Annotated in this window: 37 protein-coding genes, 1 other RNA gene and 1 pseudogene (1 of these 39 cut by a window edge); 21 read left to right on the plus strand and 18 right to left on the minus strand. The window is 72.6% G+C overall.

Features of this window, described 5'->3' with window-relative positions:
- Positions 1-95: 95 nt before the first annotated feature.
- A pseudogene (locus tag ACFV20_RS28905) lies at positions 96-761 on the plus strand (alpha-xylosidase); the annotation flags it as partial.
- A gap of 329 nt (positions 762-1,090) precedes the next feature.
- Here the strand turns inward: ACFV20_RS28905 and ssrA are convergent.
- From ssrA to ftsE, 5 genes are all read right to left on the minus strand, one after another.
- Positions 1,091-1,479, minus strand: a transfer-messenger RNA (tmRNA) gene (gene ssrA / locus ACFV20_RS28910).
- A gap of 98 nt (positions 1,480-1,577) precedes the next feature.
- Complete coding sequence (gene smpB / locus ACFV20_RS28915; protein ID WP_053669821.1) at positions 1,578-2,060, minus strand: SsrA-binding protein SmpB; 483 nt, start codon at positions 2,058-2,060, stop codon at positions 1,578-1,580.
- 46 nt (positions 2,061-2,106) lie between these two features.
- Positions 2,107-3,276 carry a S41 family peptidase gene (locus ACFV20_RS28920; protein WP_385661618.1) on the minus strand — a complete coding sequence of 390 codons (1,170 nt, stop codon included), beginning with the start codon at positions 3,274-3,276 and terminating at the stop codon, positions 2,107-2,109.
- A gap of 68 nt (positions 3,277-3,344) precedes the next feature.
- The gene (ftsX, locus tag ACFV20_RS28925) at positions 3,345-4,262 is read right to left on the minus strand and encodes a permease-like cell division protein FtsX (RefSeq protein WP_385661620.1); all 918 of its coding nucleotides are present in this window, start codon (positions 4,260-4,262) and stop codon (positions 3,345-3,347) included.
- Positions 4,263-4,302: 40 nt separating this feature from the next.
- Positions 4,303-4,992: a cell division ATP-binding protein FtsE gene (ftsE, locus tag ACFV20_RS28930; protein WP_003990615.1), complete on the minus strand. Its 690-nt coding sequence runs from the start codon at positions 4,990-4,992 to the stop codon at positions 4,303-4,305.
- A gap of 280 nt (positions 4,993-5,272) precedes the next feature.
- On the opposite strand from ftsE, the gene ACFV20_RS28935 reads away from it, so the two are divergent.
- Complete coding sequence (locus tag ACFV20_RS28935; RefSeq protein WP_385661622.1) at positions 5,273-5,464, plus strand: hypothetical protein; 192 nt, start codon at positions 5,273-5,275, stop codon at positions 5,462-5,464.
- A 104-nt stretch (positions 5,465-5,568) separates the two neighbouring features.
- Here the strand turns inward: ACFV20_RS28935 and ACFV20_RS28940 are convergent, their stop codons facing one another.
- From ACFV20_RS28940 to ACFV20_RS28955, 4 genes are all read right to left on the minus strand, one after another.
- Entirely contained in the window at positions 5,569-6,204 is a 636-nt protein-coding gene (locus tag ACFV20_RS28940; protein ID WP_385661625.1) for a hypothetical protein, read from the minus strand.
- Between the two features lie 291 nt (positions 6,205-6,495).
- Positions 6,496-7,599 (minus strand): peptide chain release factor 2, encoded by a 1,104-nt coding sequence (gene prfB, locus ACFV20_RS28945; RefSeq protein WP_385661627.1) that lies wholly within the window; start codon positions 7,597-7,599, stop codon positions 6,496-6,498.
- 105 nt (positions 7,600-7,704) lie between these two features.
- Positions 7,705-8,952 (minus strand): serine/threonine-protein kinase, encoded by a 1,248-nt coding sequence (locus tag ACFV20_RS28950; RefSeq protein ID WP_385661629.1) that lies wholly within the window; start codon positions 8,950-8,952, stop codon positions 7,705-7,707.
- A 122-nt stretch (positions 8,953-9,074) separates the two neighbouring features.
- Entirely contained in the window at positions 9,075-10,775 is a 1,701-nt protein-coding gene (locus ACFV20_RS28955; RefSeq protein WP_385661632.1) for a serine/threonine-protein kinase, read from the minus strand.
- 363 nt (positions 10,776-11,138) lie between these two features.
- Between ACFV20_RS28955 and ACFV20_RS28960 the strand changes: the two genes are divergently transcribed.
- The 9 genes from ACFV20_RS28960 to ACFV20_RS29000 all read left to right on the plus strand — a co-directional run bounded on the left by ACFV20_RS28960 (position 11,139) and on the right by ACFV20_RS29000 (position 30,044).
- Complete coding sequence (locus ACFV20_RS28960) at positions 11,139-15,506, plus strand: FtsK/SpoIIIE domain-containing protein (RefSeq protein WP_385661635.1); 4,368 nt, start codon at positions 11,139-11,141, stop codon at positions 15,504-15,506.
- A 176-nt stretch (positions 15,507-15,682) separates the two neighbouring features.
- Complete coding sequence (locus ACFV20_RS28965) at positions 15,683-17,095, plus strand: ABC transporter substrate-binding protein (protein ID WP_385661638.1); 1,413 nt, start codon at positions 15,683-15,685, stop codon at positions 17,093-17,095.
- Positions 17,096-17,099: 4 nt separating this feature from the next.
- On the plus strand, positions 17,100-18,446 hold the full coding sequence (locus tag ACFV20_RS28970; protein ID WP_385661641.1) for a carbohydrate ABC transporter permease: 1,347 nt from the start codon (positions 17,100-17,102) through the stop codon (positions 18,444-18,446).
- Positions 18,443-19,303, plus strand: coding sequence for a carbohydrate ABC transporter permease (locus ACFV20_RS28975; protein ID WP_385661644.1), 861 nt, complete (start codon positions 18,443-18,445; stop codon positions 19,301-19,303). Before ACFV20_RS28970 ends, ACFV20_RS28975 begins: the two co-directional genes overlap by 4 nt.
- Positions 19,304-19,445: 142 nt before the next feature.
- Complete coding sequence (locus ACFV20_RS28980) at positions 19,446-21,707, plus strand: CDP-glycerol glycerophosphotransferase family protein (RefSeq protein ID WP_385661647.1); 2,262 nt, start codon at positions 19,446-19,448, stop codon at positions 21,705-21,707.
- Positions 21,708-21,926: 219 nt separating this feature from the next.
- The gene (locus ACFV20_RS28985) at positions 21,927-24,125 is read left to right on the plus strand and encodes a CDP-glycerol glycerophosphotransferase family protein (protein ID WP_385661650.1); all 2,199 of its coding nucleotides are present in this window, start codon (positions 21,927-21,929) and stop codon (positions 24,123-24,125) included.
- Between the two features lie 8 nt (positions 24,126-24,133).
- Positions 24,134-26,374 carry a CDP-glycerol glycerophosphotransferase family protein gene (locus ACFV20_RS28990; RefSeq protein ID WP_385661653.1) on the plus strand — a complete coding sequence of 747 codons (2,241 nt, stop codon included), beginning with the start codon at positions 24,134-24,136 and terminating at the stop codon, positions 26,372-26,374.
- Entirely contained in the window at positions 26,371-28,176 is a 1,806-nt protein-coding gene (locus ACFV20_RS28995) for a hypothetical protein (RefSeq protein WP_385661656.1), read from the plus strand. The genes ACFV20_RS28990 and ACFV20_RS28995 overlap by 4 nt, the downstream gene beginning before the upstream one ends.
- Positions 28,177-28,463: 287 nt before the next feature.
- On the plus strand, positions 28,464-30,044 hold the full coding sequence (locus ACFV20_RS29000) for a hypothetical protein (protein WP_385661659.1): 1,581 nt from the start codon (positions 28,464-28,466) through the stop codon (positions 30,042-30,044).
- Here ACFV20_RS29000 and ACFV20_RS29005 read toward each other — a convergent pair.
- Positions 30,034-30,447: an organic hydroperoxide resistance protein gene (locus ACFV20_RS29005; RefSeq protein WP_234848137.1), complete on the minus strand. Its 414-nt coding sequence runs from the start codon at positions 30,445-30,447 to the stop codon at positions 30,034-30,036. The two genes, ACFV20_RS29000 and ACFV20_RS29005, sit on opposite strands and share 11 nt — an antisense overlap.
- 95 nt (positions 30,448-30,542) lie before the next feature.
- Between ACFV20_RS29005 and ACFV20_RS29010 the strand changes: the two genes are divergently transcribed.
- The 3 genes from ACFV20_RS29010 to galE all read left to right on the plus strand — a co-directional run bounded on the left by ACFV20_RS29010 (position 30,543) and on the right by galE (position 35,466).
- Positions 30,543-31,091, plus strand: coding sequence for a MarR family winged helix-turn-helix transcriptional regulator (locus tag ACFV20_RS29010; protein ID WP_385661662.1), 549 nt, complete (start codon positions 30,543-30,545; stop codon positions 31,089-31,091).
- Positions 31,092-32,694: 1,603 nt separating this feature from the next.
- The gene (locus tag ACFV20_RS29015) at positions 32,695-34,401 is read left to right on the plus strand and encodes a glycosyltransferase family 2 protein (protein ID WP_385661664.1); all 1,707 of its coding nucleotides are present in this window, start codon (positions 32,695-32,697) and stop codon (positions 34,399-34,401) included.
- 84 nt (positions 34,402-34,485) lie between these two features.
- Positions 34,486-35,466 carry a UDP-glucose 4-epimerase GalE gene (gene galE, locus ACFV20_RS29020; protein ID WP_385661667.1) on the plus strand — a complete coding sequence of 327 codons (981 nt, stop codon included), beginning with the start codon at positions 34,486-34,488 and terminating at the stop codon, positions 35,464-35,466.
- Positions 35,467-35,491: 25 nt separating this feature from the next.
- Here the strand turns inward: galE and ACFV20_RS29025 are convergent, their stop codons facing one another.
- Positions 35,492-36,118 (minus strand): TetR/AcrR family transcriptional regulator, encoded by a 627-nt coding sequence (locus ACFV20_RS29025; RefSeq protein WP_385661670.1) that lies wholly within the window; start codon positions 36,116-36,118, stop codon positions 35,492-35,494.
- 188 nt (positions 36,119-36,306) lie between these two features.
- Between ACFV20_RS29025 and ACFV20_RS29030 the strand changes: the two genes are divergently transcribed.
- From ACFV20_RS29030 to ACFV20_RS29045, 4 genes are all read left to right on the plus strand, one after another.
- A complete protein-coding gene (locus ACFV20_RS29030) occupies positions 36,307-37,227 on the plus strand; it encodes an ABC transporter permease (protein WP_385661673.1) in 921 nt (306 codons plus the stop codon).
- Complete coding sequence (locus tag ACFV20_RS29035) at positions 37,220-38,050, plus strand: ABC transporter ATP-binding protein (protein ID WP_385661675.1); 831 nt, start codon at positions 37,220-37,222, stop codon at positions 38,048-38,050. Before ACFV20_RS29030 ends, ACFV20_RS29035 begins: the two co-directional genes overlap by 8 nt.
- A 79-nt stretch (positions 38,051-38,129) precedes the next feature.
- On the plus strand, positions 38,130-40,325 hold the full coding sequence (locus tag ACFV20_RS29040) for a CDP-glycerol glycerophosphotransferase family protein (protein WP_385661678.1): 2,196 nt from the start codon (positions 38,130-38,132) through the stop codon (positions 40,323-40,325).
- Positions 40,322-41,968: a glycosyltransferase family 2 protein gene (locus ACFV20_RS29045; RefSeq protein WP_385661680.1), complete on the plus strand. Its 1,647-nt coding sequence runs from the start codon at positions 40,322-40,324 to the stop codon at positions 41,966-41,968. Before ACFV20_RS29040 ends, ACFV20_RS29045 begins: the two co-directional genes overlap by 4 nt.
- Before the next feature lie 307 nt (positions 41,969-42,275).
- On the opposite strand, the gene ACFV20_RS29050 is transcribed toward ACFV20_RS29045, so the two are convergent.
- The 3 genes from ACFV20_RS29050 to ACFV20_RS29060 all read right to left on the minus strand — a co-directional run bounded on the left by ACFV20_RS29050 (position 42,276) and on the right by ACFV20_RS29060 (position 49,152).
- On the minus strand, positions 42,276-47,228 hold the full coding sequence (locus ACFV20_RS29050) for an NAD-glutamate dehydrogenase (RefSeq protein WP_385661683.1): 4,953 nt from the start codon (positions 47,226-47,228) through the stop codon (positions 42,276-42,278).
- 660 nt (positions 47,229-47,888) lie between these two features.
- The gene (locus tag ACFV20_RS29055; RefSeq protein ID WP_385661685.1) at positions 47,889-48,554 is read right to left on the minus strand and encodes an HAD family hydrolase; all 666 of its coding nucleotides are present in this window, start codon (positions 48,552-48,554) and stop codon (positions 47,889-47,891) included.
- Positions 48,555-48,648: 94 nt separating this feature from the next.
- Positions 48,649-49,152: a DUF6912 family protein gene (locus tag ACFV20_RS29060; protein ID WP_385661687.1), complete on the minus strand. Its 504-nt coding sequence runs from the start codon at positions 49,150-49,152 to the stop codon at positions 48,649-48,651.
- A 729-nt stretch (positions 49,153-49,881) separates the two neighbouring features.
- Between ACFV20_RS29060 and ACFV20_RS29065 the strand changes: the two genes are divergently transcribed.
- A complete protein-coding gene (locus ACFV20_RS29065) occupies positions 49,882-50,232 on the plus strand; it encodes an Rv3235 family protein (RefSeq protein ID WP_385661690.1) in 351 nt (116 codons plus the stop codon).
- 409 nt (positions 50,233-50,641) lie between these two features.
- Here ACFV20_RS29065 and secA read toward each other — a convergent pair whose 3' ends face one another.
- Positions 50,642-53,488 carry a preprotein translocase subunit SecA gene (gene secA / locus ACFV20_RS29070; RefSeq protein ID WP_385661693.1) on the minus strand — a complete coding sequence of 949 codons (2,847 nt, stop codon included), beginning with the start codon at positions 53,486-53,488 and terminating at the stop codon, positions 50,642-50,644.
- Between the two features lie 278 nt (positions 53,489-53,766).
- Between secA and ACFV20_RS29075 the strand changes: the two genes are divergently transcribed.
- Positions 53,767-54,333, plus strand: coding sequence for a GNAT family N-acetyltransferase (locus ACFV20_RS29075; RefSeq protein ID WP_385661695.1), 567 nt, complete (start codon positions 53,767-53,769; stop codon positions 54,331-54,333).
- Positions 54,334-54,401: 68 nt separating this feature from the next.
- Entirely contained in the window at positions 54,402-55,574 is a 1,173-nt protein-coding gene (locus ACFV20_RS29080; protein WP_385661698.1) for a winged helix-turn-helix domain-containing protein, read from the plus strand.
- A gap of 8 nt (positions 55,575-55,582) precedes the next feature.
- Here ACFV20_RS29080 and ACFV20_RS29085 read toward each other — a convergent pair whose 3' ends face one another.
- The 3 genes from ACFV20_RS29085 to ACFV20_RS29095 all read right to left on the minus strand — a co-directional run.
- Positions 55,583-56,329: a response regulator transcription factor gene (locus ACFV20_RS29085; RefSeq protein WP_107455305.1), complete on the minus strand. Its 747-nt coding sequence runs from the start codon at positions 56,327-56,329 to the stop codon at positions 55,583-55,585.
- A 204-nt stretch (positions 56,330-56,533) separates the two neighbouring features.
- Positions 56,534-57,229, minus strand: a complete 696-nt coding sequence (hpf, locus tag ACFV20_RS29090; RefSeq protein ID WP_385661701.1) for a ribosome hibernation-promoting factor, HPF/YfiA family — start codon at positions 57,227-57,229, stop codon at positions 56,534-56,536.
- Between the two features lie 312 nt (positions 57,230-57,541).
- Positions 57,542-57,671, minus strand: the 3' portion of a protein-coding gene (locus tag ACFV20_RS29095; RefSeq protein ID WP_385661704.1) for a ComF family protein. Its footprint extends 794 nt past the window's final position; 130 of the gene's 924 nt are visible here — the last part of the coding sequence; its start codon lies off the right edge, out of view; its stop codon occupies positions 57,542-57,544.

Below are 57,671 nucleotides of genomic sequence, written 5' to 3' on the forward strand. Positions count from 1 at the left end.
CCTTTCCCCCCCCCCCCCCCCCCTCTGCGTGGGGGGCGAGGCCGCCCGGCCCCCCCTGGCGCCCCCCGCAACGCCGGGAGAGTGGGGACGCGCACATGAAGTTCACCGACGGCTACTGGCTCCTGCGCGAGGGCGTCACCGCGGCCCACCCGGCCGAGGTCCTCGACGTCACCGAGTCGGACGGCACCCTGGAGATCCACGCGCCGACCCGGCCCGTCCGCTCCCGCGGCGACCTGATGACCGGCCCGGTGCTCACCGTCAGGGCGCACTCCCCCATGCCCGACGTCATCGGCCTGACCCTGACGCACTTCACCGGCGGCGAGCCCCGCGGCCCCGAGTTCGAGCTCACGGCGCCGGACAGCCCCGCGGAGATCTCGTACGACGACGAGCACGTCACGCTGACCTCGGGCGACCTGTCGGTCCGGCTGGCCCGGCGCGGGCCCTGGCACGTCGAGTTCCGCGCGCACGGCCGTACGCTCACCGGCAGCGGCCACCGCAACGCGGGCATCATGACGGACGCCTCCGGCGCGCACCACCTGCGCGAACAACTGGTGCTGAAGGTCGGCACGTCCGTCTACGGCCTCGGCGAGCGCTTCGGTCCGCTGGTGAAGAACGGGCAGGTCGTCGACATCTGGCAGGCCGACGGCGGCACGTGCAGCGAACAGGCCTACAAGAACGTGCCGTTCTACCTCACGGACGCCGGCTACGGCGTCTTCGTCGACCACCCCGGCCAGGTGTCCTTCGAGGTCGCCTCGGAGGCGCGGGACGACCGCCCGGACTACGACCACGCCGACGGGGTGACCCTGCGGGCCTACGGGCTCCTCCCCGGCGACGCGGTGACGGTCCCGGTCGGCGACGTGATCTTCACGGTCGTCCGCGAGGGCGGCACCCTGCGGGCGACGTGCACGGCCCCGCAAGCGGCCTGGGCCCTGGCCGCGGGCACCCGCGAGGCCCGGGCCGCGCCCGGCACGGCGTCCCTCGCCCTGGAACTCGACGGGTGATCACCGGCTGGACGGCGCCATGACACTGGACGGCCCCATGACAAAGGCCCCGCCGCTCGGAAGCGGCGGGGCCTTCGCCCACATGGGATGAGTGGAGATGGCGGGAATCGAACCCGCGTCCAACGGTGCAGAATCAGGGCTTCTCCGTGTGCAGTTCGCTGCGCTTTTCTCGGCCCCGGCGATCACGCGAACAAGTCGCCGACGGGCCCAGTCACTGTTTGATTTCCCATCGAACCCCGTGACCGGGCTCGATGGTTTAGTTCCCTAGCTTATGCCAGGATCCGGGCCGGGAACGCTCCCGGGCTGACACCCATTTAGGGTCCTTCAGTCACTGCTTATCAGGCAGCGAGGGCGAAGGACTGGGAATCGCGCTTGGTGTTGGCGATTATTTTTTGCGACATATGGTTTACGAGATCATTGCCGCTTCCTCGACACGCTTCCCCTGCTTCGACATCCGCTGTCGAAACCGATCATCCCCATGTTGTGTTGACAATCCCTCCGGAGAGGGGCGCGCACCCGCCATGGGGTGCAGGCACCATCGTACGTGACCAACGCAGGTCGGTGCCAGCGTATTCCCTACGCCCCGCGCTGCCTCCGCTTCACCGCCGCGATCGCGCGGTCGGTCTCCCGGCGGTCCTGCTTCTCCCGCAGCGCCTGGCGCTTGTCGTACTCCTTCTTGCCCTTCGCCAGCGCGATCTCGACCTTGGCCCGGCCGTCCTTGAAGTACAGCGCGAGCGGCACGATGGTGTGGCCCGTGTCCCCCGACTTCGACTCCAGCTTGTCGATCTCGGCGCGGTGCAGCAGCAGCTTCCGCTTGCGCCGGGCGCTGTGGTTGGTCCAGGTGCCCTGGCTGTACTCCGGCACGTGCACGTTGTGCAGCCAGGCCTCACCGTCAGTGAGCTGCACGAAGCCGTCGACCAGCGACGCCCGTCCCTGGCGCAGGGACTTCACCTCGGTCCCGGTGAGGACCAGGCCGGCCTCGTAGGTGTCGATGACGAGGTAGTCGTGCCGCGCCTTCTTGTTCTGCGCGATCAGCTTGCGCCCTTTTTCCTTAGCCATAGTGCCGACCATTTTCGCACTACGGAGGGGCCCCGCGGAAAGTCGATTACGAGGGGCTCGCGAGGCCGCGCAGCACGGTACCGGCCCGCTGGAGGGCGTCCTCGCCGGTCTCCAGGTCGGGCGTGATGCCCCGGCCGTCGACGCCGCGGCCGGAGGGGGTGCGGTAGTGCCCGACGGTGAGCTCCGCGACGGAGCCGTCGGGCAGCCGGCTCGGCATCTGGACCGACCCCTTGCCGAAGGTGCGGGAGCCCACCACGAGCGCCCGTCCGCGGTCCTGCACGGCGCCGGTGAGCAGCTCGGCCGCGCTCATCGTCCCGCCGTCGACGAGTGTGACCAGCGGTCTGGTGGTGTCGCCGCCGGACGCGGCGTGCAGGGCTCGCTGCTCGCCGTCGACGTCGTAGGTGGCGACCAGGCCGCCGTCGAGGAAGGCGGACGCGGCGGTCACGGCCTCGGTGACCAGGCCGCCGGAGTTGCCGCGCAGGTCGAGGACGATCCCGGCGCCGGGCGGGGACTGCCGGACGGCTTCGCGGACCCGGCGGCCGGAGCCCTTGGTGAAGGTGGCGACCTTGATGAGGGTGACGCGGCCCGCGAGGTCCCGGACCGTGACCGGGTCCGTGGACAGCTGGGCGCGGCGCACCGTCTCGGTCCACGCGCGCGTGCCGCGCTCCAGGCCGAGACGGACGGTGGTGCCCGCGGGGGCATCGGTGGCGTCCCCGCGCAGTAACGAGACGACCTCGGTGACCGGCCGCCCGTCGGTGCGCCGCCCGTCGACGCTGCGCAGCAGGTCCCCGGGGCGGATCCCGGCGGCGGCCGCGGGCGACCCGGCGCGCACCTTCGTCACCTCGATGCGGCCGTCCGGTTCGCTGCGGGCCCACAGGCCGACGCCGGTGTACTGGCCGTCGAGGGACTCCTCGAACTCCTCGTACTCGCCCCGCGAGTAGACGGCGCCCCAGCGGTCGCCGCTGCGGCTGACGGCGCGCTTCGCGGCCTGGACCGGGGACTTGCCGTCGGCCATGGCCTCCTCGGCGGCCCGGGCGACGTCCGCGTGGCGCCCGGCCGTACCGGACGAACGGGCCTCGTCCGGGGCCGACTTCCCCTGGCCCTGCGGCAACGCCCCGGTGGCCGCACCGGCGACGAGCACGCTCGTGAACACCAACGTCAGGGCGGCCCCGCGACGGATGCGGCGGGGCTGACAGAACGGGTCACGACCTGACATGCCGGTGAGTCTAGGACAAGCGGAAGGGCCGTACGGCCGGTTGACCGCACGACCCCTCTTGGCATGCGTCACACCTTCAAGTACTTGCGCAGCGCGAAGAACGCGGCCAACGCGGGCATCAGAAGGCTCGTCGCGAGGATGAGCGGCAGCTTGGTGAGGACGGCGTCCCAGCCGATGAAGTTGATCAGTGTCAGCTGGTCGGCCAGGGCCAGTCCGTGGTCGATGAGGAAGTAGCGGGCGATCAGCAGGAAGCCGCACGCGAGGGTGCCGCCGATGAGCCCGGCGACCGCGGCCTCCATGATGAACGGCGCCTGGATGTAGAAGCCGGAGGCGCCGACCAGCCGCATGATGCCGGTCTCCCGCCGGCGGCTGAACGCCGAGACGCGCACGGTGTTGACGATCAGCATCAGCGCCACGACCAGCATCAGCGCCATCACCGCGCGGGCGGCCCAGTTCATGCCGTTCAGCAGCTTGAAGAGGTTGTCCAGGATGCCCTTCTGGTCCTGCACGGACTGCACGCCGTCCCGGCCGTTGAAGGCGGTGGCGATGACCTGGTACTTCTCCGGGTCCTTCAACTTGATGCGGTACGACTCCTGCATCTGGTCCGGCGTGAGGGAGCTGGCGAGCGGGGAGTCGCCGAACTGCTCCTTGTAGTGCTTGTACGCCTGGTCCTGCGACTCGTACGTGACCGCCTGGACGACGTTCATCTTGTCGAGGTCGGCCTTGATCTGCGTCTTCTGGTCGTCGGTCACCGCGCCCTTGGCACAGTTGGGGTCGGACTCGGCGTCGCTCTTGTTGCAGAGGAAGATCGAGACGTTGACCTTGTCGTACCAGTAGCCCTTCATGGTGTTGACCTGGTCGCTCATCAGGAGCGACCCGCCGAACAGGGCGAGCGACAGGGCGACGGAGACGACGACGGCGAAGGTCATCGTCAGGTTGCGGCGGAGACCGACACCGATCTCCGACAGGACGAACTGGGCGCGCATGGCGACTGGTTATGCCTTTCCGTGGATCTCGGGTGCGGTATCAGTGCTGGTAGCCGTAGACACCGCGGGCCTGGTCGCGGACGAGGCGGCCCTTCTCCAGTTCGATGACGCGCTTGCGCATCTGGTCGACGATGTTCTGGTCGTGCGTGGCCATCACGACGGTCGTGCCCGTCCGGTTGATGCGGTCGAGCAGCTTCATGATGCCGACGGAGGTCTGCGGGTCGAGGTTGCCGGTGGGCTCGTCGGCGATGAGCAGCTTGGGCCGGTTGACGAAGGCCCGCGCGATGGCGACGCGCTGCTGTTCACCACCGGAGAGCTCGCCGGGCATCCGGTCCTCCTTGCCGCCGAGCCCGACGAGGTCGAGCACCTGCGGCACGGACTTGCGGATCTCTCCGCGCGACTTGCCGATGACCTCCTGCGCGAAGGCGACGTTCTCGCCGACCGTCTTGTTGGGCAGCAGACGGAAGTCCTGGAACACCGTCCCCAGCTGGCGCCGCATCTGCGGGACCTTCCAGTTGGAGAGTCGGGCGAGGTCCTTGCCCAGAACGTGCACCTGACCGTGACTGCACCGCTCCTCGCGGAGGATCAGCCGCAGGAAGGTGGACTTTCCGGAGCCGGAGGACCCCACGAGGAAGACGAACTCGCCCTTCTCGACCTCCAGGGAGACATCCCTGAGGGCGGGGCGGGTCTGCTTGGGGTAGACCTTGGACACGTTGTCGAATCGGATCACGGATGCACCACGGGTCGCCGGGGGTAGATGAGCGTGACCATACGCGAACCGGGTGGGGCACCGCAGTCACCGACCGTGGTTGCGCCGCGGATGTGCCGTTTTGTTCCGCGTGCGGGCCGAGCCCAGAGCCGAGCCCCGAGGGGCGCGGGGGCAGTGTGCGGACCACCACAGAAAACGCGCAGCCGCGCGGGGGCGGACGGAACCTGGCAAAGTGGAGGGGGAACATTCCCGCCCCCACGGGCGTTGAACACCGTGGAACCGGCGCAAGGAGGGCAAGCGCATGACGTACGACCGGCTGGTGTGCGCGAACTGCGCGTCCCCCGTGAGCGAGGGCCGCTGCCCCGTGTGCCGTGCGAACCGCGAGCGGCTGCAGCAGGAGAGCTTCCTGGCGGGCCTGAACCCCATGACCCTCATCGCGCTGCTGACGGTGCTGATCGCGGCGGTGGCCCTGCTGGCGCACCAGACCGCGTAAGGGCGGAGGCCGCCCCCCTGACGACAGGGCCGAGGGCCCGGAGCGTGTCGCTCCGGGCCCTCGGTGTCGCTCTGGGCGCACGGTCCGTACGGACCTGGCTACCGTCAGGCGGCAGCGCCGCCGCGGCCACCCACGAGGCGGGGCAGCAGACGGAAGCCGACACCGCCGGCGATCATCGTGGCGGCGCCGACGACCAGGAAGGTGGTCTGCGCGGCACCCGTCTCGGCGAGCTCCTGGCCGTTGCCCTGGGCCTGCGGGGCCGGGGTGGAGTCCGAGCCGGTGTCGGTGAGGGCGGAGGAGCCCTCCTCCTGCGGCGAGGTGCCGCCGTCGGGGTCGGCGTTGTTGCCGCCACCGTTGCCGCCGCCGTTGGCGTTGCCGTTGTCGCCACCGTTGCCGCCACCGTTGCCGCCGCCGGTGCCGTTCCCGTTGCCCGGGTCGGTCGGCGCGGTCGTCGGGTCCTCGGTCGGCTCGGTGGGCTCCTCCGTGGGCTCGGTCGGCTCCTCGGTGGGCTCCTCGGTCGACGGCGGGTCCGTCGGGAGGTCCGTGGGCGGGTCGGTCGGGAGCTCGGTCGGCGGGTCGGTCGGCGTCGGGGACGGCGACTCGTCGGCGCACAGGATGCCGAGCAGGCAGTCGTCGGCCGGCGCCGCGGACGCCGCGCCGGCGGCGGTCAGCGAGGCACCGGCCGCGATCACGGCACCGGCGGCTATCCGCGCGACACGGATCCGCGTCTTCTTCGTCATGTGGTTGCTACCCCCAGTAGCTCATCGTCATTAGGCAGCGCTCGGGGCTGTGCTCGACGGGGACGGCTGCGGTGAAAAGGCGCCCCGGTTCACATGCGCCCCAGAGACACGCATGCCGCGCTTTACCCTTCCCATTTTTCAAGAACACGTCAAGGCCGTTTACGGACGCCGTGTCCAACTACGGGGGAATTGCCGGGAGTCTGAGGCTGTGAGTGTGATGTAAAACCCGGACATGGGGGTACGGAAAAGGCAACTGCCGCCCCGTTGGCGGCAGTTGCCTTGTCGACAAACTTACTTCTCCTGCTGCTTGCGCCAGCGAATTCCGGCCTCGATGAAGCCGTCGATCTCACCGTTGAAAACAGCCTCGGGGTTGCCGACCTCGAACTCGGTGCGCAGGTCCTTGACCATCTGGTACGGGTGCAGGACGTAGGAACGCATCTGGTTGCCCCAGGAACTGCCGCCGTCCTTGAGGGCGTCCATCTTGGCCCGCTCCTCCTGGCGCTGCCGCTCCAGCAGCTTCGCCTGGAGCACGTTCATGGCGGTCGCCTTGTTCTGGATCTGCGAGCGCTCGTTCTGGCAGGAGACGACGATGCCGGTGGGGAGATGGGTGAGGCGCACCGCGGAGTCGGTGGTGTTGACGCCCTGACCGCCGGGGCCCGACGAGCGGTACACGTCGACGCGCAGTTCGGACTCGTCGATCTCGATGTGGTCGGTCTGCTCGACCACGGGCAGGATCTCCACGCCCGCGAAGGAGGTCTGACGCCGGCCCTGGTTGTCGAAGGGCGAGATGCGCACCAGCCGGTGCGTGCCCTGCTCGACGGAGAGCGTGCCGTACGCGTAGGGCGCCTGGACGGCGAAGGTGGTCGACTTGATGCCGGCCTCTTCCGCGTACGAGGTCTCGTAGATCTCGGTCTTGTAGCCGCGCTGCTCGGCCCAGCGCAGGTACATGCGCTGGAGCTTCTCGGCGAAGTCGGCGGCGTCGACGCCGCCCGCCTCGGCGCGGATGTTCACCAGGGCCTCACGGGAGTCGTACTCACCGGAGAGGAGGGTGCGGACCTCCATCTCGTCCAGTGCCTTGCGCACCGCGGCGAGCTCGGACTCGGCCTCGGCGCGGGTGTCCGGGTCGTCCTCCTCCTCGGCCATCTCGAAGAGGACTCCCAGGTCGTCGATGCGACCGCGCAGGGCCTCGGCCTTGCGCACCTCGGCCTGGAGGTGGGACAGCTTGCTGGTGATCTTCTGCGCCTCATCGGGGTTGTCCCAGAGGGACGGCGCGGCCGCCTGCTCCTCGAGCACGGCGATGTCTGCCCTCATCTTGTCGAGGTCCAGAACGGCCTCGATCGACTCCATGGTCGAGGAGAGGGACTTGAGCTCTTCGGATACGTCGACGACTGCCACGCCCTCCAGCGTAACGGCTCCGCCCGTCGGCCATCGCAGGGCGGCCTGAGCCGCCCGGTTCAGGGGGTCCGAGCCGCCCGGTTCAGGGGACCTGAGCCGCCCGGTTCAGGGGGTCTGCGGGGCCGAGTTCTTCGTGTCCTGGGGAGGTGCGCCCCCGTCGTCGCCCGACGTGGTCAGCCAGGCACCGACGCCGATCGCCGCCGCGAGGGCGACCGCGCCCGCTCCGAGGGCCACCCGGCGGCGCCGGGTGGCGGCGCGGTTGCGGGCCGAGCCGGGGCGCGGGGCGCCCGCGGGGCGCGGAGCCCGGGCCGTGCCGTGGGCACCGCCGGCCAGCTCGTCGGGGGCGGGGACGCGCATCGAGGTGTGGGTGTCCCGGTTGGAGTCGGCGGGTTTCGCGCCCGGCACCAGCGGGACCGCGCCCCGCCGCCGGACCCGCTCCCCGGCCGGCGCGGCCCCGGCGGGCTGTTCCTCCCGGCCGGACTCCTCCGCGCTCTCGGTGTCCGGCTCGTCGACCTCCAGCGGGGGCATGCCCGCCAGCATCGGCAGCAGCTCCCGCAGCCGGGCCCCGAGCTCCGAGGCCCGCAGCCGCGAGGCCGGGGCCTTGGCCAGGCACTGCACCAGCAGCTGCCACAGCTCGTCGGGGATGCCGGGCAGCGGGACGACCGTCTCCGTGACGTGCCGGCGCAGCACGGCGCCGGGGTGGCCGCCGCCGAAGGGCGTGAAGCCGGCCAGCAGCTCGTAGAGGACGGTGGCGAGCGCGTAGATGTCGACGGACGCGCGCGGGGGCAGGCCCTCGACGATCTCCGGGGCGAGGTAGTCCGGGGTGCCGATGATCTTGGTGGCCTTGGTGCGGCGCGGGGTGTCGATGAGTTTGGCCACGCCGAAGTCGGTCAGCAGCGCGCGGTGCGAGCCGCCGGGGCCGAGCGGGCCCTGCATGTCCAGGAGCACGTTCTCCGGCTTGACGTCCCGGTGCACCACGCCCGCCGCGTGCGCGGCCGCCAGGCCGTCGGCGATGTCGGCCGCGATCGCGACGGCCGCCTCGGGGGCCAGGCGCCGGTCGCGGTCCAGCCGGGTGCGCAGGTCCGTGCCGCGGACGAGGTCCATGACGAGCGCCAGGTCGTTGCCGTCGACGACCAGGTCGCGCACGGACACCACGTGCGGGTGCTCCAGGCCGAGCAGCGCCGTGCGCTCCTGGACGAAGCGGCCGACGAGTTCCTGGTCGGACGCGAGGTCCTCGCGCAGCAGCTTGATGGCGACGGGGCCTTCGGGGCCCTCGCCCAGCCACACCGTGCCGGCGCTGCCCCGCCCCAGGATCTGGTGGGCGGTGTACCGGCTGCCGATCTTCCGTGCCAAGGCTGCTCCTACCGACGCGTGTTGTCGTTAAAACTACGCGTCCGGGGAGCCAACCTTCACCGGGGAGGCGGAAATCACCCGCCAGGTGTCGACAAATCACCAACCCCGTAGGGCGGTTCCGGTCAGTTCGTGCCGGAACCGCTCCCTCCGAGCTTGTCGAACCAGCCGGTCACGGTGGAGAACCAGTCGGTGAGCTGGTCCCAGTAACCCTTGGTGGTGCCGATCCACTCCTGGAGCGGGCTCAGCTCCCACACCAGCCAGCCCGCGACGAACAGGATGACGATCGTGAAGAGACAGCCCTTCAGGCAGCCCAGGCCGGGGATCCGCATCGGGTTGGCGCCGCGCTGGCGCGGCGGCCGGGGCTCGCGCTGGGGCCGCTGCGGCTGCTGGGGCTGGGCCGGGGGCGCGGGCGGGGCGTAGCGCTGCGGCGGCTGGGGGCGCTGCGGCTGCGGGGCGTACTGCTGGGGCTGCTGCTGTTGCTGCGGGTATCCGTAGCCGGGGCCGGGCGGGGGCGCCTGGCGGCGCGGGGGCTGCTGCTGGGGCCGGGCCACCTGGCGCTGGGGGCGGCGGCGCAGCGGGTCCTCGTTCGGGTCGAGGTACTGGACCTGCGTCTGCTCGTTGCGGTCGCGGGCCGCGCGCAGCTGGTTCTGCCAGGGGTGCGGGTCCTCGGGGCCGCCCTGCCCGCCCTGCTGTCCGGGGTGGCCGGGCGAACCCGGCGGGACCGGCGGCATGACGGCGGTCGGGTCGGCGGCGCCCCGGTGGTTCATGACGGCGGTGGGGTCGGCGGCACCGGCCGGGCCCGCGGTGTGCGGCAGGACGCTGGTCGCCCCGTTGGGGTCGTACGAGCCCGCGCCCTGCGGAAGGACCTGGGTCGGGTCGGCCGAGCCGGGCGTGTCCGGCACCGGCGCGGGGGCCGGGTCGGGCGCGAGCAGCATGCCGACGCCCTCGGCGGCGGCGATCTGCGCGGAGTTCGCGTGCACCCCGATGCCCTCGGCGACGACGCGCAGGCCGCGGGCGAGGTTCTCGGCGCTGGGGCGCTCGTCCGGGTTCTTGCGCAGGCAGCGCTCGATGACCGTCCACAGCGGGTCGGGGACGGTGGAGGGGCGGCGCGGCTCGGCGCTCAGGTGCTGGTGGAGCACCTCCAGGGCGGAGCCGCCGGAGAACGGCGGGCGGCCGGTGACCAGCTCGTACAGCAGGATGCCGGCGCCGTAGATGTCGACGGCGGAGGTCTGCGGGCGGCCCTCGGCGGACTCGGGCGCGACGTAGGCGGGCGTGCCGACGAACTCCTGGGTGCGGGTCAGGCCCGGGGAGTCGGCGAGGCGGGCGATGCCGAAGTCGGTGAGCAGCGGGTGCATCCGACCGTCGTACTGCTGGAGCAGGACGTTGGCCGGCTTGAGGTCGCGGTGGACGACGCCGTCGGCGTGGCTGGCGGCGAGCGCGTCGGCGATCTGGGCGGTGAGCAGGGCCGCGGCGACCGGGGTGAAGGGCCCGTTCTCGCGCAGGTAGCGGTGCAGGTCGGGGCCCTCGACGAGGTCCATGACCAGCGCCAGCAGCTCGCCCTCGACGACCAGGTCACGGACCCGGACGATGTTCGGGTGGGTCAGCCGCAGCAGGACGGACCGCTCGCGCAGGAACCGCATGACGATGTCCGGGTCGCCGGCCAGCTCCTCCTTGAGGACCTTGATCGCGACGGTCTCGCCGGGCTGTCCGGGCACGGCCGCCTCGGCGCCCGCGGTCTCGCGCTGGCGGGCTCGCCAGACGGTGCCCGTGGCGCCGCGTCCGAGCGGCTCCTCGAGCAGGTACTTGCTGCCTACCGGCCGCACGTCATGCGCTCCCTGGTGCTTGCCTTGCCTGCTGGCCTGTCCGACCCACTGTAGTGCCGGGGGGCCGGGGACCGGAGTGTCGTCTTTCCGTGGGTCTTACGTAGCGCCCCCCACACTTGTTCGAAGGGAAGACGCTCACCTCGGTCTCGTGGTTGCCGCAGGGGAACGTGAGTGATCTCAAGCGATCGCCTGTGGGTCATCTCTCAGGCACTTTTGCGGGCAGAGCCGACCAATCAAGATCACCTTTTCCCGAGCGAGGGGCGCACTGTCAGTGGCAGGTGCGAGGATGCTGCCAGTACTGGCCGACGTGCTGGGGCGGGGTGGGGGGACTCCGCGCCCGGGCAGAAGGGACCGCTGACGGCGATGCAGATCCGGCTGACCGTCGTAGATCCGCTGGGCCCGTCGGCGCCGGCGCCAGGCCGCGCCCCGCGCGCAGACGTGCTGGTCACGGCCCCCGCCGGTACGGCGCTCGCCGCGGTGGCGTCGGCGCTCGCCCAGGCGGTCACCGGAGGGGACGGTTCGGGCGCGCCCGTGCTGTACGCCGGGGAGCAGCGGCTGGACGCCCAGCGCTGCACGCTCGGCGAACCGCCGCTGACCGACGGTGCCGTGCTGTCCGTCGGCGCGCCGGGCGAGCCGGAGCCGCACCCCGAGCTGGAGGACGCCCCGGCCCAGCTCCAGGTCGTGGCCGGCCCCGACGCCGGCGGTGTCCATCTGCTGCACGGCGGCGAGATCCGCATCGGCCGTTCCGCCGACGCGGACGTACCGCTCGACGACCCGGACGTCTCCCGGCTGCACTGCGCGGTGACGGTGGGCGCGGACGGGCGCGTCGCGGTCGCCGACCTGGACTCCACGAACGGCACGACGGTGAGCGGAGCGCGGATCGGCGGCCGGGCGGTCCCCTTCGTGCCGGGCGCGCTGCTGCGGATCGGCGAGTCCGCCCTGCGGCTGGCTCCCGCCGGGGGGCCGGGGGCCCGGGTGGAGACGACTCCGGACGGGGAGGGGCACGTGCGCGTGGCCGGGCCCGCCGAAGCGCCCGGAACCGCCGAGGCGGCTCCGGGGGCCGCCGCCCCCACGGCGACGGCCCCCACGGCCTTGACGCACCACACCCGCGGCTCGGCGTCCTGGGGCGTCCCGGCTTCCGCAGGCCCTGGCCCCGCGGACCCCACCGTGGTGCCGGGACAGGGCGGGGCGCCCCGGATCGAGACCGAGGCCAGGGGCTCGGCGGCGCAAGCCCCGCGGAGCGGCGGTGGGGGCGCGGGTCCGGCGTCGGAAGCGCCGCGGGGAGAGGAAGGGGACGCGGGGTCCGAAGCGCCGCAGAAGCGGTCCCCAGCCGGTGCAGCACCGGCCGCGAACGGCGGAGCCGCGGGCCCCTCGGGAGACCTCCGGGGCGAGACACCGTCACCGGAGGCCCAGGACGCACACCCCTCGGCGGGGCGCCGGGAGCAGACGCCGCCCCCCGGCCAGGCGGGCACGGCCCGTGCGGACGGCCGGCGCGGTGACGTGCCGTCCCCCGGAGCGGACGGGGAACCCTCCCCGGCAGGACGCCGGAGCCAGGTGCCGTCCCCCGGCCAGGCGGGCACGGCCCGTGCGGGCGGACGGCGCGGTGACGTGCCGTCCCCCGGAGCCGACGGGGAACCCTCCCCGGCAGGACGCCGGAGCCAGATGCCGCCCCCCGGCCAGGCGGGCACGGCCCGTGCGGACGGCCGGCGCGGTGACGTGCCGTCCCCCGGAGCGGACGGGGAACCCTCCTCGGCGGGACGCCGTAGTCAGATGCCGCCCCCCGGCCAGGCGGGCACGGCCCGTGCGGGCGGCCGGCCGAGTGACGGGCCGTCCCCGGGGGCGGGGGGCGAGAGCCCCTCGGCGGGGCGCTGGAAACAGGTGCCGGTCCCCGGTGACGCGGGCAGTCGCGCGGGCGAGGTGGTGTCCTTCGGGCCCGGGGGCGCGGCCCACGCGGGGGACGGTTGGAGTGATGTGCCGACCGGGGGCACCGGAGGAGGGACGCGTCGGCGGACGGCCGCCGGGGACGCGCACAGGCCGGCGGAGGTGAGCGGACCGCACTCCGGTTCGTCGGAGGACCCGGTCCGGAGCACCCGGCGGCAGGACACCGCACCGCAGCGCGACACCGGACGGCCCGCCGGTGGCGCCGGAGACACGCACGCGGGCCGTTCCCTGCCCGGAGCGTCCGGTGACGCGGCCCGGGACCGCACCGGACCGGCGTACGGCGTCGGCGCCACGGACGGGGGCGGTCAGGGCTCCTGGACCCCGGGCACCGGTGCCGAAGACCCGGCCCTCGCCCCCGAGCGTGCCGGTCGTGGACGCAAGGGCACTCCCCTGCGCGGCACCGACCTGCCCCAGCAGACCCGCAGGCGCGGCGGGCTCGGGGCGTGGGCCCGGCGGCTGACCGGGGGGCGTGCCGAGCAGGCGGCGGAGCCACGCGAGGCGTACGAGGACGAATCCGCCGCGGTGGCGGCCGCGCAGCCCCACCCGGTCGTCGTGCCGTCCGTGCCGGAGACCTGGCCCGACCCGGCCACGCTGCTGCTCACCGCCCTGGGGCCCGGCCCCCGGCTGTGGGAGCGCGGCCCCGGTCACCCGGAGGCCCTCGCCGTACGGCTCGGTACGGCCGACCGGGCGGCGCCGGACGGCTCGGGCCTGCTGCCCGCCGTGCCCGTGACCACCGGGCTGCGCGAGGTCGGCGCCCTGGGGCTGGCCGGACCGCGGGCACGGCTGACCGGGCTGACCCGTGCCGTTCTGGCCCAGCTCACCGCCCTGCACTCCCCCGACCTGCTGGAGATCGTCCTGATCGCGGCGGACCGCTCGCGTCCTCTGGAGGAGCGCACCGACGAGTGGTCCTGGCTGGGCTGGCTGCCGCACGTGCGCCCGGGGCACGGGCAGGACTGCCGGCTGCTCCTCGCGCACGACCGGGAGCAGGCCGCCGCCCGCGTCGACGAGCTGACCCGCCGTCTGGAGGACCAGCTGGCGGACACGGGGGTCGGCGGTCCGCCGCCGGGTGCCCCGGCGACCGGCGGCGCACAGCCGGCCGGCGCCCCGCCCCAGGGCCCAAGGCACAGCGTGCCGGGCCCGCGCCGCCCTTCCTGGGCCCTGGACGACGACACCGGCACCGACGCGACAGGCGGTTTCCCGGGTCCGTACACCGTCGTGGTCGTCGACGGCGATCCCGGCGGTGCCGACCTGCGCGGAGCCCTCGGACGGCTGGCGCTGGAGGGCCCCCGGGCCGGGATCCACGTCGTCTGTCTGGCCGAGACGGCCGCCGCCTCCCCCGCCTCGCCGGTGACGGACACCTACGAGGCGGCCTGTTCGGTGGCGCCGGTCTTCCGGCAGTGCGGCGCGGTCGCGCTGCTCAGCGGGGACGTGGCGACGGCCCTGCGGCTGATGCGGGTGGCCCGGGCCGGCGGTGACGGCGCGTCGGCCGGGCCCGTCGGGCACGGCACCGTCGCCACCGTCGACGCCGTCTCCGCGGCCTGGGCGGAGCGGTTCGCGCGGGCGCTGGCGCCGCTGCGGCCGGACGGCCCGGCCGGTGAGCGGCAGCCGCGGGTCTCCGCACCGCTGCCGCAGGCGGCCCGGCTGCTGGACGAACTGGGGCTGGCCCGCGCCACCCCGGCGTCGCTGATGGCCCGCTGGGCGGACGCGGCCGACGACGCCGAGGCGCTGGGCGGACGCGTGCGCGCGGTGCTGGGCGCCGGGCCGCGCGGCCCGGTCGGCGTGGACCTCGCGGCCCAGGGACCGCACCTGCTGATCGAGGGCCCGCCGGGCAGCGGCCGTACGGAGCTGCTGCGGTCGGTCGTCGCGTCCCTGGCCGCCGCCGAGCGGCCGGACCGGCTCGGCATCGTGCTGGTCGACGGCCGGGGCGGTCCGGGCGCGGGCGGCGGCCAGGGCGAGGGACTGCGGGTGTGCACCGACGTCCCGCACGTCACCACCCTCCTCATGGCCCACGACCCGGTCCGGATGCGGGAGTTCGCGCAGTCCCTGAGCGCCGAGCTGAAGCGGCGCGCCGAGCTGCTCGGGCGGTCCGACTTCGCCGAGTGGCACACCGGTCGCGAGCTGTCGGGCCGTATGGTCGCGCAGCGCACGGCGACGGCCCGGGGCGGCGCCCGGACCGAGGCGGCGGCCGCGGGGGCCGGCGACCTCGACTCCCCGTCGAGCTCCACCATGCGGCTGCGGCCGGGAGCGGCCCGGCGGCAGACGGAGGCGGCCGCACCGCCGCTGCCCCGGCTCGTCGTGGTCGTGGACGACCTGGACGCCCTGGTCTCCCCGGCGCTCGGCTCGACCGGGCGGCCCGCGGCCGGGTCGGTGATGCGGGCGCTGGAGGCCGTGGCCCGGGAGGGCGAGCGGCTCGGCGTGCATCTGGTCGCGGCCACCGGCCCGTGCGCCCGTACGGCGGAGACGGAACCGGCGCGCCGGGCCACCCTGCGCGTCGCACTGGACGCCCCGGCCCCGGGCCCGGAGGAGCCCGCCCCCGGCCGGGGGCGGCTGACCGGGGCGGACGGGCGGGTCACCCCGTTCCAGGGCGGCCGGGTCACCGGCCGGATTCCCCGGACGGCGACGCTGCGCCCCACCGTCGTCCCCCTGGAATGGCACCGCATGGGTGACCCTCCGGCCCGCCGCCCGGTGCGGGAACTCGGAAACGGCCCGACCGACCTGGCACTGTTGGCCAGCGCGCTGGAAAGGGCGGCACGGGAGGTCGCGGCTGCGAAGGTGCCGTCGCTCCTGTGAGCGGGGAGGGTCTTCGGCTCCCCCCGCGTCACGGGGCCGCGTCCCTGGTCACGAGGGAGTCACGATCCCCCGCTTGACAGCCGACGCCATCTTGCCGCCCCCGCACACCCGGGCGTAGACCAGATCGCACGGGAGCGCGCTCGACGTTCGACGAGGAACGAAGAAGCGGGGCAGTCATGCGCATGACGAGCAGCACCATCCGGACACGCTGGTCGCCCGAACGGGACACGGCGACCCCCCAGCACCGCAGAGCCGCCAAGGCGGCGGCCGCCGTCGCCGCGGGAGCCCTCGCGCTCTCGCTCTCCGCCTGCGGAAGCAGCGACGAGGGCAGCGGCGGAAGCACGCCCAGCAGCGACGACACCGCCGGCAACGTCACCCTTCCGAAGCTGGACGGGACGAGCCTGGAGATCGCCGCCGTGTGGACGGGCACGGAACAGGCCAACTTCAAGAAGGTCCTGCAGGAGTTCGAGGACCGCACGGGCGCCAAGGTCACGTTCGTGCCCGCACAGGACCCGATCATCAACTTCATCGGTTCGAAGGTGGCCGGCGGGCAGCCGCCGGACATCGTGATGCTGCCGCAGCCCGGCGCCATCAAGCAGGCCGTCGACAAGGGCTGGGCCAAGCAGCTGGGCTCCGACGCCGTCAAGGAGCTCGGCGAGAACTACTCGCAGGGCTGGCAGAACATCGGCAAGGTGGGCGGCAAGCCGTACGGCGTCTACTACAAGGCCGCCAACAAGTCGCTGATCTGGTACAACAACCAGGTCTTCGAGAACGCGGGGGCCAGTGAGCCCGAGACCTGGCCGGATCTGCTGAACACCGCGCAGACGGTCTTCGACTCCGGCGTCACCCCGTTCTCCATCGGCGCGGCCGAGGGCTGGACACTGACCGACTGGTTCGAGAACGTCTACCTCTCCCAGGCCGGCCCGGAGAAGTACGACCAGCTGGCCAAGCACGAGATCAAGTGGACGGACCCGTCCGTGAAGGACGCGCTGACCACGCTCGCGCAGGTCTGGGGCAAGCCGGACTGGATCGCGGGCGGGGCGAACGGGGCGTTGCAGACCGACTTCCCGGCGTCCGTCACGCAGGTCTTCACCGGCGGGGACCAGCCCAAGGCGGCCATGGTCGCGGCGGGTGACTTCGCGCAGGTCAACATCCCGTCGAGCATGAAGATCGGGACGGACGCGAAGGTGTTCCCGTTCCCGGCCGTGGGTGACCAGGGCCCGGTGGTCTCGGGCGGCGACGCGGCCGTGATCCTGGAGGACTCGAAGGGCTCGCAGGCCCTGGCCACCTGGCTCGCCTCCCCGGACGCGGCGTCGATCCAGGCCAAGCTGGGCGGCTACCTGTCGCCGAACAAGAACGTGCCGAACTCCGACTATCCGAACGCGGTGCAGCAGAAGATCGCCAAGGCGCTCATCGACGCCGGTGACGACTTCCGCTTCGACATGTCCGACCAGGCCCCGCAGGCCTTCGGCGGTACGCCCGGCAAGGGCGAGTGGAAGATCCTCCAGGACTTCCTGAAGAACCCGAAGGACGTCGCGGGGACCCAGGCGAAGCTGGAGGCCGAAGCGGCCGCGGCGTACGGGAACTGACGTCATGTCGTCGGTTCCGGCGGCAGGGGGCGGCAAGCCCCCTGCCGCTCCCAAGTCGCGCAAGAGTGTGACCGGCACCCGCAGGACCGTCGCGGCGCTGTTCCTGCTGCCCGCGCTCGTCCTGCTCGGCGCGCTCGTGGTGTACCCGATCGGGTACTCGGTCGTACGCAGCTTCTACGACCAGTCCGGTGACGGCTTCGCCGGAATCGACAACTACAAGGCCCTCTTCACCGACGAGGGCATCCGCACCGCGCTGAAGAACAACATCATCTGGGTGGTGTTCGCGCCGACGGTCGCGACGGCGCTCGGCCTGATCTTCGCGGTGCTGACCGAACGGGTGCGCTGGGGTACGGCGTTCAAGCTGGTCGTCTTCATGCCGATGGCGATCTCGATGCTGGCGGCGGGCATCATCTTCCGCCTGGTGTACGACCAGGACCCGGACAAGGGCGTCGCGAACGCGGTGTGGGTGGGCGTGCACGACACGTTCGCCCAGGCCTCGGCGTTCCCGAAGGCCCACCCGGGCCGCGACTCGCCGCTGAAGTCGGCCGGCGGGGGCGCGTTCATCACCACGTCGCCCGTCCGCACCGGCGAGGCGGTCTCCCTGCCCCTGGTGGGGGTGGCGCCGGATCAGATGCCCGACGGTGTGAAGGCCGCGGTGGCGCCGAAGCCCGAGCCGGGCAAGGTCACGGGCACGACCTGGCAGGACTTCACCCGCGGCAAGGGCGTCGGCAAGCTCAACAGCGTCGACCCGTCCGAGCTGGGTTACGCCGGCATGCGGATCGAGGCCGTCAAGGACGGCAGGGTCGTGGCGTCGACGACTGCCGCGGGCGACGGCACCTTCACGCTGCCCGCCTCGGCCGACGGGGCCCAACTGCGGCTCCCGGCGAGCAACTTCAAGGAGCCGTACAACGGCCTGGACTGGCTGGGCCCGTCCCTGGTCACCCCGGCCATCATCGGCTCGTACATCTGGATGTGGGCGGGGTTCGCGATGGTGCTGATCGCGGCCGGGCTCGCGAGCGTGCCCCGGGAGCTGCTGGAGGCGGCCCGGGTCGACGGCGCGAGCGAGTGGCAGGTGTTCCGGCGCGTCACCGTGCCGCTGCTGGCGCCGGTCCTCGCGGTGGTCCCCGTCACCCTGATGATCAACGTGCTGAAGATCTTCGACCTGGTCTTCATCATCGCTCCGGGCTCCTCCCAGGACGACGCGAACGTCCTCGCCCTGGAGCTGTACCGCAAGGGCTTCTCCGAGGACCAGCCGGGCATCGCCAGCGCCATCTCGGTGTTCCTGCTGCTGCTCGTGATCCCGGTGATGTGGTTAAACGTACGCAGGCTGCGACGGGAGGTGCGGCGATGAAGACCGGACAGTCGCTGGGGTCGCGGCTCGCCGGGGCGGTCAGCGGCGGGGCGCTGCGGGTGTTCCTCATCGTCGTCGGACTGTTCTGGCTGGTGCCGACCATCGGGCTGCTGCTGTCCAGCCTCCGCGCGCCGGAGGACATCGCGGCGAGCGGCTGGTGGAAGGTGTTCACCGAGCCCTCCCAGATCACCTTCGACAGCTACTCGAAGCTGCTGCAGAACGAGGACATCACCAACTCCCTGCTGAACACGGTGTGGATCACCGTACCGGCAACGCTGCTGGTCGTGGTCATCGGCTCGCTCGCGGGTTACGCCTTCGCCTGGATGGAGTTCCCCGGCCGGGACTGGTGGTTCCTCGGCGTGGTCGGCCTGCTGGTCGTGCCCGTGCAGGTGGCGCTGATCCCGATCGCCGAACTCTTCGGCAAGATCGGCATCTTCGGCTCGGTGGTGGGCGTGGTGCTCTTCCACGTCGGTTTCGGCCTGCCGTTCGCGGTGTTCCTGCTGCGGAACTTCTTCGCGGAGATCCCGCGAGAACTGCTGGAGGCCGCGCGTCTGGACGGGGCGGGTGAACTGCGCCTGTTCTTCCGTGTCGTGATGCCGCTCGGCGCCCCGGCGATCGCGGCCCTCGGCATCTTCCAGTTCCTGTGGGTGTGGAACGACCTGCTGGTCGCGCTGATCTTCTCGGACTCCGGGAGCCAGCCCATCACGGTCGCGCTGCAGACGCAGGTACGGCAGTTCGGCAACAACATCGACGTGCTGGCACCCGGCGCGTTCATCTCGATGGTGGTCCCGCTGGCCGTCTTCTTCGCGTTCCAGCGGCAGTTCGTGTCCGGCGTGATGGCCGGAGCGGTCAAATAGCCTGTGCCACAGGCCAGTTGGAGGGGCGGACCGGGGGCGGTCCGCCCCTTCCACGTTCCCCCGTATGCCGTAGCCACCGTAACCAAGTCGGCCCATCGGCCGTTCCCGGGCCGAACGCCCGCGCCGACCGATGGATGGCCTCTTGCCCAGGTTCAGTGTCATTGTCCCCGCGTACCAGGTTCAGGCGTACCTGCACGAGTGCCTCGAATCGGTGCTCTCCCAGTCCTGTCCCGATCTGGAACTGATCGTCGTCGACGACTGCTCGCCGGACGCGTGCGGCGCGATCATCGACGAGTTCGCCGCCCGTGACACGCGCGTCCGCCCCGTGCATCTGCCGGAGAACGTCGGCCTGGGCCGCGCGAGAAACGCCGGCGTGGCGCACGCGAGCGGCGACTACCTGCTGTTCCTCGACAGCGACGACACCCTCACGCCCGACGCGCTGCGCTCGATCGCCGACCGGCTGAAGGAGACGGGCGAGCCGGACGTCCTGGTCTTCGACTACGCGCGCACCTACTGGACCGGGGAGGCCGTCCGCAACCAGGCGGCCCTGCAGCTCACCGAGCAGGGCCCGGCGCCGTTCCGCCTGGAGGACCGGCCGGGGCTGCTGCGGCTGCTGATGGTCGCCTGGAACAAGGCCTACCGGCGGGAGTTCGTCGAGGAGGGGGGCTTCGCCTTCCCGCCCGGCGTCTACGAGGACACGCCGTGGACGTACCCGGTGCTGATGACCGCCGAGTCGATCGCGACCCTCGACCGGGTCTGCGTGCACTACCGGCAGCGGCGGCAGGGCAGCATCCTGCGCACCACCAGCGAGCGGCACTTCGACGTCTTCGAGCAGTACGACCGGGTCTTCGCGTTCCTCGACCAGCGCCCCGAACTGACGCGGTGGCGGCCGGTGCTGTTCCGCCGCATGGTGCACCACCTGGCGATCGTCTACTCCCGGCGGGACCGGCTCCCCCGGGGTTCGCGCGCCGACTTCCTGCGCCGGGCCCGCGCCCACTACCGGCGCTACCGCACCCCCGGCGTCACCGGTCCCCTGCGCTGCCGGATCCACCACGTCCTGATCCGCTTCGGCCTGCACCGCACCTACCGCACCCTCCAGCTGGCGTCGGCGCTGCACCGCGCCACCGCCCGGAGCGCCGGGACGCTGCTGCGGGGCCTGCGGTCGGCGGCCCTCAGGGCCCACTACCGGGTGCAGCGCTGCCTGCCGCTGCGCTCCGACCGCGCCGCCTTCGCCGCCTACGACGGGCGCGGCCACGCCTGCAACCCCGGCGCGCTGGAGGCGGCCTTCCGCGACCTCGCGCCGCACATCCGCACCGCGTGGATCGCCCGCCGCGAGCACCACCACACCATCCCGCCCGGCCCGCGCCGCATCGTCCCCGGTACGGCCGCCTACTGGACGGCGCTGGCCCGCTCCCGCTACCTGGTCAGCAACACCGGTTTCGACGACCGGCTGGCCAAGCGCCGGGGCCAGGTCCTGATCCAGACCGGGCACGGCACCCCGCTCGGGCACATCGGCCTCGACCTCCAGGAGCGGCCCGCGGCGGCCCGCGGCCGGGACTTCGCCCGGTTGCTGAAGGACGTCGACCGCTGGGACTACGTGCTGTCCGCCAACCGCCACACCACCCTGACCCACGAGCGTGTCCACCCCGGCCGCTACACCACGCTGGAGTACGGCTACCCCCGCAACGACGTCTTCCGGACGGCGACCCCGGCGGACGTGGCCCGGCTGCGCGCCTCGCTCGGCATCCCCCGGGGCGCGGTGGCCATCCTGTACGCGCCGACCCACCGCGACTACCGCCGCTCCCAGCGCCACGCCCTCGACCTCCAGCGGATCGTGCGCCGCCTCGGCCCGCGCTTCGTCGTCCTGGCCCGCGCTCACCACGCCTACGACGCCCCGCTGACCAGCACCTGCGGCCGGGTCGTCGACGTCTCCGGCCACCCGAGCGTGGAGTCGCTCTGCCTGGCGTCGGACGCCCTGGTCACGGACTACTCGTCGCTGATGTTCGACTACGCCAACCTGGACCGGCCGATCGTGATCCACGCCGACGACTGGGAGGCCTACGACGCGGCCCGGGGCACCTACTTCGACCTGCGCGATGTCCCGCCGGGCGCGGTCGCTCGCGGGGAGGACGAGCTGATCGACATCTTCGCCACCGGCCACTGGCGCGGTTCCCGCTCGGCCCAGCTGCGGGCGGCGTTCCGGGAGCGGTTCTGCACCTACGACGACGGCCGGGCCGCCGAGCGGGTGGTGCGCCGGGTCGTCCTCGGGGAGTCGGAGCTGCCGCCGGTGGTGCCGCTCGGCGAACGCCGCCCGGTGCCGTCGGCGGCGGCCTCGCTGCCGCGCGAGCCGCTCACCACGGTGCCGCTGCCGGCCGGTCCGCACGCCGTGACCGACCGCCTGTGACCTCCACTGACCGCCACTGACCTCCGCTGACCGCCACTGACCACGGTTCGCACTCCGGGAGTCCGCATGCCCTCCAGCCCGTCGCGGCCGACGCCCAGCCGGCCGCCTTCGTGGCGTCCGTCCGGGCGTCCGGGAGGCCCGCGCGCCGGATGAGACGGCCCGCCCGCACCACCTCGTGAAGACCGCCCCGGGCAGACCGCCCTCGACAGAAAGAGCAGAATGCCCCGCTTCAGCATCGTCGTCCCGTCCCATGGGGTCACGGGCCGGCTGTCCCTGGCGCTGGACTCGGTCCTCGCCCAGTCGTTCGGCGACTTCGAGCTGATCCCGGTGTGCGACGCGCCCGACGCGCCGGCGGCGGACGTCGTCGCCGGGTACGCCGAGCGGGACTCCCGGGTGACGCCGGTGCACTCACCGCCGTCGGCCGGTCTGGCCGGGGCGCGCAACACCGGGCTGAAGGCGGCGGTCGGCGGCCATGTGCTGTTCCTCGACGGCGACGACGTCCTGGTCCCGGGGGCGCTGGCGGCGCTGGACGCCCGGCTGGGCGCGGTGGGCGACGTGGACGTCCTGTACTTCGAGCACGAGCGCACCCCCTGGTGGGAGGGAGAGCCGACCAACCCGGCCGCCCCGCTGCTGGCCGGGACACCGGACGGGGCGTTCCCCCCGGGCCGGGCCCCGCGGCTGACGGGTGTGGCACTCCCCGCGTGGAGCGCGCTCTACCGGCGGGCCTTCCTCACCGAGCAGGGCCTCGCCTTCCCCGGGGAGCACTACACCGACATCGGATTCGGCGGGCTGGTCGCCCTGCGGGCGGAGCGGGTGGCGGTGCTGCGCGCGGTCGTCGTCCGGCACCTGCTGCGCCGGCAGGGCAACCGGCTGGGGCTGCCCGGCGCCCACCACACCGAGCTGCTCGACCAGTGCGAACTGGTACTGACGCGGGCCGCGGAGCAGGGACTTCCGCCGGATCGCCGGTCGCCGCTGTTCGAGCAGCTCTTCACCGCCGTGCTGAAGACGGCCGCCCATCCCCGGCGGCTGACGTCCGGGCGCCGGGCCTTCTTCCGGCGGGCGGGCGCGCTCTACCGGCGCCACCGTCCGGCCGGATACCGGGCGCCCGGCGGCAGCCTCGGCGTCCAGCACCGGCTGCTCGCCTCCGGCTCGTACCCGGCGTTCCGCGCCCTGCGCGCCGCCAACCGGACGGCGTCGCGGGCCGCCGCGCTGCTGCCCCGCCCGCGCGGGCTGCGCACCCGGCTGCGGTACGCGGTGGGCCTGCGTCTGCCGCTGGACGAGAATCTCGTCGTGTACTGCGCCTACTGGGGCCGCGGCTACGCCTGCAACCCGGCCGCGATCCACGCCAAGGCCCGTGAACTGGCGCCGCACCTGCGCGCGGTGTTCCTGGTGGAGCCCGGCGCGGTGGGCAGTGTGCCGCCGGACGTCGAGTACGCGGTCATCGGCAGCCGGACGTACTGGGAGGTGCTGGCCCGCGCCAAGTACCTCGTCAACAACGCCAACTTCGCCGACGCCGTCGTCAAGCGGCCCGGCAGCGTGCACCTGCAGACCCAGCACGGCACGCCGCTGAAGACGATGGGCGCCGACCAGGCGACGTACCCCGTGGTGGCCGCGGCGACCGGCAGCTTCGCCAGGCTGCTGGCCCGGGTGGACCGCTGGGACTACAACCTCACCTCCAACCGGCACTCCACCGAGATGTGGGAGCGGGCGTTCCCCAGCGCCCACGAGACCCTGGAGTACGGCTATCCGCGCAACGACGTCTACTGCACGGCGTCCGCCGAGGACGTGGCCCGGATCCGCAAGGAACTGGGCGTCCCCGAGGGCAAGAAGGCCCTGCTGTACGCGCCCACGCACCGCGACTACGCCACCGGCTTCGAGACGGGCCTGGACCTGGCGCAGTTCTGCGAGGCGATCGGCGACGAGTACGTGGTGCTGCTGCGCGCCCACTACTTCTACGACCAGGGGGCGAGCAGGGGCGGCGGGCGGATCATCGACGTCACCGGGCACCGCTCGTCGGAGGACGTGTGCCTGGCCGCGGACGCGCTGATCACGGACTACTCGTCGATCATGTTCGACTACGCCAACCTGGACCGGCCGATCGTCGTGTACGCCGACGACTGGGACGTCTACCGCGAGACCCGGGGCGTCTACTTCGACCTGATGGGACTCCCGCCGGGCCGCATCGCCCGCACGCCCGAGGAGCTGGCGGGCGTCTTCCGCGACGGTTCCTGGGCGGACGGGACCGCCACGTCGCTGCGGGCCGCGTTCCGGGAGCGCTTCTGCCAGTTCGACGACGGGCGGGCCGCCGAGCGCGTCGTGCGCCGGGTGCTGCTGGGTCAGCCGCCCGAGTCGATCCCGCCCGTGGTGCCGCTCGCGGAGCGCGTCCCGGCCCCCGCCGCCACCCTCACAAGGAGCTGACCGAAGAAGTGCCCCGCTTCAGCATCATCGTCCCCGTCTACAAGGTGCAGGGTTTCCTGCGCGAGTGTCTCGACTCGGTGCTCGGCCAGTCCCACGGCGACTTCGAGGTGATCGCCGTGGACGACCGTTCGCCCGACGGCAGCGGCGCGATCCTCGACGAGTACGCGGCCCGCGACGACCGGGTGCGGGTGCTGCACCTGCCGGAGAACGTGGGCCTCGGCCGGGCCCGCAACGCCGGTCTCGCGCAGGCCGCCGGCGACTACGTGCTGTTCCTGGACAGCGACGACCGCTACACGCCGGGCCTGCTGGCCGCCGTCGCCGCCCGGCTGGCGGCGACCGGGGATCCGGACATCCTGGTCTTCGACCACGTGCGTACCCACTGGTGGGGCCGGGGCGGGCGCAGCGAGGCGGCGGACCTGCTGGCCGCGGCGGGCCTGGACACGTTCGGCATCCGGGAGAGCCCGCAGTACCTGAACCTGTTCCTGGTCGCCTGGAACAAGGCCTACCGGCGCTCCTTCTTCCTGGAGCACGGTCTGCGGTACGCGGCGGGGCTGTACGAGGACGCGCCGGTCACCTACCGGTCGATGGTGCTGGCCGAGCGCATCGCCTGCCTGGACCGGATCGGCGTGGAGTACCGGCAGCGCCGCCAGGGCGCGATCACCAAGACGCCCGGGCGCCGGCACTTCGACATCTTCGGGCAGTACGAGGGCCTGTTCGCGTTCCTGGAACAGCGCCCCGACCTCGGCTGGGCGCGGCCGCTGCTGCTGGAACGGGCTCTGGACCACATGCTGTTCGTGCTGGCCCGCGAGGACCGGGTGCGGCCCGCCGACCGGGGCGACTTCTACCGCGAGATCCGTTCCTTCCACCGCCGTCACCTCCCCGAGGGCGGCTTTCCGCTGCCGGACGGCTGGCGCGGGGCCGAGATGCGGCTGCTGGCCTCGGCGCCCTACGCGTCGTACGCGGCGGCGCGCGGGCTGCGGGACCTGCGCGCCGCCGCCCTGGGCGGGCGGCGGAGGGTGGCGGGGAAGGCGTCGGAGACGGCCCGGCGCGCCTGGTACGCGACCCAGTCGAAGCGCCCCCTCGATCCGCACCTGGCGGTCTACTCGGCGACCCACCACCGGGGCGTGAGCGGTGATCCGGCCGCGATCCACGCGAAGGCGCGCGAGCTCGCCCCGCACATCCGGGGCGTGTGGGTGGTGCGGGAGGACGCGGTGGACGCGCTGCCGCCCGGCATCGACCATGTGACGCCGGGCTCGCGGCGCTACCACGAGGTCATGGCCCGGGCCACGTACTGGGTGAACAACGTCAACTGGCCCGGCACCCTGGCCAAGCGGCCCGGCAGCGTGCACATCCACACCCACCAGGGCACCCCGCTGAAGTACATGGGCGCCGACCTGCTGACCAAGCCGGGCGCCCGGCACGGCTTCGACGTGCCGCAGATGCTGCGCCGCGCCGACCGCTGGGACTACAGCCTGGTCGCGGGCCGGCACGCGGAGCGGGCGTGGGAGCGGGCCTACCCGTGCCACTTCACCTCGCTGCGGACGGGCAGCCCGCGCAACGACGTGCTGGTCGGCGCCGATCCGGAGCGGGGCCGGGAGGTGCGGGAGCGGCTCGGCGTCCCGGCCGGTGACACGGTCGTGCTGTACGCGCCGACCCGTCGCGACTACCGGCGGGGCGGCCATGTCGACCGGTTCGACCTCGCCCGCTTCGCCGAGGACCTGGGCCCCGGGCACACGCTGGTCGTCCGGCTGCACCCGTCGCTCGCGGCGGGCGTCGCGCGCGGCCTCGGCCTGTCCGACCTGCACCGGCGGGGCGTGCTGGTGGACGCGACGGACGAACCCCACGTCGAGGACGTGATGCTCGCCTCCGACGTGCTGGTCACCGACTACTCCGCCCTGATGTTCGACTACGCCCTGCTGGACCGGCCGATCGTGGTCCACGCCGACGACTGGGGCGCGTTCGCGGCCAGCCGGGGCGCCTACTTCGACATCACGGCCGACGCGCCGGGCCATGTGTCGCGCTCCTACCGGGAGCTGACCTGGCTGTTCGCGTCCGGCACCTGGCAGGACGCGGAGGCGGCGCGGCTGCGCTCCGGTTTCCGTGAGCGGTACTGCGAGTTCGAGGACGGGCGGGCCGCCGAGCGGGTCGTCCGGCTGCTGATGCTCGGCGAGCGGGGCGGGGCGCTGCTGCCCGCGGCCCGCCGGACCGAGGGTGTCCGCATCCGACCCGAGGCGCTGATCGACAGATGAGAACTCCCGCGACCCCCGAGGCCGTTCCCTCCCTGCCCGGTCAGCGGGCCTCCTCGGCCCCGCCGCCCGCCGTCGCCGAGCGGCTGCGGCCGGTGCGCCGGTGGCACGCCGCCCTGGTCGCCGTGCCCACCGCGGCCCTGTTCGTGCTGGGTTACCGGCGCCGCTGGATCTGCGACGACGGGCTCATCTACCTGCGTCCGGTCCGGCAGATCCTGGCGGGCAACGGGCCGGTGTTCAACATCGGGGAGCGGGCGGAGAGTTCGACGGGCACCCTGTGGCAGTGGCTGCTCGCGCTCACCACCTGGGTCACCGGTGAGGACCCGGCGTTCCTCGCGGTCGGGCTGGGGCTGCTGCTGAGCACCACCGGGTTCGCGTTCGCCCTGCTCGCCACGTGCCGGCTGCACCGCAGCGCCGGGCTGCTGCTCCCGGCGGGCGTGTGCGTGCTGCTGGCGGTGCCGCCGTTCTGGTCGTACATGACGTCCGGTCTGGAGAGCGGTCTCGGCGCCTTCTGGACCGGCCTGTCGTGGTGGCTGCTGGTGCGGACCCGGCGGGGTCAGGAGAGCCGTGAGACGTGTGCCGCGGCCTTCGTGTTCGGGCTGGGCGCGCTGGTGAGGCCCGATCTGGCGGTGGTCACGGTGTGCTTCCTCGCGGCGCAGTGGTGGGTGCTGCGTCCCTCCCGGCGGGGCACGGCGGCGGCGCTGGCCTCGGCGGGTGCGGTGCCGCTGGCGTACGAGGTGTTCCGGGCGGGGTACTACGGGATCCTGGTGCCGCTGCCGGCCATCGCCAAGGAGGCGAGCGCCAGCGACTGGAGCCGGGGCGCGGGGTATGTGCAGGAGACGCTCGGGCCGTACTGGCTGTGGCCGGTCGTGCCGGTGCTCGGGGCGCTGGCCGTCCTGCTGGTGCGGCGCGCCCGGCGGGAGCAGCGCGTCCGGGTCCCGGGGCGGGCCTCGCTCGCGGTGCTGCTGGCGCCCCTCGCGGCCGGTCTGCTGCTGGCCGGGTACGTGGTGCGCGTCGGCGGCGACTACATGCACGCCCGCATGATCCTTCCGGCGCTGCTCCTGCTGCTCCTGCCGGTGCTGGTCGTGCCCGCGAGCAGGGTCACGGGCGTGGCGGGCGCGCTGCTGGTGGTGTGGCTGTGCGCGGCGGTCAGTCCGCTGCGGGCGCCGTTCGACGTGCGCAGCACGCCCGGGTCGTTCAATGTGCGCAGTTCCGACGTGGAGGGCCTCGGCGACCACAACCCGGTGCGCACCGGCACCTGGGTGGCCAACTGGCCCGCCCTGCCCGAGGGGCGCGCCATGCTCGCGCGGGCCGAGCGCGCGCCCGGGCCGACGCTGCTCTACTTCGACGCAGCGCGGCGGCTGCACGCCACGCCGATGCGGGCGGACGCCCCGTACCGGGTGGTGATCGTGGGCCGGCACCTCGGGGTGACGGGCGCGGCGGCGCCGCTGGACGCCTACGTCAACGACGCCTGGGGGCTGGCCAGTCCGATCGGGGCGCATCTGGCGCTGGAGCGGTGGAGCTGGCCCGGGCACGAGAAGTTCCTGCGCAACTACTGGATCTTCGCCGAGTGGGCGGCGGAGCACCCGCCGCAGCGCGACCTGCTGCGGGCCGGGGCACCGCGGGAGGCGGTCGAGGCGGCCCGGGCGGCGCTGGGCTGCGGCGAACTGGCCGAGCTGCGCGAGTCGGTGCGCGCCCCGCTCACCCCCGGGCGGTTCTGGCACAACCTCACCGGGTCGGTCGAGCGGACGCAGTTCCGGTTCGCCCGCTGGCCGGTGGCGGCGCAGCGGGCGCTGTGCGAGTGACGGCCGGCGGGTCGGGGGCAGCGGCGCCGGACCCGCGGCAGGTGGAGGCAGCGGCCGCCGGACCCGCAGCAGGTGGAGGCAGCGGCCTCACCCGCAGCAGGTAGAGGCAGCGGCCGTCTGACCCGACGCAGGTGGAGGCAGCGGCCTCACCCGCAGCAGGTAGGGGCAGGGGCCGTCTGACCCGCAGCAGGTGGGGGTAGCGGCCTCACCCGATGAAGTGATCCGGGGTCGGGGCGGGCGTGGGGCGGGAACATTCGGCGCATGTCCCAGACCCCTTCCGCCCTCCGGTGAGCGCCCCGGCCCTCGTCCGGCGGGCCGTGCGCGGTGCGACGGCGCTGCGCGGCGGCCGTGCCGGACGGCTCACCCCGTACCAGTTCTACGGCGCCCTGTTCTGGCTTGTGATGACACTGGCGTACTGGCGGGTGCCGCTGTGCTGCGACGCCGGGCAGCACGCGGCGGTCGTCGAGCGCCTCAGGGCCGATCTGCTGCACCCGGCCCACACCATGGCGGACCTGCCGGGTGAGGGCAGCCCGTACTACGGCCCCTACGCCGTCGCGCAGGGCCTGCTGGCGCGGCTGACGGGGCTGTCCGGCTGGGAGGTGGTGAAGCTCGCCGGGCCGGTGCACCTGGTGGTGCTGCTGACGGGGCTCGGCCGGTTCGTCAGGACCCTCACCCCGCGTCCCTGGGCGCCGGTGTGGGCGCTGCTGTTCATGACGCTGCTGTGGGGCAGCGCGCGGATCCTGTGGAGCGGCTACCTCGGGCTGATGTCGATGACGACGAACCTGGGCTACCCGTCCGCGCTCGCCATCGGCCTGACGTTCTGGGCATGGGCCTGGACGGGCACGCGCGCGGGGGACGACGCCCCCGCCGTGCGGTTCGTCGGCCCGAGCGGACTCGGCGGCTGGTGGGGGTACGCCGGCCTCGGCCTGCTGTACGGGCTGATCCTGCTCACCCACCCCGTCACGGCGGCCTCGGCGCTGACCGGAGCGGCCGGGATCGTGGCGGCCCGGCAGCGCGGGTGGCGCCGCCCGGTCGTGGCGCGCTGGGCACTCGCGGGGTCGGCCTGCCTGGCCGTGGCGGTGGCGTGGCCGTACTACGACGTGCTGACGCTGGTGGGCGACACCGGCATGGACGCGATGCACCGTCAGCTCTACGAGAGGATGCTCGCCAACTCCTGGCTGGCGCTGCTCGGGCTGCCCGCGCTGTGGGTGCGGGCCCGCAGGTCGGCGCGTGATCCGCTGGTGTGGATGTTCCTGCTGGAGTGCCTGCTGGTGGCGTACGGCTGGGTGAGCGGGCACTACACGTACGCCCGGGCCCTGTGGGCCGTACTGGTGCCGCTGCAGTTCGCCCTGGCGGTGGAACTGGCGGCGCCCCGGCCCTGGCGAGCGGCCCGGCGGGTGCTGGGCGCGGTGGCGGCGGCCGGGGTGTGCGCGGGGTTCGTCACCGTGCACGCCGGGGCGGTGGTGCCGCGCTCGGTGGACCCGGTGGGGTTCGCGCAGCCGACGCGCTGGCCGTCGTACGACTGGGCGGCCCGGCACATCGGGCCCGGCGAGGTGGTGATCACCGACGGGTACTTCGCCAGTCACGCGATCGCCGGCTACGGCCCGAACCTCGCCGCGCCCATCTGGCCCGACCCCGCCCTGGACGAGCGGGAGCGGGAGCGCCGGGCGGCCGACGTCCGGGCCTATCTGGCCCCCGGTTCGACCCGCGCCGAGCGGTCCGCCGTCGTCCGCCGCTACCACGTGCGCTGGCTGCTGCTGACGCGCTGGCACCCGGTGCCCGAGGAGGCCGTGGTGGTGGCGTGGAGCGGACGGACGGGGGAGGTGCTGGCGCGGGTCGGGGGTGGCGGGCGGGCGGTTACTCGATGACGAGGTCGACCTCGATGTTGCCGCGGGTGGCGTTGGAGTACGGGCAGACCTGGTGGGCCTGCTCGACGAGCTTGCGGCCGGTCGCCTCGTCCACGCTGTCGGGGAGCTCCACGCGGAGGGTGACGGCGAGACCGAAGCCCTCGCCCTGCTTGCCTATGGAGACCTCGGCGGTCACGGCGGCGTCGCTGACGTCGACCTTGGCGCCGCGGCCGACCAGGCCGAGGGCGCTGCCGAAGCACGCGGCGTAACCGGCGGCGAAGAGCTGCTCGGGGTTGGTGCCCTGGCCGTTGCCGCCCAGCGCCTGCGGCGTGCCCAGGGCGAGGTCCAGCACGCCGTCGGAGCTGACGGCCCGGCCCTCGCGGCCGTGGGTGGCGGTGGCGACAGCGGTGTAGAGCGCGTCCATGGAAAACCTTCCCTCTCACGTCAACGTTCGGCGGCCCGCTTCCGGGCCGCCCGACACCCAGAATTAGAGCACACAATTAAGTTGTGCGCAATTGAATGGCGGGCGCGGGCTATCCTGGGAGCATGAACACGCCGGACGACGACTGGCTCCGCCTGGACCAGCAGATCTGCTTCTCCCTGCACGCGGCCTCCCGCGCCTTCAACGGCGTCTACCGCGGGATCCTCAAGGACCTCGGCCTCACCTACCCGCAGTACCTGGTGATGCTGGTGCTGTGGGAGCACGACGAGCTGCCCGTGAAGAAGCTCGGTGAGCACCTGCGTCTCGATTCCGGCACGCTGTCGCCGCTGCTCAAGCGGCTGGAGGCGGCGGGTCTGGTGCGGCGGGAGCGCAGCGCCCGCGACGAGCGGTCGGTGGAGGTGCGGCTGACGGAGGAGGGTGTGGCGCTGCGCGCGCGGGCGCTTCAGGTGCCGCGCCGGATCGCGTCCTCGACCGGCTTCGGCGCCGAGGAGATCCGCACCCTGCGCGCCCGCCTCGACGAGCTCACCACGGCCCTGGACGCGGCCGCGGCACTCGCGGACGGGCACGACGGCCCGTCCCCTGCCGGGCAGCCCTCCGGCGCGTCCCCCGGGCGGCGCCGGACGTAGAGGCGCAGGAGTACGTCGTCCCGGACGCGTTCCGGCCGGACGTGCTCCTCGCGGACGGTGAACTCCTCGGTCAGCACGGCGAGCTTGGTCCGCTCCACCGGGTCCGACGGGGGCCGGCGCGGATCCAGCGCGTGCGCCTCGGCGACGACCCAGACGCGGTCCACCGAGGCGAGTCGCCGCCGCAGCTCACCGGGGGTCGCCTCGCGGCCCCACAGCGTCCCGGAGGGGGGCACGGACCCCCGCAGCGCGATGTCCCGCACCCGGCGGAACCCCTTCGGGTAGGCCAGTGCGGCGAGCCTGCCGACCGACGGCACGAACAGCACCGGGTCGCCGGGGCGCATCTGGCGGACGGCGAGCGCGGAGACCACGGCGAGGTTGTCGGGGCGGTGGGCTGCGGTCCGGTCCTGGCGGAGCACGGGCAGCTGGGCCAGGAAGGTGACGGTGAGGGCGAGGACACCGGTGAGGCCCGCCAGAGCGTGCGCGTGCCGGCCGCGGACCCGCATCCGCCGCCCGTCGAACCGCACCCGCCCGAGCAGTGCGGCGACCCGTGCCGCCCCTGCCGCGACCAGCAGGGACGCGCCCGCCAGCGCGTAGAGCACGTACCGGTCGTGATAGAGCGGCCGAACCTGCGACACCGTCATCAGGAGCCCCGGCGGCACGAGCAGCAGCGGCACGGCGACCGCGGCCGTGCGCCGCTCCCGCAGCCCCACGGCCATCAGCAGCAGCGCCCCCCAGAACACCGGCCCCGCCGACCCGGGGGTGAAGTTCCGGGCGAGCCGCTCGACCCGGTCCCATCCCGGCGCCACCAGCCACGCCACCTGCCCGGCCTGCCCCTGCGACACCCACACCAGCGGCAGCAGGAGCAGCACCACCGCCCCCGCCGCCCGCGCCCAGCCGGTCCACACCCTCCTCGGCACCCGCAGCAGGGCCAGCGTCACCGCGTGCGCGGCCAGCACCGGCACCGCCAGCTCGTGCAGCGCACAGGTCAGGGTGACGACCGTCCCGTAGGCCCACCACCCCCGGGCCCCCACCCCGTCGACGGTCGTCAGGAGCAGCAGCGTCGCCCCCGCCACACCCGCCGCGACCAGCGCGTACGACCGTCCCTCCTGGGCGTAGTGGCCGGTCATCGGGGTGATCGCGTAGAGCACACCGGCCCACAGGCCGGCCCGGGGCCCGGCCAGCCGGGCGCCCAGGGCGCCGACCAGGCCTGCCGTCGCCGTCGCCGCGACCACCGACGGCAGGCGCAGGACGACCTCGTCCGGACGGACGGAGAGGACGGCGTGCATGAACAGGTAGTACAGGCCGTGCACGGCGTCCACGTCGTGCAGCAGCCGCCAGATCTGCGGGACCGTGCGCTGGGCGACCTGGAAGGTGACGCTCTCGTCCCCCCACATCCCGCCGCGGTCCAGCCCCCACAGGCCGACGGCGAGCATCACCGCCATCGGGACCGCCACGGGTGCCGCCACCCGGGCGGACCGGCCGCCGCTCCCCCTCGACTGTCCGCTCTTCACGGCCCCGATTCTGTGCCGGATACACCACTTCGAGAGGTTTTGATGGTGTGTTATCACTTTCATGTCATTCGCCCGGCTTACGATCCGCCGTGATGAATGCCGAGAGTGAGACCGGGCGTGAGACCGCGCGTGTGACCGAGAGCGGGACCGAGGGCGAGACCGAGGAAGCGACCCGGGAGCCGCGTGCCCGGGTGGCCGTCGTGGTGATCGGTTACGACGACGCCGCGCACGTGACGGACGCCGTGCGCTCGGCGCTCGCGCAGGGACCGGCCGTGCGCGAGGTGGTGGCCGTCGACGACTGCTCGAAGGACGGCAGCGCCGCCCTGCTGGAACGGCTCGCCGCCTCGGAGCCCCGCCTGAAGGTGATCCGCCGCCGCGTCAACAGCGGCGGCTGCGGCACCCCCCGCAACACCGGACTCGGTGCCGTGACCGCGCCGTACGTGATGTTCCTGGACAGCGACGACGTCCTGCCGCCCGGCGCGGTCGAGGCGCTGCTCCGCGCGGCCGAGGGCGCGCACGCGGAGGTCGCGGGCGGTCTGTGCGTACGCCGGGAGCTGCCGTCGGGGCGCGAAGTGGCCTGGCAGGAGCGCCTCTACGCGCTGCACGCCGTGGTTCCGCACCCCGCGCGGCGACCGCGCCTGGTCCACGACACGCTCTGCGTCAACAAGCTCTACCGCACCGACTTCCTGCGCGCGCACGGCATCCGCTTCCCCGAGGGCCGCTTCCCGTACGAGGACGTGGTGTTCACCGCCCGCGTGCTGGCCGCGGGCCCGCGCATCGCCCTGGTCCCGGACCGGGTCTACCTCTGGCACGTGCGCCGGTCCGCCGGGCGGCTGTCGATCTCCCTGGACCGGGCGGGCGTCGAGAACTGGCGGGCCCGCACCGAGGCGTGCCGGCAGGCGTACGAGGTGCTGCTGGGCGCCGGGCAGAAGGAACTCGCGCGGGCCGTGCGCGCCAAGTTCCTCGACCACGACCTGCGGATGTACGTGCGCGAACTGGGGCTGCGCAACGCCGCCTACCGGAACGCGTGGTGGGAGCTCACCCGGGCGCACCTCGCGCAGTACGACGCCGACGACTGGGCCCGCAACCCGGCCGCCCCCGGCCGGCTGGTGGGGCAGGTCGTCCTGGCCTCCCCGCAGCCGTGCGACCTGCCCCGGCTGCGGGAGCTCGCGGCCCGCCCGGCCCGGCTGTGCCCGCCGTACGCCCGCACCGCCGACGGCACGCCCGTCTGGTCGGAGAAGCTCCCGCAGGTCTCCCTGGAGCCCCTGCGGACCAGACCGGTGCGCGCGCTGCCCCTCGCTGTCGACGCGGAGCTGCGGCCGGGCCTGCGGGGCACCCGGCTGCGGCTGCGCCTGCACGAGCTGTACGGGCGGGTGGCGCAAGCGGGGCCGGCGGCGGTGGACGTGGAGTGGCGGCACCGGGACGACGGGGACGTGGTGGTGCCCGGTGCGGCCGTGGCGCTCGTGCCGTGCGCCACCGGCTCCGGCGCCGGCGGGGCCGCCGGAACCTGGTCGGCGGAGACGGCCGTCGACCTCCCCGCCCTGGCCGCCCTCGGCCCGGGCACCTGGGACCTGCGCCTGCGGGTCCGCTTCGAGGACGGCGCGAGCCGCGACGTCACGGCGCACGCTCTGCGGGGCGCCGGTCTGCTGCGCCGCCGCGCCGTCCCGAACGCCCGGCGGGGCGTGATGCTCGTGCAGCCGTACGCCACCCATTCCGGCGCGCTGGCGCTGCGGGTGGCCCCCGGCGTCCGCGGTGTGCTGTCGGTGGTACGCGCACGCCTGCGCCGCCTGCTTCACTGAAGACACGACGCAGGGGACGACGACCGCGACGGTTCAGCGCACAGCACCACCACCACGGGCCAACGGACGAGGGGACGGCCGCACATGACCTGGTTGATCACCGGCGGCGCCGGTTACATCGGCGCGCACGTCGTACGGGCGATGACCGCGGCGGGCGAGCGCGTGGTGGTGTACGACGACCTGTCGACCGGCATCGCCGAGCGCGTGCCCGACGGAGTGCCCCTGGTGGTGGGCTCGACCCTGGACGCCGAGCGGCTCGCCCGCACCCTCGCGGACCACGCAGTCACCGGCGTCGTCCACCTCGCGGCGAAGAAGCAGGTGGGCGAGTCCGTCGAACGGCCGCTGCACTACTACCGGGAGAACGTCGAGGGCCTGCGGGTCCTGCTGGAGGCCGTGACGGCGGCGGAGGTGCCGTCGTTCGTCTTCTCCTCCTCGGCGGCGGTGTACGGCATGCCGGACGTGGACCTGGTCACGGAGGAGACGCCGTGCGCGCCGCTGTCTCCGTACGGCGAGACCAAGCTGGCCGGTGAGTGGCTGGTGCGTGCCACGGGCCGGGCGACCGGGCTGGCGACGGCGTCCCTGCGCTACTTCAACGTGGCGGGCGCGGCGGGCCCGGAGCTCGCGGACACCGGCGTCTTCAACCTCGTGCCGATGGTGTTCGAGAAGCTCACGCAGGACGCCCCGCCGCGCGTGTTCGGTGACGACTACCCGACCCCGGACGGCACCTGCGTACGCGACTACATCCACGTGGTGGACCTGGCCGAGGCGCATGTCGCGGCGGCCCGGGTGCTGCGCTCCTCCCCGGGCCGCGACCTGACGCTCAACATCGGCCGGGGCGAGGGCGTCTCCGTCCGGGAGATGATCGACCGCATCAACGCGGTGACCGGCCACGACCGGCCGCCGGCCGTCGCCCCCCGCCGCCCCGGCGACCCGGCCCGTGTCGTCGCCTCCGCCGACCGCGCGGCCGCGGAGCTGGGCTGGAAGGCCCGCCTGGACGTTCAGGACATGATCACGTCCGCGTGGGAAGGCTGGGTGCGCCTGCACCCCGAGGCGCGGCGGGGCTGACCGGCCCGAGCCGGTCGCGAGCCCCTCACAACGCCTTCAGGCCCTCCGCCGTGGCCCGGGCCAGTGCGCCCAGGTATCCCTTGGGCAGTCTCGGGCTGCGGATCACCACCGAGCGCCAGTACAGCGGGCCCGAGATCAGGTCGAGGGCCAGGTCGCGGTCGATGCCCTCGCGCAGTTCACCGCGGCGTGCCGCCGCCGTGACGATGCCGGTGGCGACCCCGTCCTGGCCTTCCCGCAGGGCCTTCTGCAGGGCCTCGGCGATCTCCGGGTTGCGCGCTGCCTCCGCCTGGAGGTCGGGGATGACCTGCGAGGCGACCGGGTGGCGCAGGGCGCGGGACGTCACCTCGTAGAGAAGCCGCAGGTCGCCCTCCAGGGAGCCGGTGTCCGGCGCGGGCAGGCCCTGCACGGCGAGCGCCGAGACGATGTCGAGCACCAGGTGCAGCTTGGAGCGCCAGCGGCGGTACACCGCCGTCTTCCCGACGCCCGCCCGGCGCGCGATGCCCTCGATGGACATCCGCGCGTAGCCGACGGCCGCGAGCTCCTCGAAGACGGCCGCCCGGATCGCTTCGGTCACGTCCTCCCGCAGTACGGCCGCCCCCGCGGGGGCCCGGCGGCGCGGGGGCTGCTGGGGCTCGTCGGGCTTCGTCGTCATGCCGACAGCATAGGGCGTCACGACGAAACGGTTGCGTTCCGACGTTCGCCCGTCGTACGCTCCCGTTACGACGATACGGTCCCGTCCCGACGTAAGAGTTCGTGAAGAGTCCGGTGAGAACCCGTTCCCCGGACCTCCTGGACTCCCAGGCCCCACCCACGCCCCTCCCCCGAGCGAAAGCAGCGGATGTGAGTACGGTCCTCCACACACCGCCCCAGCCCCAGGCTCCGGCCCCGGCCGACCACGACCTCGCGGCCCTCGCCGCCCGCCACGGCCTCTCGGTCAGCGGCGCGCGGCCCTCCCTGCCCGAGTACGTCCGCCGACTGTGGGCCCGCCGCCACTTCATCGCCGCGTTCGCCACCGCCAAGCTCACCGCCCAGTACAGCCAGGCGAAGCTCGGCCAGCTCTGGCAGGTGATGACCCCGCTGCTGAACGCGGCGGTCTACTACTTCATCTTCGGCGTGCTGCTCGGCACCAAGCACGGCGTCCCGGACTACGTCCCGTTCCTGGTCACGGGCGTGTTCGTCTGGACGTTCACGCAGAGCTCGATCATGGCGGGCACCCGCGCGATCTCCGGCAACCTCGGCCTGGTGCGTGCCCTGCACTTCCCGCGCGCCGCGCTGCCGATCTCCTTCTGCCTCCAGCAGCTCCAGCAGCTGCTGTTCTCGATGGGCGCGCTGGTCGTCATCCTGCTCTGCTTCGGCGTGCCGGTCGGGGTGTCCTGGCTGCTGGCGCTCCCGGCGCTGGTGCTGCAGTTCACCTTCAACGCCGGCGTGTCGATGATCATGGCCAGGTGGGGCGCCAAGACCCCGGACATCGCCCAGCTGATGCCGTTCGTCCTGCGCACCTGGATGTACGCCTCGGGCGTCATGTGGAGCCTCGACAAGCTGGCGCAGAACGACCATCTGCCGCAGGTCGTCAAGCTGCTGCTGGCGGCCAACCCGGCCGCGATCTACATCGACCTGATGCGCTTCGCCCTGATCGACAGCTTCCACGCGAGCCAACTGCCCGCCCACGTCTGGGCGATCGCGGTCGGCTGGGCGCTGCTGGCCGGCGTCGGCGGCTTCATCTACTTCTGGAAGGCTGAGGAGACCTACGGCCGTGGCTGAGCACCCGAGCGAGAAGATCCCCACCGTCGTCGCCGACGGCGTCGACATCGTCTACCGCCTCAACGGCACCGGCGCCGGACGGGGCTCCGCGACCGCCGCCCTCAACCGCATCGTGCGCCGCAGGCAGACCGAGAAGGCGTCGGGCGTACGCCGGGTGCACGCCGTGAAGAACGTGTCCTTCGTCGCCTACCGGGGCGAGGCGATCGGCCTGATCGGCACCAACGGCTCCGGCAAGTCGACCCTGCTGAAGGCCGTCGCCGGTCTGCTGCCCGTGGAGAACGGCCACATCTACACCGACGGCCAGCCCTCCCTGCTCGGCGTCAACGCCGCCCTGATGAACGACCTGACCGGCGAGCGCAACGTGCACCTCGGCGGCCTGGCCATGGGCATGTCCCGCGAGCAGGTCAAGGACCGCTACCAGGAGATCGTCGACTTCTCGGGCATCAACGAGAAGGGCGACTTCATCACGCTGCCGATGCGCACGTACTCCTCCGGCATGGCCGCCCGGCTGCGGTTCTCCATCGCCGCGGCCAAGGACCACGACGTGCTGCTGATCGACGAGGCACTGGCCACCGGCGACCGCTCCTTCCAGAAGCGGTCCGAGGAGCGCATCCGCGAGCTGCGCAAGCACGCGGGCACGGTGTTCCTGGTCAGCCACAACAACAAGTCGATCCGCGACACCTGCGACCGGGTGCTGTGGCTGGAGCGCGGTGAGCTGCGCATGGACGGGCCGACGGACGACGTCCTCAAGGAGTACGAGGCGTTCACCGGGGAGAAGGCCCCCAAGCCCAAGCCCAAGCCGAAGGCCGCCGTTCCCTCGTGAGGCCCACCCGATCGGCCCTTTTGCCCCGTTGATGGCAGCATGACCGCATACGGTGCAGCTGCGAGAGGGGGCCCCAGGCATGGCCGAGCTGAGTGTGATCGTCCACGGGCCGAACGTCCAGGACCATCTGACGGAACTCCTCGACTCCCTCGCCGCCCACCCCCTCGCGGACGCCGAGGTGATCGTGGCCGCGGTGGGCGACTGGGCCCGGGAGACGGCCGAGCGGCACACCCCGGACGTCCAGGTCGTGCCGCTGCCGGACGGCACCGGTGACGCGGCGGCCAGGGCCGCGGGCGCGGCCCGCGCGTCCGGCCGCTGGCTGCACTTCGTGCACGCCAAGGACGGCCTGCCCGCCGGCACCCCGCGCACGGTCGCGGAACGGGTGGCCGAGCTCCCCGGCGAGGTCGACGTCCTCGTGCTGGACCACGTCCGCAGCACCTGGCACACCTCCGGCCTGCCCTCCCCGGACGGCCCGCTCCTGGCCCGGGCGGGCCACGCCGACGTGCTCCTCGACGACTGCGCGCCCCTGCTGCGCCTCACCCCGCTGCTCGGCACCCGCGTCCTGCGCGCCGACTTCTGGCGGGCCCACGAGTCGCGCATCAGCACCGACGACGAGCCGTACGCCGCCCTGGCCGCCCTGCTGCTCGCCCGCCGCGTCGCCTGCCTGCCGCACGTCGCCTACGAGGACCGCCGGCTGCGCCCCGCGAGCCTCCCCCCGGTGACACCGGAGCAGCGGTACGCCCTGGTCGAGCGCTACGAGTCGCTCCTCGACCTCACCCGCGACCGGCGCGCCGCGCACACCGTGCTCTACGACCTGATGGTCCGCGACTGCCTGCGCACCTTCGCACGCGGCGGCATGCCGGAGGACGTCGCCCGGGAGTTCTTCCGCCGGGCGTCCCTGGCCGCCGTGCGCCGCCGGCCCGAGGACCACCGCCGCCCGGCGGGACTCGAAGGCGTCCGCCGCTCCCTGCTGGAGGAGGGCGCCTACGCCAAGTACCGGGCCTTCCAGGCCGTCAACCGCGCCCGCCGCGGCGCCAGGTCGGCCGTACGGGCCCGCAGGCGCCAGGCCGGGGCCAGGCTCCGCGACCACCAGTACCGCAGGGCGCTCGGCCGTCCCGTCAACCCGCACCTCGCGGTGTTCGCGGCGTACTGGAACCGCGGTGTCGCCTGCAACCCCGCCGCCATCGCCGCCAAGCTCGCCGAACTCGCCCCGCAGATCCACGCCGTGTGGGTGGTCACCGAGGAGAACGCGGCCCTCCTGCCGCCCGGCACCGATCACGTGGTGCCCGGCAGCCGCCGCTACTGGGAGGTGCTGGCGACCGCCAAGTACCTGGTCAACAACGTCAACTTCCCCAACGCCGTGGCCAAACGCCCCGACGCCATCCATGTCCAGACCCACCACGGCACGCCCCTGAAACGCATGGGCCTCGACCAGATGGCGTTCCCGGCCGCCGCGCAGGGCCTGGACTTCCGGGCGTTGCTGGAACGCATCGACAAGTGGGACTACAGCGTCTCCGCCAACAGCCACACCACCCGCATGTGGGAGCGCGCCTACCCGTCGCGCTACGTCTCCCTCGACCACGGCTATCCGCGCAACGACGTCTACTACACGGCCGGCGCAGGCGACATCCGCGCGGTCCGCGACCGCCTCGGCATCGCCCCGGGCCGCCGTGCCGTCCTGTACGCGCCCACTCACCGCGACTACGAGGCCGGCTGGACCCCGCGCCTGGACCTCGCCGCCCTCGCCGACCACCTGGGCGACGACACGGTCCTGCTGGTGCGCGGCCACTACTTCTACGGCGGCGCCGCCTCCCCGCTGACCAACCTGCGCCGCACGGGCCGGATCATCGACGTCTCCTCCTACGACCCCGTCGAGGAGCTGTGCCTGGCGGCGGACGTCCTGGTCACGGACTACTCGTCGATCATGTTCGACTACGCCAACCTCGACCGGCCGATCGTGATCCACGCCGACGACTGGGAGACGTACCGCACCACCCGCGGCGTCTACTTCGACCTCATGGACCAAGCCCCGGGGCCGGTCGCCCGCACCCAGCAGGAGCTGACGGAGATCCTCACCACCGAGGCCTGGCACGACGAGAGCGCCGCCAAGACCCGGGCCGTCTTCCGGCGCCGGTTCTGCGAGTACGACGACGGACGCGCCGCCGAACGCGTCGTCCGCCGGGTCTTCCTCGGCCAGGAGGAACGTGACCTGCCGCCGGTGCTGCCGATCGAGGAGCGCACCCCGGCCCCCACCCCGCAGGAGGCGACCGCATGAGCACCCCCGACGTCACCGTGACGGTCATCGTCTACAACGACGCCGAACGCCTCACCCGCGCGGTCGAGTCCGTCCGCCGCCAGACCCACGCCAACCTCGAGATCATCATCAGCGACGACCACTCCACGGACGAGACCCCGGCGGTGGCCCAGCGGCTGGCGGCCCAGGACCCCCGGGTCCGGCACCTCCGCCTGGAGCGGAACAGCGGCGGCTGCAGCGCCCCGCGCAACCGCGCCCTGCAGATCGCGCGGGCGCCGTTCCTGATGTTCCTCGACAGCGACGACGAACTGCCCGCCCGTGCCGTGGAGCTGCTGCTCGCCGCACACCGCGAACGCGAGATCGACTTCGCGATGGGCGCGGTGCAGCGGGTACGGGTCGACAACGGCCGCCGCTCGACGTGGATGCCGCACCTGGTCGCCGAGCGCCGCACGCTCGACGGCATCGAAGCCGACCCGCGCCTGTTCTTCGAGCACCTGTCCACCAGCAAGATGTACGCCCGCTCCTTCCTCGACCGGCATCAGCTGCGCTTCCCCGAGGGCATCCACTACGAGGACCAGCTGTTCTCGGCGCAGGCGTACTGCCTGGCCAAGAGCTTCACGATCGTCCCGGAACCCGTCTACCGCTGGTACGTGGCGCCCTTCGCGGCCTCCGAGGCGGCCTCGATATCGAACCAGCGGCACAAGCTCGCCAACGTCCGGGACCGGATCCACGTCCAGCACCTCATCGACGCGTTCCTCGCCGAGAGCGGGCACGAGTCGCTGCGGGAGGACAAGGACCACAAGTTCCTCAAGCACGACTTCCGGATGTACGCCGGTGACCTGCCCTACCGGGACGACGCCTGGCTGACGTCCTTCGCGGACCTCGTCACCCCCTACCTCGACACGCTGACACCGGGCGCGTTCGCCCGCCTCCCGCGCCTCGAACGCGTCGTCATCCAGCTGATCCGGGACCGCCGCCTGACGGAAGCGCGCCTGGCCGCCCGGGGCCTGGGCCACACGGTGGGCCCGCGGCGCGTGACCTCCGACGCGGCCGGCCGCACCTACTGGGGGGACCGGGTCCCCGAGTCGGAGTGGTCCCGCCGCGAACTGGACATCTCCGAGCTGGAGCTGGAGACCTGCCCCTTCCCGGGCGCGCAGTTCCGGCACGAGATCCAGGAGATCACCCGGGGGCCGGGCGCCTCGGTCGACCTCACGATCCGCACCTGGGACCCGGGGCTGCGCCTCCCCGTCGGCCCGCTGCGCGCGACGCTCCTCATCTCACCGGGGGGCCGTCGCCTCCACGTCCACTTCCGCCTCTCCCCCGTCCGCCCCGGCCTCTTCGAGGGCCACGCCCACCTGGACCTCGCCGCGGCCGAACTCCCCCTCCACGGCTTCGCGGGTATCCGCCACCCGCTGCTCCGCCTCCACCACCAGGGCCTGTCCCACACGGGCCTGCTGCTGGCCCCCCTGGCCTTCCCCGTCCTGACGACACGCGTCCCGTCCCACCAGCTGACGGTGGAACCGGAGGGCCACGGCCCGGGCCGCCTCCAGGTCCGCTGGGAGCCCACGGGAGTGACGGCCCGCTTGATCCGCCCGGCGGTACGCAGAGTGGCCGGCCCGAGGGTGAAGCGGGCCGCACGGCTGGTGGCGAGCGCGCTGAAGTAACGCCCCGCCCCGAGGCACGCCGAGCACACCCAGCGGAGACACCCCGCCGCACGCCCAGCAGGGGCGGCCTCGCCGCACGCCAAGCAGAGACACCCCAGCACGCCCAGCCGAGACACCCCGCCGCACGCCAAGCAGAGGCGCCCCGCCGCACGCCAAGCAGAGGCGCCCCAGCACGCCCAGCAGGGGCGCCTCGCCGCGCGCCCGGCAGAGACGCCTCAGTGCACGCCAAGCAGAGGCGCCCCGCCGCACGCCAAGCAGAGGCGCCCCGGGCCGATCGTGGCCCGGGGCGTCTCTCATGACGTGCGCGCTACGAGTGCGTGCGCAGCAGCGTCCTCATCGTGCGCATCGCCACCGACAGGTTGGCGAGGTCGAACGCGTCGGACCCCTGGATCTCCTCCAGGGTGGTGCGGGCGCGGCCGAGGATCGCCGCGTTCTTCTGCTCCCACGCCTTGTAGCGCTGCTCGGGCGTCGAGGTGCCGTTGCCGACCGCCAGGACGTCGGCCGTCAGCGCCGCGTGCGCCGCGTACAGGTCCTCTCGAATCGCCGCGCGGGCCATGGACTGCCAGCGGTCGGCGCGGGGCAGCTCGATGATGCGGTCCATGAGCTGGGTGATGCGCAGCCGGTCGGCGAGGTCGTAGTAGACCTCGGCGACGTCCATCGGCTCCCGGCCCATGCGGTCGGCGATCGAGACGATGTCGAGCGTCGGGAAGGCCGAGGAGAAACCGGCCACCCGGGTGGCGAGGTCCTCCGGGACGCCCGCGCCCGTCAGCTCGTCGTAGATCTTCTGGTACCACTCCAGGTCGGCGCCGCGCAGCAGCTTCGGCAGCTGCCCCCAGACCTGCTCGACCCGGTCGGCGAAGAAGTCGACCGTCCCGGTGAGCTCCAGCGGCTGCGGCCGGTTGTTGAGCAGCCAGCGCGTGCCACGCTCCACCAGGCGCCGGGCGTGCAGCCGGATGCGGGTCTGGACCTCTGCGTCGACCTTGTTGTCGAGCGCCTCGACCCCGTCCCACACCGGCGACTGCCGGAAGATCGCCCGGGCCGCGGTCTGCGCCCGCACGATCTCCTCCAGCGACGCGCCCGTCTCCTCGCGCAGCCGGTGCAGATACGTCGTACCGCCGGTGTTCACCGTGTCGTTGACCAGCACGGTCGTGGTGATCTCACGGCGCAGCGGGTGGCAGACGAGGTGCTCGGGGTACTGCTCGCGCAGCTCCTTCGGGAAGTACGCGTGCAGCAGGGTGCTCAGGTACGGGTCGTCCGGCAGCGTGGTGTGCAGCAGCTCCTCGGCGACCGTGATCTTCGTGTACGCCAGCAGTACGGCCGTCTCCGGCCCGGTCAGGCCCTGGCCCTGGGCGAGCCGCTCGCGGATCTGCCGGTCGCTGGGCAGGAACTCCAGCGCCCGGTCGAGGTGGCCTTCCCTGACCAGGTGCTTCATGAAGCGCTGCTGGGCGTGGAGCATGGCGCTGGACTGGGCGAGGGCGTTGGCGATCGCCGTGTTCTGCGCGTAGTTGTTGCGCAGCACCAGGCGGCCGACCTCGTCGGTCATCTCGGCGAGCAGCTTGTTGCGCTGCTTGACGGTCATGTCGCCGTCCCTGACCAGGCCGTTGAGCAGGATCTTGATGTTCACCTCGTGGTCGGAGGTGTCCACGCCGGCGCTGTTGTCGATGGCGTCGGTGTTGATCCGGCCGCCCTGCAGCGCGAACTCGATCCGGCCGAGCTGGGTCAGTCCGAGGTTGCCGCCCTCGCCGACGACCTTGACGCGCAGGTCCTTGCCGTCGACCCGGATGGCGTCGTTGGCCTTGTCGCCGACGTCCGCGTTGGACTCGGTGGAGGACTTGACGTACGTGCCGATGCCGCCGTTCCACAGCAGGTCCACCGGCGCGTGGAGGATGGCCTTCATCAGGTCGGCCGGGGTCAGCTTGGTGACCTTGGCCTCGATGCCGAGGGCCTCGCGGATGTGCGCGTTGACGGGGATCGCCTTGGCCGTGCGCGGGAAGATGCCGCCGCCGGCCGACAGCAGCTCGGTGTTGTAGTCCTCCCAGCTGGAGCGGGGCAGCTCGAAGAGGCGGCGGCGCTCGGCGTAGGAGGTGGCGGCGTCCGGGGTCGGGTCGATGAAGATGTGCCGGTGGTCGAAGGCCGCGACCAGGCGGATGTGCTCGGAGAGCAGCATGCCGTTGCCGAACACGTCACCGGACATGTCGCCGATGCCGACGACCGTGAAGTCCTCGGTCTGGGTGTCGACGCCCATGTCGCGGAAGTGCCGCTTGACGGACTCCCAGGCACCGCGGGCGGTGATGCCCATGCCCTTGTGGTCGTAGCCGGCGGAACCGCCGGAGGCGAAGGCGTCACCGAGCCAGAAGTTGTAGTTCTCGGCGACGCCGTTGGCGATGTCGGAGAAGGTCGCGGTGCCCTTGTCCGCGGCGACGACGAGGTAGGTGTCGTCCTCGTCGTGCCGGACGACGTCCGCCGGGGGCACGACCTCGCCCGCGACCATGTTGTCGGTGATGTCGAGCAGCGCCGAGATGAACGTCTTGTAGCTGGCGATGCCCTCGGCCATCCACGCGTCCCGGTCCACGGACGGGTCGGGCAGCTGCTTGGCGACGAAGCCGCCCTTGGCGCCGACGGGCACGATGACGGTGTTCTTCACCATCTGCGCCTTGACCAGGCCGAGGATCTCCGTGCGGAAGTCCTCACGCCGGTCGGACCAGCGCAGACCACCGCGCGCGACCTTGCCGAAGCGCAGGTGCACGCCCTCGACGCGCGGCGAGTACACCCAGATCTCGAACGCCGGGCGGGGCGCCGGCAGGTCGGGGATGGCCTGCGGGTCGAACTTCATGGAGACGTAGTCGTGCGGCTTGCCGCCCGCGGCCTCCTGGAAGAAGTTGGTCCGCAGCGTCGCCTTGATGACGGTCAGGAAGGACCGCAGGATCCGGTCCTCGTCGAGCGAGGCCACCTGGTCGAGGGCCGCGTCGACCTCCTCCAGCAGCGCGTCCACGATCTCGTGGCCCGCACGCTGCCGGTCCGGCGACATCCGCGCCTCGAACAGGGAGACGAGCAGCCGGGTGGTGTGGACGTTGTTGCGGAGGGTGTCCTCCATGTAGTCCTGGCTGAACGTCGACGCCGCCTGGCGCAGGTACTTCGCGTACGCCCGCAGCACCATCGCCTGGCGCCAGGTCAGCCCGGCGCTCAGCACGAGGGCGTTGAAGCCGTCGTTCTCCGCCTTGCCGGTCCAGGTGGCGGCGAAGGCGTCCTGGAAGCGCTCGCGGGCGTCGTCGCCGAAGTGGTCCCCGCCGCCGGTGGCGCGGGGCATGCGCAGACCGAAGTCGTAGATCCAGGCCACGCTGCGGTCCGAGCAGCGCAGCTCGTACGGCCGCTCGTCGACGACCTCGACGCCGAGCCGGTTGAGGACCGGCAGGACGGCCGAGAGGGAGATCGCGTCGCCCGTGCGGTAGATCTTGAAGCGGCGCTCCTCGGGCGCGGCGCCCACCGGCTCGTACAGGCTGAGCGCGAAGTCCTGGCCGGCCTCGTTGTTCAGCTGCTCGAGGTGGACGAGGTCGGCGACCGCGGCGCGCGGGTTGTGGTCGGCCTTGTAGCCCTCGGGGAAGGCGTGCGCGTACCGGCGCATCGCCTCGGCCGCGTGCTCCTCGCCGAGCTCGGCGTTGAGGGCCTCGGCGAAGGCGTCCTCCCAGGAGCGGGCGGCCTCCACCAGCCGGGCCTCGATGCGCTCCTTGTCGGAGTCGGACAGCTCCGGCAGCTCGGTGCCCTGCGGGACCCGGACCACGAAGTGCAGCCGGGACAGGATCGACTCGGTGTTCCAGGCGGTGAAGTCGACGCTGATGCCGCCGAGCTCCTCCTTGAGGATCTCGATGATCCGCAGGCGGACGGCCGTGGTGTAGCGGTCGCGCGGGAGGTAGACGAGGGCGCTGTAGTAGCGCCCGTACTCGTCCTGGCGCAGGTAGAGCCGCAGCCGGCGGCGCTCCTGGAGGTACAGCACGGAGGTGACGATGGAACGCAGCTCGTCGACCGGGGTCTGGAACAGCTCGTCGCGCGGGTACGTCTCCAGGATCTGCGTCAGGTCCCGGCCGTCGTGGCTGTTGGGCGAGAACCCGGCCTGCTGCAGGACCTCCTCGACCTTGCGCCGGATGACCGGCACGCGGCGCACGGACTCGGTGTAGGCGGCGGAGGAGAACAGTCCGAGGAACCGCCGCTCGCCGATGACGTTGCCCTCGGCGTCGAACTTCTTGACGCCGATGTAGTCCAGGTACGACGGGCGGTGCACGGTCGCCCGGCTGTTCGCCTTGGTCAGCACGAGCAACTTGTGCTCGCGTGCCTTGGCCCGGGCGTCGGCGGGCAGCCGCTCGAACGACGGGCTGACCGGGTGGCTCTCCTCACCGGCGTGCTGCGGGTCCGCGCGCAGTATGCCGAGCCCGGTGCCGGGGACGGCGGCCAGGGAGTCGTCCTCGCGCAGCTGGTACTCGCGGTAGCCGAGGAAGGTGAAGTGGTCGTCGGCCAGCCAGCGCAGCAGCTCGCGGGCCTCCTCGACCTGGGGTCCGGGCAGGTCGTCGGGCACGGGCTCGTCCGGCAGCCCCTCCGCCAGCCGGGTGGCCGCGTCCCGCATCTTGCCCCAGTCCTCGACGGCCTCGCGGGCGTCGGACAGCACGCGCAGCAGGTCGGCGGTGATCTGCTTCAGATCGGCCCGGTCGGTCTCGCGGTCGATCTCGACGTGGATCCAGGACTCGACGTGCGCGTCGTGCGGGAGGTCGCCGGTGGGCGGGGTCGACAGCACCTCGATGAGCTTGCCGGTGACATCGCGCCGCACGACGAACTGCGGGTGGATGACGACGTGGATCCCGCGTCCCTGCCGGGTCAGCTCGTTGGTGACGGAGTCGACGAGGAAGGGCATGTCGTCGGTGACGACCTCGACCACGGAGTGGCTGCAGGTCCACCCGTTCTCTTCCACCGTGGGGGTGTGCACCCGGACGTTGGCGGTGCCCTGGGGGCGGTTCTCGGCCAGCCGGTAGTGCGATACGGCGGCTCCGAAGATGTCGACCGGGTCGCGGTCGGTCAGGTCCTCCGGGGCCGTGTGCAGGTAGTAGCGCTGGAGGAACGTGCGGAGGGTCTCGCGGTCCGGTGCCTTCTGGGCGTCCGGGGTCTCCTCGCCCGTCGACCCGGTCGGTAGGTGCCCCCCGACCGGGCTGTTCTCAGCTACCCGGGCGGCCCTCTCGAGCAACTCGGCCTTGGCTTCGTCCAGCTTGGTCTGCATTGTCCTCTGGCTCCTGTCGCGCGCCGTTGCGTGACGTAGAAGGAAGTACGGCCTCTGCGCTCACGGCCTCACGTCCTGACACGGGGTATCCGGTCTGTTCCGACGCTATGCCGCGAGGCGAGATGGGCGGGGGTGTCTGAGCCAATCTTGAGCTGGGCCACCGGTGTGACGCTGCTCTCTGCGACGCCTGAATCCTGGTGGTGCTCGGCGTCCCGGGAGTCCTCGATGTCACGTCCCGCCCGCGAGGACCAGCGACTGCCGCCCGGTCACGGATGTCGTCCGTGCTCTCCGGGCGCAGGGCAGGGACGACGACGTCCCCGCGAACTATCGCGCTGATCACGCCACCAAGGCTATCGCTCCTTACAGGGGCTCCGTCATGAGCCGTATGTGTACAAAACCAGCCCTGGAAGTTTGACGTTCTGCACAGTGCCGCTCCGCGTTTCGGCCAGGGCGGGGACGACCGGCACGCCAGGGCGGGGTCGGCCGAGCGCGGTCAGGGCGCGGTCGACCGGCGCGGGCGTGGGGTCGACCGGCGCGGGCGTGGGGTCGACCGGCGCGGGGGTGGGGTCGGCCGAGCGCGGTCAGGGTGCCGCCGGTCGGCGCCGGGGGTGCGGTCGGCCGAGCGCGGTCAAGGTGCGGTCGACCGGCGCGAGGGTGGGGTCAGGCGGCGAGCCGCTCCGCCTCCGCGACCGCTTCCTCCAGCGTGTCCACGACCGGCACACCGACGGCTTCCAGGCTCACTCTGCTGTGCGACCCGCCGGTGTACAGCACGGCCCGCGCCCCGACGTGCAGTGCCGCCACCGCGTCGTCGGCGGCGTCCCCGATCACCACGGTCCGCTCCGCAGCCACCCCGCTCAGCGACGCCAGGTGCCGCACCATGTGCTCGGCCTTGCTACCGCCGGACGGCCCGGTCCGCCCGTCCACCCGTATGAAGTGCGGCTCGATGCCGAATCCCCGCACCAGCGGGACGAGCTCCTCGTGCACGTACATGCTCAGGATCGACTGGCTGCGGCCCGACGAGCGCCAGCCGGCCAGGAGCTCCACGGCCCCCGCCGTCAGCCCGCACGACGTCCGGTGCTCGGCGTAGTACCGGTGGAAGACGTCGTCCATGGCCTCCCACTCGGTCTCGGTCGGCAGCCGCCCCATGAGCCGCTCATAGAACTTCGGCACCGGGACGCAGTACAGCTCCCGGTACTTCTCCAGCGTCAGCGGCTCCAGGCCCAGCTCGGCGAAGGCCGCGTTCGTCGCTCCGATGATCGCGTCGATGTCGTGGAACAGCGTCCCGTTCCAGTCCCACACGATGTGCGCGCCCGTCTTCATCCCCATGCCCGAAAACGTACCCGCCCCCACTGACAATGAAGAGAACGGCACCTCAACGCGCCCCCGGCGCCGGTTTCGGTCCGCCGCCACGGCCCGGGGTTCAGTCCCCGCGGCCGACCAGGTTCGCGATCTCCTGTGTGGCGAACCACAGCAGCTCGTGGTCCTCCGCCGCGTCCACGACGCGCTGCGCGTCGTCGTCCCCGCCGTCCGCGGCCGGCAGCGCCCCGGCGGCGGCCGTCACGTCGGCCTCCGCGTCCGGGGCGTCGACATGCACGGACGCGGCCTTGGCCAGCGGCACCGGACCCGTGAGCCGCACCTCACCCGGCTCCTCCGGGTCGTGGTCCGCGCTCGCGGCCCGGTCGGCTACGTCGACGGCGATCACGATCCGGCGCCGTGGGGCCCCGGCCTCGGCCGCCAGCAGACGCAGCGAGGCGAGTGCGGCCCGGCCGAGCGCGGCGTACTCCAGTTCCTCGATGTCGTCGGAGGCGTACCACTCGCGCAGCCCGGGCGTCACGGCATAGGCGACGAGCGGCCCGGCGCCCAGCTCACCCGTCTTGTACGCCTCGGCGAGACCGGGGAGGGTCAGGGGCACGTAGACACGCATGGCTGGCCGCTTTCGTGGTCGTGGACGGAGGGCTCGGCACGGCTCCGGAGGGTGTCCGGGACCGGCTCCGGAGGGCCTTCAGGATACGTGCGGGGCGTCCCCTTTCGAGTCCCGCCCCGTGCGCCCGGACCCGTCCACCCCGGTCCCGGAATTCACCCGGCACACCCGCGTACCCACAGGCCGCACCCCCGAGGACATCACCCGGATAGGTGAACATCCCGGCCCCCGCGACCCGAACCGCCCTTCCTTGCCGCCGCCCCCGCCGGGCCCGTACAAGATCACCGACCGAAGTTACTCCCCGGTATGCACCGGACCCACGAACGGGGACCCCCCATGCACAAGGTCATGACCCGAACCCGCCCGAACACGGCCTCCCACACCCCCGACGACGCGAACCCGGGCGTGCGCAGCGGAGTCGCCCCACGCACCCTCGTGAGCGGAGCCCCCCACGCCGCCCTCCGGAGCACTGACACGGCGCCCCCTCGCGCCGGCGGCACGCCCCCGCGTTCTCCCGGTACCGGCCGTGCACGGCCGCCGGCCGCAGGCGGACGGCCGCCCGCCTCGGGTCGTGCCAGGGCGACCCGTACGCGCCCTGCGGACACCCGTCCGCCGTCCCTCCCGACGGCCCGCACAGCGCCCCGCCGGACCACGCGGGCACCCGGCTCCCCGGCTGACCCGAACGTCGCCACAGTCACCGCCCGCGTCCCGTCCCAGGGCTCCCGTCCCGCCGTGCTCCCCCAGCCCCTGCCCACCGACGTCTTCGCCGATCTCCTCGTGGCCGTTCTGAGCGGCCACCGCCCTGTCCACTCGATGCTCCGCCACACCCGCGGCCGCGCCTACGACGAGCTGGCGTGGCTGGCCGAACGCGGCCCCCTGCGCACCCGCGGCACCCGCCCCGTCGTCCGCGACATCGGCTGGTGCGAACCCCGGCCGGGCGCCATCGAGGCCTTCGCCCGCATCGGCGCGGGTGACCGGCTGCGCGCCATGGCCTTCCGGCTGGAACTCGGCCAGGACCTCCGCTGGCGCTGCACAGCAGTGGAACTCGGCGGCCCGCGCCCGCCCCGCCACGACTCCGACTGAGACCGGCCACCACCACACCCGGACACGAGCTGACCGGGGCCGGTCGAGACCGCACCCGGACACGAGCTGACCGGGCCGGTCGCCACCACGCCCGTGCGGGGGGGCTGAGCGGGGCCCGGTCGACACCACACCCGGGCACGAGCTGACCGGGCCGGTCGGCACCGCACCCGGGCACGAGCTGACCGCGGCCGGTCGACACTACGCCCGCGCGAGGACTGACCAGGGCCCGGTCGAGGGCGTGTCCGTGCGGGGGCTGACCGGGGCGGGCGCGCGCCGGGACGGGACGAGGTCTGTCGAGACCGCACCCGTGCGGGGACCGGCCGATGTCCGTCGAGGCCGCGCCGTGCCCATGACGAAGGGGCCGGGCACCCTCAGGTGCCCGGCCCCTTCAGCCGCTACGCGGCAACCGTCACTTCTTGCGGCGACCCCGGCCCCGCGCCTGCTTGCGCCGCTCCGCCCGCGTCAGGCCGTCGGCCTCGGACCGCACCGGCTCGCCGTCCTCGGTGAAGTCGCCCTCGATGGTGCCGCCCTCGCCGTCGACCGTCGGCGCGGAGAAGTGGAGGTTGCGCCGCTGCGGGACGTCGAGTCCCTTGGCACGGATCTCCGGACGGGAACCCGCCTGCGCCGGCACCGCGTCGTGCTTCTCCAGGTCCGCCACCGGCTTGGTGTCCTCGACCGGGACCTCCTCGACCTGCTGCTCCACCTGGACCTCCAGGTTGAACAGGTAGCCGACGGACTCCTCCTTGATGCCCTCCATCATCGCGGTGAACATGTCGAAGCCCTCGCGCTGGTACTCGACCAGCGGGTCCTTCTGCGCCATCGCGCGCAGGCCGATGCCCTCCTGGAGGTAGTCCATCTCGTAGAGGTGCTCGCGCCACTTGCGGTCCAGGACCGACAGCACGACCCGGCGCTCCAGCTCACGCATGATCTCGGAGCCGAGCTGCGCCTCACGCGCCTCGTACTGCTCGTGGATGTCGTCCTTGATGGAGTCACCGATGAACTCGGCGGTCAGACCGGCCCGGTCGCCGGCCGCCTCCTCCAGCTCCTCGATCGTGACACTGCACGGGTAGAGCTGCTTGAAGGCGCCCCACAGCCGGTCGAGGTCCCAGTCCTCGGGGAAGCCCTCGGCGGTCTCGGCCTGGACGTACGCGTCGATGGTGTCGTCCATGAAGTGCTGCACCTGCTCGTGCAGGTCCTCGCCCTCCAGGACGCGACGGCGCTCGCCGTAGATGACCTCACGCTGGCGGTTGAGGACCTCGTCGTACTTGAGGACGTTCTTGCGTGTCTCGAAGTTCTGCTGCTCCACCTGCGACTGGGCGGAGGCGATCGCGCGGGTGACCATCTTGTTCTCGATCGGCACGTCGTCCGGGACGTTCGCCATGGACATCACACGCTCGACCATCTGGGCCTTGAACAGCCGCATCAGGTCGTCACCGAGGGAGAGGTAGAACCGGGACTCGCCCGGGTCGCCCTGACGGCCGGAACGACCACGCAGCTGGTTGTCGATGCGCCGCGACTCGTGCCGCTCGGTGCCCAGCACGTAGAGGCCGCCGAGCTTCTCGACCTCGTCCTTCTCGTTCTGGACGGCCTTCTCGGCCCGCTTCAGCGCCTCGGGCAGGGCGTGCGCCCACTCCTCGATGTGCTCCTCGGGGTCCAGGCCGCGCTGGCGCAGCTCCGCCTCGGCGAGGTCCTCGGGGTTGCCGCCGAGCTTGATGTCCGTACCTCGGCCGGCCATGTTGGTGGCCACCGTGACGGCGCCCTTGCGGCCGGCCTGGGCGACGATCGTCGCCTCACGGTCGTGCTGCTTGGCGTTGAGCACCTCGTGCTGGATGCCGCGCTTGCTGAGCTGCTGCGAGAGGTACTCGGACTTCTCGACGGAGGTGGTGCCGACGAGGATCGGCTGGCCCTTGCGGTGCTTCTCCTCGATGTCGTCGACGACCGCCTCGAACTTGGCGACCTCGGTGCGGTAGATCAGGTCCGACTGGTCCTTGCGGACCATCGGCCGGTTGGTCGGGATCGGCACCACGCCGAGCTTGTAGATCTGGTGGAACTCGGCGGCCTCGGTCATGGCCGTACCGGTCATGCCGCACAGACCCGGCTGTTCCTTGCCGTTGTGGTCGTGGCGCTTGTAGAGGCGGAAGAAGTTCTGGAGGGTGATCGTGGCGAGCGTCTGGTTCTCGTCCTTGATCGGCACCCCTTCCTTCGCCTCGATCGCCTGGTGCATGCCCTCGTTGTAACGGCGGCCGGCGAGGATACGTCCGGTGTGCTCGTCGACGATCATGACCTCGTCGTCGATGATGACGTAGTCCTTGTCCTTCTTGAAGAGCTCCTTCGCCTTGATGGCGTTGTTCAGGTAGCCCACCAGAGGGGTGTTCACCGACTCGTAGAGGTTGTCGATGCCCAGCCAGTCCTCGACCTTGGCGACGCCGGACTCGTGGATGGCGACCGTGCGCTTCTTCTCGTCGACGTCGTAGTCGCCGGTCTCCTCGATGCCCTTGAGCGGCTGGCCGGCCTCGCCGCGCTTGAGGCGCTTCACCAGCTTGGCGAAGTCCCCGTACCACTTCGTGGCCTGGTCGGCCGGGCCTGAGATGATCAGCGGCGTACGGGCCTCGTCGATGAGGATCGAGTCGACCTCGTCGACGATGGCGAAGTTGTGGCCGCGCTGGACGAGCTCGTCCTGGGACCACGCCATGTTGTCGCGCAGGTAGTCGAAGCCGAACTCGTTGTTCGTGCCGTAGGTGATGTCGCAGGCGTACTGCTCGCGGCGCTGAGCCGGCGTCATGTTGGCGAGGATGCAGCCGACCTCGAGGCCCAGGAACCGGTGGACGCGGCCCATCATCTCGGAGTCGCGCTCGGCCAGGTAGTCGTTGACCGTGATGATGTGGACGCCCTTGCCGGACAGTGCGTTCAGGTACGCCGGCAGGGTGCCGACGAGGGTCTTGCCCTCACCGGTCTTCATCTCGGCCACGTACCCCATGTGCAGGGCCGCGCCGCCCATCATCTGCACGTCGTAGTGACGCTGGCCGAGGACGCGCTTGGCGGCCTCGCGGACGGTGGCGAACGCCTCGGGCAGCAGGTCGTCCAGGGTCTCGCCGTCGGCGTAGCGCTGCTTGTACTCATCGGTGAGGGCGCGCAGCTCGGCGTCGGAGAGGTCGACGAAGTCCTCTTCGATGGAGTTGACCTGGTCCGCGATGCGGTGCAGCTTGCGCAGGATCTTGCCTTCGCCTGCACGCATGATCTTCGAGAGGACGGACACGGGGGTTGGTCTCCTTGCCGGTCGGGCCTGGGACGGTCGGTTACCACTTGACTTACTGAGCAACGGCCATCGTATGCGAGGACCCCGCCGCGCCGGGAGGGCCTGCCGCGACGGCGACCGTCCGCTGCTTCACATCTGATGCACCTGCTTCAAAGGGGACAACGTGCGGCGCCCCCGGATAGTGCCGCACCCCCGGACCGAATTGCACAAAGCGTGATCACTCCTTCACCGAACGCAAAGGGATGGCACCGTGGCCCGCCGCCGAGCAGAATCGGCCGATGGACCCCGTCACCCTCACCACGGACCGTCTGGTGCTGCGCACGGTGGGCGCGCAGGACACCGACGCGGTGTACGACGCCTGCCAGGACCCCGAGATCCAGCGCTGGACCACGATCCCCTCCCCCTACCTGCGTGAGCACGCCAGGAGCTTCACGGAACAATTCGTCCCGGACGGCTGGGCGGACGGCTCCATGTTCACCTTCGGCGTCTTCCTGCACTCCGGAGAGCTGGCGGGCATGCTCAGCATCACCATGCGCGCCCTGGGCATGGGCGAGATCGGCTTCTGGGCGGCGAAGCGGCACCGCGCCAACGGCTACGTCACCGAGGCCGCCCTCACGGCGTGCCGGTGGGCCTTCACGCACGCCGCGATCGACCGCGTCGAGTGGCGGGCGACCGTGGGCAACCGGGCGTCCCGCGCGGTGGCGGAGCGAGCGGGCTTCACGATCGAGGGCACGCTGCGCTCCGCGACCAACAACAAGGGAGTCCGCCTGGACACCTGGGTGGGGTCCCTGCTCCCCTCGGACCTGGGTCTGCCGTCGACGGCCCCGTACCTGCCGGCCCGCTGACCGGCCCGGCCGCCCGGCGGACCCGCAGGTCAGACCGCACTGTCAGACCCGCCCCCTACGCTGCGACCATGACCACCCCGCGCCCCACCGCTGAACTCTCCGCAGACGAGGCCCGCAGGATCGCGCTCCGCGCCCAGGGCTTCCTCGGTGCTCCCGACCGGCGCTCCGGCGTCCGCGGCGTCCTCCGCCACCTGGGCGCGGTACAGCTCGACACCATCTCGGTCCTGGCGCGCTCCCACGAACTCGTGCCGTACGCCCGCCTGGGCGCGGTGGGCCGCGGGACGGTGGAGGAGGCCTACTGGCGGGACACGCACTCCTTCGAGTACTGGTCCCACGCCGCGTGCATCCTGCCCATCGAGGAGTGGCCCCACTTCGCCTTCCGCCGCCGCGCCTACCGCAACCGCCCGCACTGGAACCACGCACTGCCCGACGGCGCCTACGACCAGGTCGTCAAGCAGCTCCGCGCGGAGGGCCCCCTCACCGCCACGGAGTTGGGCGGCGCGAAGAAGACGAACGACTGGTGGGACTGGTCCGGCTCCAAGGTCGCCGTCGAGCGCGCCCTGATGTACGGCGAGGTGGTCTGCGTGGAGCGCCGCGGCTGGAAGCGCGTCTACGACCTCGCCGAGCGCGCCGTCCCGCAGGAGCTGCTCCACGACGAGCTGGACGACACCGAGTGCCTGCGCCGCCTGGTGGGCCTGGCGGGCCGCTCCCTGGGGGTCGGTACGCGCGCCGACATCGCCGACTACCACCGTCTCAAGGGTGAGCAGGTCGACGCCGTGATCGCCGACTCGGGCCTGGTCCCGGTGCGGGTCGAGGGCTGGGGCAAGCCGGCCTGGGCCGACCCCGCGGCTCTGGAGACGCCCCCGCGCGGCCGCCACCGCACCACGCTCCTGTCGCCCTTCGACTCCCTGATCTGGGAGCGGGCACGCACGGAGCGGATCTTCGGCTTCACCCACCGCCTGGAGGCCTACGTGCCCAAACAGAAGCGCGTGTACGGGTACTTCGCGATGCCGGTGCTGGCCGGCGGGCGTCTCGTGGGCCGCGTGGACCCGGCCCGTGAGGGCCGCACACTGGTGGCCAAGCAGGTCACGCTCGACGGCCCGAAGGCGGTCCCGGCCGTCGCCCAGGCCCTGGCCGAGGCGGCGACCTGGGTGGACTGCACCGACGTCCGCGTCGAACGGGTCGACTCGCCGGACCTGCGCGAGCCCCTCGCCCGGGAGCTCACTCGCGTGCTCGGCTGAGACCCCGCCTAGCGGATCTCGAGGATCTTCTCCCGCATCGCGTACACCACCGCTTCCATCCTGGAGTGCAGTTGCAGTTTCTCCAGGATGTTGCGGACGTGGTTCTTCACGGTGTTCTCGGAGATGAACAACTCCTTGGCGATGTCCCGGTTGTTCATTCCCGTGGCGACGAGCTTGAGGACTTCCAGTTCACGGTCGGTCAGGCGCGGTGCGGGCACCAGCCGCCGTTCGTCCGTGCGCTGGATCATCGACTTGAACTCCGTGAGGAGCTTCGACGCCATGGACGGGCTGATCTGGGACTGTCCGTCGGCCACCGCGCGGATGGCGGTCGCGACCTCGTCCGTGGAGATCTCCTTGAGGAGATAGCCGGTCGCGCCCGCCTTGATGGCGTCGTAGAGATCGGCTTCCTCGTCGCTGATCGTCAGCATGATGATCTTGGCGCTGGGCGCCACCTCCTTGATGGAGGTGCACGCCTCGATCCCGCCCCGCTTGGGCATCCGCACGTCCATCAGGACGATGTCGGGCAGCAGGTCGGCGGCCTTCTCGACGGCCTCGGCGCCGTCACCCGCCTCCCCGATCACCTGGATGTCCTCCTCGGCCGCGAGCACGATCTCCAGGCCACGGCGGAACAAGGCGTGGTCGTCCACCACGAGGACTCTGATCGGTTCCTTGCGGGGAGTCCCCGAGTCCGGGCCCATGCCGACGACGCCGTCGTCGGCATCCTCGTCACGCATCGGTCCGAAACTGTCCGCCATCGTTCCTCCCCCTGAAGGCTGTGGCCTGAGGTCCTGAGCCATCGCCAACCCAGAGCAACGACCCACCGGTTGGGCCGTGGCCGCCATGATTTCATGCCCGGACGGCGCCGGGGTGCCCGAGCGGGGCGCACGTGGTCGCACGGGGGTGCCCCTGGGGGCGCACACGCGCTCCAGGGGCACCTGTTCCGCTGTCACCCGGCACGGTCAGCCGCCGAGCGCACCGCCCGCGTCGGGGGAATGCGCCTGGGTGACCATCGTGTCCGTGCTGAGGTGGATCACGCCGTAGTCGTAGGCGTGCCGCCGGTAGACGACACTCGGTTCCTTGGTCTCGGAGTCGACGAACAGATAGAAGTCGTGGCCGACCAGCTCCATCTCGTAGAGAGCCTGGTCGAGCGTCATGGGGGCTGCGACGTGGGTCTTCTCGCGGACGACGATGGGACCGTCGCCCTGCACTTCCAGCGAGCCGATCTTCTTCGTGGGTACCGCCTCGGACTCCTCCTCGGAGGACGGCACCAGGCCGTTGCCGTTGAGCGTCGCGACACCCGGCACGTGGTCGGCGACCTCGGCGGCGGGGATCCGGCGCGCGCCACGGCGCGAGTACCGCTTGTCGTGCTGCCTGCGCAGCCGGGCTTCCAGCTTCTCCGCCGCCAGGTCGAGCGCCGCGTACGGATCACTCGCCGCTGCCTCCGCCCGGATCACCGGGCCGCGGGAGCGGAGCGTGATCTCCACTCGGTCACAGCGGTCGGCCTGCCGGGGATTCGGCTCCTTGGACACCTCGACGTCGAGGCTGATCACCTTGCCGTCGAGCTTCTGGATCTTCTCCAGCTTCAGCTTCTCGGCCACGTGCTTCCGGAACCGCTCGGGCACCTCGGTCTTGCGGCCCTTGACGACGATGTCCACGCAGAACTCCGTTCCCGGATCGCTCCGCCTCGATGCGGAGCGTCTCCCTTTTGCACCAGGCTCCGGTGAGTCCCGGAACCTCGGACTCGCGGTGACTTCCACCTCCTCCCCCGAGAGCGAGATCTCCAACTCCCCCGTTGCGAGTGCTGAAAAAACCCGCAGTACGGCATTCGGATTGAAGAGGTGTGGCCTGCGGCTTTCCCTCTCAACCGAACATATCTCGCCCGGCCGGATGTCGTCACCCTCTACTGCGGCGTACCTCCGTTCAGGTGAAAAGGCCCTCTCGTTACCTGCAACGACACAAGATCTCAATCAGTTCCGGTTTATTTCGAAAGAGTCCGGCGATGCCGCGACCACCGCCGCACACACCACGCCGATCACTCCGTCGCCGGCGACCGCACCCGCATTCACCTGCCGGGCGGGCCGCCGGCCCGTCCTCTCT

The organism is Streptomyces sp. NPDC059696, from assembly GCF_042733745.1.
Lineage (GTDB): Bacteria > Actinomycetota > Actinomycetes > Streptomycetales > Streptomycetaceae > Streptomyces.

Excerpts from the sequence above, each read along its gene's own strand:
- smpB (WP_053669821.1), bottom strand. The coding sequence starts at position 2,060 with ATGGCTAAGGAAAAAGGGCGCAAGCTGATCGCGCAGAACAAGAAGGCG.
- ACFV20_RS28920 (WP_385661618.1), bottom strand. The coding sequence starts at position 3,276 with ATGTCAGGTCGTGACCCGTTCTGTCAGCCCCGCCGCATCCGTCGCGGG.
- ftsX (WP_385661620.1), bottom strand. The coding sequence starts at position 4,262 with ATGCGCGCCCAGTTCGTCCTGTCGGAGATCGGTGTCGGTCTCCGCCGC.
- ACFV20_RS28935 (WP_385661622.1), top strand. The coding sequence starts at position 5,273 with ATGACGTACGACCGGCTGGTGTGCGCGAACTGCGCGTCCCCCGTGAGC.
- ACFV20_RS28940 (WP_385661625.1), bottom strand. The coding sequence starts at position 6,204 with ATGACGAAGAAGACGCGGATCCGTGTCGCGCGGATAGCCGCCGGTGCC.
- ACFV20_RS28960 (WP_385661635.1), top strand. The coding sequence starts at position 11,139 with ATGCAGATCCGGCTGACCGTCGTAGATCCGCTGGGCCCGTCGGCGCCG.
- ACFV20_RS28965 (WP_385661638.1), top strand. The coding sequence starts at position 15,683 with ATGCGCATGACGAGCAGCACCATCCGGACACGCTGGTCGCCCGAACGG.
- ACFV20_RS28970 (WP_385661641.1), top strand. The coding sequence starts at position 17,100 with ATGTCGTCGGTTCCGGCGGCAGGGGGCGGCAAGCCCCCTGCCGCTCCC.
- ACFV20_RS28975 (WP_385661644.1), top strand. The coding sequence starts at position 18,443 with ATGAAGACCGGACAGTCGCTGGGGTCGCGGCTCGCCGGGGCGGTCAGC.
- ACFV20_RS28985 (WP_385661650.1), top strand. The coding sequence starts at position 21,927 with ATGCCCCGCTTCAGCATCGTCGTCCCGTCCCATGGGGTCACGGGCCGG.
- ACFV20_RS28995 (WP_385661656.1), top strand. The coding sequence starts at position 26,371 with ATGAGAACTCCCGCGACCCCCGAGGCCGTTCCCTCCCTGCCCGGTCAG.
- ACFV20_RS29005 (WP_234848137.1), bottom strand. The coding sequence starts at position 30,447 with ATGGACGCGCTCTACACCGCTGTCGCCACCGCCACCCACGGCCGCGAG.
- ACFV20_RS29010 (WP_385661662.1), top strand. The coding sequence starts at position 30,543 with ATGGCGGGCGCGGGCTATCCTGGGAGCATGAACACGCCGGACGACGAC.
- ACFV20_RS29015 (WP_385661664.1), top strand. The coding sequence starts at position 32,695 with ATGAATGCCGAGAGTGAGACCGGGCGTGAGACCGCGCGTGTGACCGAG.
- galE (WP_385661667.1), top strand. The coding sequence starts at position 34,486 with ATGACCTGGTTGATCACCGGCGGCGCCGGTTACATCGGCGCGCACGTC.
- ACFV20_RS29025 (WP_385661670.1), bottom strand. The coding sequence starts at position 36,118 with ATGACGACGAAGCCCGACGAGCCCCAGCAGCCCCCGCGCCGCCGGGCC.
- ACFV20_RS29040 (WP_385661678.1), top strand. The coding sequence starts at position 38,130 with ATGGCCGAGCTGAGTGTGATCGTCCACGGGCCGAACGTCCAGGACCAT.
- ACFV20_RS29045 (WP_385661680.1), top strand. The coding sequence starts at position 40,322 with ATGAGCACCCCCGACGTCACCGTGACGGTCATCGTCTACAACGACGCC.
- ACFV20_RS29050 (WP_385661683.1), bottom strand. The coding sequence starts at position 47,228 with ATGCAGACCAAGCTGGACGAAGCCAAGGCCGAGTTGCTCGAGAGGGCC.
- ACFV20_RS29055 (WP_385661685.1), bottom strand. The coding sequence starts at position 48,554 with ATGGGGATGAAGACGGGCGCGCACATCGTGTGGGACTGGAACGGGACG.
- ACFV20_RS29060 (WP_385661687.1), bottom strand. The coding sequence starts at position 49,152 with ATGCGTGTCTACGTGCCCCTGACCCTCCCCGGTCTCGCCGAGGCGTAC.
- ACFV20_RS29075 (WP_385661695.1), top strand. The coding sequence starts at position 53,767 with ATGGACCCCGTCACCCTCACCACGGACCGTCTGGTGCTGCGCACGGTG.
- ACFV20_RS29080 (WP_385661698.1), top strand. The coding sequence starts at position 54,402 with ATGACCACCCCGCGCCCCACCGCTGAACTCTCCGCAGACGAGGCCCGC.
- ACFV20_RS29085 (WP_107455305.1), bottom strand. The coding sequence starts at position 56,329 with ATGGCGGACAGTTTCGGACCGATGCGTGACGAGGATGCCGACGACGGC.